The 45440-nt window shown below is 57.8% G+C and carries 42 protein-coding genes and 1 pseudogene (1 of these 43 only partly in view); 16 read left to right on the top strand and 27 right to left on the bottom strand.

The features are described 5' to 3' along the window. Positions 1-32: 32 nt before the first annotated feature. From CIK74_RS05925 to CIK74_RS05910, 4 genes are read right to left on the bottom strand one after another with little or no spacing between them, the layout of a single operon-like run. Positions 33-1010: a glycine betaine ABC transporter substrate-binding protein gene (locus CIK74_RS05925; RefSeq protein ID WP_096254853.1), complete on the bottom strand. Its 978-nt coding sequence runs from the start codon at positions 1008-1010 to the stop codon at positions 33-35. Then, the gene (locus CIK74_RS05920) at positions 1007-1735 is read right to left on the bottom strand and encodes an ABC transporter permease (RefSeq protein WP_096254852.1); all 729 of its coding nucleotides are present in this window, start codon (positions 1733-1735) and stop codon (positions 1007-1009) included. Before CIK74_RS05920 ends, CIK74_RS05925 begins: the two co-directional genes overlap by 4 nt. After that, entirely contained in the window at positions 1732-2991 is a 1260-nt protein-coding gene (locus CIK74_RS05915) for an ABC transporter ATP-binding protein (protein ID WP_275542530.1), read from the bottom strand. Before CIK74_RS05915 ends, CIK74_RS05920 begins: the two co-directional genes overlap by 4 nt. Further along, positions 2984-3625: an ABC transporter permease gene (locus CIK74_RS05910; RefSeq protein ID WP_096254851.1), complete on the bottom strand. Its 642-nt coding sequence runs from the start codon at positions 3623-3625 to the stop codon at positions 2984-2986. The genes CIK74_RS05915 and CIK74_RS05910 overlap by 8 nt, the downstream gene beginning before the upstream one ends. A 216-nt stretch (positions 3626-3841) precedes the next feature. Between CIK74_RS05910 and CIK74_RS05905 the strand changes: the two genes are divergently transcribed. The 3 genes and pseudogenes from CIK74_RS05905 to CIK74_RS19000 form a co-directional block, all read left to right on the top strand. Next, positions 3842-4693 carry a fumarylacetoacetate hydrolase family protein gene (locus CIK74_RS05905; RefSeq protein WP_096254850.1) on the top strand — a complete coding sequence of 284 codons (852 nt, stop codon included), beginning with the start codon at positions 3842-3844 and terminating at the stop codon, positions 4691-4693. Positions 4694-4884: 191 nt separating this feature from the next. Then, complete coding sequence (locus CIK74_RS05900) at positions 4885-6399, top strand: sodium:alanine symporter family protein (protein ID WP_096254849.1); 1515 nt, start codon at positions 4885-4887, stop codon at positions 6397-6399. A 913-nt stretch (positions 6400-7312) separates the two neighbouring features. Further along, positions 7313-7438 (top strand): annotated as a pseudogene (locus CIK74_RS19000) (IS481 family transposase); the annotation flags it as partial. A gap of 61 nt (positions 7439-7499) precedes the next feature. Here CIK74_RS19000 and CIK74_RS05890 read toward each other — a convergent pair. The 3 genes from CIK74_RS05890 to CIK74_RS05880 all read right to left on the bottom strand — a co-directional run bounded on the left by CIK74_RS05890 (position 7500) and on the right by CIK74_RS05880 (position 9519). Further along, positions 7500-8345, bottom strand: coding sequence for a CoA ester lyase (locus CIK74_RS05890; RefSeq protein ID WP_096254847.1), 846 nt, complete (start codon positions 8343-8345; stop codon positions 7500-7502). A gap of 229 nt (positions 8346-8574) precedes the next feature. Further along, complete coding sequence (locus tag CIK74_RS05885; protein ID WP_170947759.1) at positions 8575-8982, bottom strand: DUF4262 domain-containing protein; 408 nt, start codon at positions 8980-8982, stop codon at positions 8575-8577. Between the two features lie 87 nt (positions 8983-9069). After that, complete coding sequence (locus CIK74_RS05880; RefSeq protein WP_096254845.1) at positions 9070-9519, bottom strand: hypothetical protein; 450 nt, start codon at positions 9517-9519, stop codon at positions 9070-9072. A 393-nt stretch (positions 9520-9912) separates the two neighbouring features. Here CIK74_RS05880 and CIK74_RS05875 point away from each other — a divergent pair, with 393 nt between their 5' ends. Further along, positions 9913-11328, top strand: a complete 1416-nt coding sequence (locus tag CIK74_RS05875; protein WP_096254844.1) for an NtaA/DmoA family FMN-dependent monooxygenase — start codon at positions 9913-9915, stop codon at positions 11326-11328. Positions 11329-11446: 118 nt separating this feature from the next. On the opposite strand, the gene CIK74_RS05870 is transcribed toward CIK74_RS05875, so the two are convergent. Continuing rightward, positions 11447-12622, bottom strand: a complete 1176-nt coding sequence (locus CIK74_RS05870; protein WP_096254843.1) for an NADP-dependent malic enzyme — start codon at positions 12620-12622, stop codon at positions 11447-11449. A gap of 380 nt (positions 12623-13002) precedes the next feature. On the opposite strand from CIK74_RS05870, the gene CIK74_RS05865 reads away from it, so the two are divergent. Continuing rightward, positions 13003-13416, top strand: coding sequence for a helix-turn-helix domain-containing protein (locus CIK74_RS05865; protein WP_096254842.1), 414 nt, complete (start codon positions 13003-13005; stop codon positions 13414-13416). Positions 13417-13550: 134 nt separating this feature from the next. Further along, complete coding sequence (locus CIK74_RS05860) at positions 13551-14798, top strand: PLP-dependent aminotransferase family protein (protein ID WP_096254841.1); 1248 nt, start codon at positions 13551-13553, stop codon at positions 14796-14798. Positions 14799-14814: 16 nt separating this feature from the next. Here CIK74_RS05860 and CIK74_RS05855 read toward each other — a convergent pair whose 3' ends face one another. Further along, complete coding sequence (locus tag CIK74_RS05855) at positions 14815-15747, bottom strand: LysR substrate-binding domain-containing protein (protein ID WP_096254840.1); 933 nt, start codon at positions 15745-15747, stop codon at positions 14815-14817. A 71-nt stretch (positions 15748-15818) separates the two neighbouring features. Between CIK74_RS05855 and CIK74_RS05850 the strand changes: the two genes are divergently transcribed. After that, positions 15819-16877: a putative sulfate exporter family transporter gene (locus CIK74_RS05850; protein ID WP_096254839.1), complete on the top strand. Its 1059-nt coding sequence runs from the start codon at positions 15819-15821 to the stop codon at positions 16875-16877. Positions 16878-16901: 24 nt separating this feature from the next. On the opposite strand, the gene CIK74_RS05845 is transcribed toward CIK74_RS05850, so the two are convergent. Genes CIK74_RS05845 through CIK74_RS05835 form a run of 3 tightly spaced genes read right to left on the bottom strand, consistent with a single transcriptional unit; the run spans position 16902 to position 20440 of the window. Beyond that, the gene (locus tag CIK74_RS05845) at positions 16902-17687 is read right to left on the bottom strand and encodes an IclR family transcriptional regulator C-terminal domain-containing protein (protein WP_240520468.1); all 786 of its coding nucleotides are present in this window, start codon (positions 17685-17687) and stop codon (positions 16902-16904) included. A 30-nt stretch (positions 17688-17717) separates the two neighbouring features. Next, positions 17718-19568: a sugar phosphate isomerase/epimerase and 4-hydroxyphenylpyruvate domain-containing protein gene (locus tag CIK74_RS05840; protein WP_096254838.1), complete on the bottom strand. Its 1851-nt coding sequence runs from the start codon at positions 19566-19568 to the stop codon at positions 17718-17720. Next, positions 19568-20440, bottom strand: coding sequence for a shikimate dehydrogenase (locus tag CIK74_RS05835; RefSeq protein ID WP_096254837.1), 873 nt, complete (start codon positions 20438-20440; stop codon positions 19568-19570). Before CIK74_RS05835 ends, CIK74_RS05840 begins: the two co-directional genes overlap by 1 nt. Before the next feature lie 156 nt (positions 20441-20596). On the opposite strand from CIK74_RS05835, the gene CIK74_RS05830 reads away from it, so the two are divergent. Beyond that, positions 20597-21937: an MFS transporter gene (locus tag CIK74_RS05830; RefSeq protein WP_096254836.1), complete on the top strand. Its 1341-nt coding sequence runs from the start codon at positions 20597-20599 to the stop codon at positions 21935-21937. Positions 21938-22023: 86 nt separating this feature from the next. Here the strand turns inward: CIK74_RS05830 and CIK74_RS05825 are convergent, their stop codons facing one another. From CIK74_RS05825 to CIK74_RS05785, 9 genes are all read right to left on the bottom strand, one after another. After that, positions 22024-22926, bottom strand: a complete 903-nt coding sequence (locus CIK74_RS05825) for an alpha/beta hydrolase (protein WP_096254835.1) — start codon at positions 22924-22926, stop codon at positions 22024-22026. Further along, positions 22923-23702 (bottom strand): 3-hydroxybutyrate dehydrogenase, encoded by a 780-nt coding sequence (locus tag CIK74_RS05820; protein ID WP_096254834.1) that lies wholly within the window; start codon positions 23700-23702, stop codon positions 22923-22925. The genes CIK74_RS05825 and CIK74_RS05820 overlap by 4 nt, the downstream gene beginning before the upstream one ends. A gap of 5 nt (positions 23703-23707) precedes the next feature. Further along, a complete protein-coding gene (locus CIK74_RS05815) occupies positions 23708-24346 on the bottom strand; it encodes a TetR/AcrR family transcriptional regulator (RefSeq protein ID WP_096254833.1) in 639 nt (212 codons plus the stop codon). After that, positions 24343-25905: an AMP-binding protein gene (locus CIK74_RS05810; protein ID WP_096254832.1), complete on the bottom strand. Its 1563-nt coding sequence runs from the start codon at positions 25903-25905 to the stop codon at positions 24343-24345. Before CIK74_RS05810 ends, CIK74_RS05815 begins: the two co-directional genes overlap by 4 nt. 9 nt (positions 25906-25914) lie before the next feature. Further along, on the bottom strand, positions 25915-26916 hold the full coding sequence (locus tag CIK74_RS05805; protein ID WP_240520472.1) for a branched-chain amino acid ABC transporter permease: 1002 nt from the start codon (positions 26914-26916) through the stop codon (positions 25915-25917). Positions 26917-27095: 179 nt separating this feature from the next. Next, positions 27096-27968: a branched-chain amino acid ABC transporter permease gene (locus tag CIK74_RS05800; RefSeq protein ID WP_096254830.1), complete on the bottom strand. Its 873-nt coding sequence runs from the start codon at positions 27966-27968 to the stop codon at positions 27096-27098. Next, the gene (locus CIK74_RS05795; protein WP_096254829.1) at positions 27965-28729 is read right to left on the bottom strand and encodes an ATP-binding cassette domain-containing protein; all 765 of its coding nucleotides are present in this window, start codon (positions 28727-28729) and stop codon (positions 27965-27967) included. Before CIK74_RS05795 ends, CIK74_RS05800 begins: the two co-directional genes overlap by 4 nt. Continuing rightward, positions 28730-29494 carry an ABC transporter ATP-binding protein gene (locus tag CIK74_RS05790; RefSeq protein WP_096254828.1) on the bottom strand — a complete coding sequence of 255 codons (765 nt, stop codon included), beginning with the start codon at positions 29492-29494 and terminating at the stop codon, positions 28730-28732. A gap of 41 nt (positions 29495-29535) precedes the next feature. After that, complete coding sequence (locus tag CIK74_RS05785; protein ID WP_096254827.1) at positions 29536-30735, bottom strand: substrate-binding domain-containing protein; 1200 nt, start codon at positions 30733-30735, stop codon at positions 29536-29538. Positions 30736-31112: 377 nt separating this feature from the next. Here CIK74_RS05785 and CIK74_RS05780 point away from each other — a divergent pair, with 377 nt between their 5' ends. Further along, positions 31113-32003, top strand: a complete 891-nt coding sequence (locus CIK74_RS05780; RefSeq protein ID WP_170947757.1) for a dihydrodipicolinate synthase family protein — start codon at positions 31113-31115, stop codon at positions 32001-32003. A 12-nt stretch (positions 32004-32015) separates the two neighbouring features. On the opposite strand, the gene CIK74_RS05775 is transcribed toward CIK74_RS05780, so the two are convergent. Continuing rightward, positions 32016-33152, bottom strand: a complete 1137-nt coding sequence (locus tag CIK74_RS05775) for an acyl-CoA dehydrogenase family protein (RefSeq protein ID WP_096254826.1) — start codon at positions 33150-33152, stop codon at positions 32016-32018. 199 nt (positions 33153-33351) lie between these two features. Between CIK74_RS05775 and CIK74_RS05770 the strand changes: the two genes are divergently transcribed. Next, entirely contained in the window at positions 33352-34041 is a 690-nt protein-coding gene (locus CIK74_RS05770) for an NUDIX hydrolase (RefSeq protein ID WP_096254825.1), read from the top strand. On the opposite strand, the gene CIK74_RS18490 is transcribed toward CIK74_RS05770, so the two are convergent. From CIK74_RS18490 to CIK74_RS05755, 3 genes are all read right to left on the bottom strand, one after another. Further along, positions 34038-34220 carry a hypothetical protein gene (locus CIK74_RS18490; RefSeq protein WP_141392885.1) on the bottom strand — a complete coding sequence of 61 codons (183 nt, stop codon included), beginning with the start codon at positions 34218-34220 and terminating at the stop codon, positions 34038-34040. The genes CIK74_RS05770 and CIK74_RS18490 overlap by 4 nt on opposite strands. A gap of 190 nt (positions 34221-34410) precedes the next feature. Beyond that, positions 34411-35904: an aldehyde dehydrogenase family protein gene (locus CIK74_RS05760; protein WP_096254823.1), complete on the bottom strand. Its 1494-nt coding sequence runs from the start codon at positions 35902-35904 to the stop codon at positions 34411-34413. A gap of 126 nt (positions 35905-36030) precedes the next feature. Next, on the bottom strand, positions 36031-36396 hold the full coding sequence (locus CIK74_RS05755; protein WP_096254822.1) for a helix-turn-helix domain-containing protein: 366 nt from the start codon (positions 36394-36396) through the stop codon (positions 36031-36033). Between the two features lie 80 nt (positions 36397-36476). Here CIK74_RS05755 and CIK74_RS05750 point away from each other — a divergent pair, with 80 nt between their 5' ends. The 5 genes from CIK74_RS05750 to CIK74_RS05730 all read left to right on the top strand — a co-directional run bounded on the left by CIK74_RS05750 (position 36477) and on the right by CIK74_RS05730 (position 42216). Further along, positions 36477-37085, top strand: a complete 609-nt coding sequence (locus CIK74_RS05750; protein WP_096254821.1) for an NAD(P)H-binding protein — start codon at positions 36477-36479, stop codon at positions 37083-37085. A 139-nt stretch (positions 37086-37224) separates the two neighbouring features. Beyond that, positions 37225-38883 carry an ABC transporter substrate-binding protein gene (locus tag CIK74_RS05745; protein WP_096254820.1) on the top strand — a complete coding sequence of 553 codons (1659 nt, stop codon included), beginning with the start codon at positions 37225-37227 and terminating at the stop codon, positions 38881-38883. Between the two features lie 17 nt (positions 38884-38900). Further along, positions 38901-39833: an ABC transporter permease gene (locus tag CIK74_RS05740; RefSeq protein WP_096254819.1), complete on the top strand. Its 933-nt coding sequence runs from the start codon at positions 38901-38903 to the stop codon at positions 39831-39833. Continuing rightward, positions 39830-40627 carry an ABC transporter permease gene (locus tag CIK74_RS05735; RefSeq protein WP_096254818.1) on the top strand — a complete coding sequence of 266 codons (798 nt, stop codon included), beginning with the start codon at positions 39830-39832 and terminating at the stop codon, positions 40625-40627. The genes CIK74_RS05740 and CIK74_RS05735 overlap by 4 nt, the downstream gene beginning before the upstream one ends. Continuing rightward, entirely contained in the window at positions 40624-42216 is a 1593-nt protein-coding gene (locus CIK74_RS05730; RefSeq protein WP_096254817.1) for an ABC transporter ATP-binding protein, read from the top strand. The genes CIK74_RS05735 and CIK74_RS05730 overlap by 4 nt, the downstream gene beginning before the upstream one ends. Positions 42217-42247: 31 nt before the next feature. Here the strand turns inward: CIK74_RS05730 and CIK74_RS05725 are convergent, their stop codons facing one another. Continuing rightward, positions 42248-43936 (bottom strand): long-chain-fatty-acid--CoA ligase, encoded by a 1689-nt coding sequence (locus CIK74_RS05725; protein WP_096254816.1) that lies wholly within the window; start codon positions 43934-43936, stop codon positions 42248-42250. A gap of 106 nt (positions 43937-44042) precedes the next feature. Beyond that, entirely contained in the window at positions 44043-44969 is a 927-nt protein-coding gene (locus CIK74_RS05720) for an EamA family transporter (protein ID WP_229676943.1), read from the bottom strand. 69 nt (positions 44970-45038) lie between these two features. Between CIK74_RS05720 and CIK74_RS05715 the strand changes: the two genes are divergently transcribed. Beyond that, positions 45039-45440 carry the 5' portion of a LysR family transcriptional regulator gene (locus CIK74_RS05715; RefSeq protein ID WP_240520467.1) on the top strand. The gene runs 513 nt beyond the window's last position, so the window shows 402 of its 915 coding nt (coding positions 1-402); its start codon is at positions 45039-45041; its stop codon lies off the right edge, out of view.

The following is a 45440-nucleotide window of genomic DNA, read 5'->3' as shown; positions in this document are numbered from 1 at the left end:
TCTCTGGTGGCGGTCGCTTGTCAGCTTGTTGCTTACGGAGCCGTTATTAGACCCTCGTTCAGCATCCATTCATAGGCAACGTCAGCCGGTTCGCGCCCCTCGACGTCCACCTGGTAATTCAGGTCCAACAGAACTTCGTCGGTCAGCAACGGTGCAATCTGCGCCATGACATCTTGAACGCCAGGATTCTTTTCCAAGAATTCCGCGTTGAACGCAGGTGCCGCGTTATAACTTGGGAAGTATTGCTTATCGTCTTCCAAAACCGTCAGGTCCAGCGCCTTGATACGCCCGTCGGTTGTGAAAACCTCACCAAAGTTGCAAGCCCCTTCTGCTGTCGCCTGGTAGATAGCGCCCACATCATAAAGGCCAACGTTGTCCTCCTTGACCTGACTTCCGCGCTTCATCCCATAATGCTCAAGCATTGGAGTTAGACCGTCACGACGCGAGTTGAACTCCGGATCAACGCAGAAGGTCAGCTCTTTTGAATCCAACTTGGACATCTCGGAAAGCTTTGTAATGCCCAAGCGATCGGCCACCTCGCGGTTCATGGCCATGGCATACGTGTTGTTCAACGGAGCTGGTTTACCCCACACAATCCCATTGGCTACGTCCTCATCATGCACCGCTTGCCACTGCTTATCAGCGCCAACGATGGGCTTTTCATGCCCGAGGTAGGTCAGCCAGGCAGTTCCCGTGTACTCCCACAATGCGCTGGCATCTCCCGAAAGCAATAACTGACGCGCTGGCTGTGAGCCTGGCACGTTAGTCAGGTCCGTGACGTTGTAACCGGCAACGTCCAATGCGATCACCGTAATCTTGCCCAAGAGCAATTGTTCGGTAAAGGACTTCGAGGTGACAGTCACCTTGGCGTCTTTGTCCAGCGACTGATCTGCTTTGATGAGCCCGGGATTAGCATCTGGCACCGTACCGGTTGCCGGGCTCAGCCCACACCCGGTCAAGCCAATGAGCGCTGCGAAGGATAGGGCCCCAAATTTCAGTTTGCGATTCATGAGAGTCCTTTCGGCCGCGCGACCTGTTCCACGACTCGCCCCAGCCAGTCGATGGTCAGCGCAAGTAGTGCAACCAGCAGCGAACCGGCAATCAACACCGCGTTCAAGTTCAGGTTCACCCCGGTGGTGATGAGAATTCCTAGTCCACCACCATTAATGAAGGTCGCCAAAGTAGCCGTACCAACGAGCAGTACCAAAGCGGTTCGAATTCCGGAAAGCATGACCGGAACCGCAAGCGGTAGCTCCACCTTGAAGAGGACCGCAGATTGGCTCATTCCGATACCGCGCCCTGCTTCTACGAGCCGCTCATCAACTTGCTGTAAGCCGACAATGGTATTCGAGAGTACCGGAAGGATCGCATAAATCACCAAGGAGACAATTGCCGTGACGGGGCCGAATCCCAGCCAGAAAGCCAGGAGTACGATTACACCAATGGCCGGTGCTGCCTGGCCAAAGTTTGCAATTGCGCGCACCACGGGTGCTGCCTTGCGAAAAGCAGGACGGGTGAGAATGACACCAAGCGGAATCGCAATGATCAGAACGATCACCGCTGAAATCAGCGTGATTTCTAGGTGCTCCTTCGTGTACCCCCAGATTGTTGCCGGGTCCAGCGTTTGCCTTTCCGTCTCGGTGAGGTTGGCGTTAACCAGCCAAATCACCAAGATTCCGAAAGCTGCCGCGATACCTAACAACTGGTAAATCAGTCCGCGTTTTTCTGCGTTCACGAAGTCTCACCACCAGATTGCTGACTATCCAACTGGATATCTCGCAAGTTGATTGCACCAGAGTTCAATCCCACCGGGGCGTCATGGTCCCCATCCATGTTGGAGTTAGTGGCAGCGATCGCTTCCATGACCGTTTGTACGGTGATGATTCCCTTGAGGACATCGCGCCGCCCGGTAACCAAAGCCGACTCCGTGCTGGCAACAAGCATGGTGTCCAACGCATCGTTGAGCGTTGCCTGCTCACCGACTACCGGCAAATCCGGATCGTAAGTACCATCGATGATTTCCGCACGAGAAAGCTGACGGCGATTTAGACGGCGCACCGGACGTCCGCGTGAATCGAGTACCACTACGTACTTGCGGCCGGCACCTTGCAATTGCGACAGTACATCCGAGGCATTCTTTCCTGCGGTGGTAGTGATTGCCTCGGAGAGTTCCACCTCGTTCACGCGAGTCAGCGTCAGCTGCTTCAGTCCGGCACCGGAGCCGATGAAGTTTTCTACGAACTCGCTGGCCGGGTTAGCCAGAATACGTTCCGGGGAATCGTACTGCTCCAGTTGCGCGCCTTCGTTGAAGATCGCGATCCAATCTCCCAGCTTCACAGCCTCATCAAAGTCGTGGGTCACACAAACAATGGTTTTCTGAACCTCAGACTGAATGTTGAGCAGTTCGTCTTGCAAACGCTGACGGGTGATCGGGTCCACCGCGCCGAATGGCTCATCCATCAATAGCACCGGTGGATCAGCCGCCAAGGCACGGGCCACACCTACGCGCTGCTGCTGTCCACCAGAAAGCTCCTTCGGAAAGCGATCGCGGTAGAGCTCAGGGTCAAGCGACACGAGTTCAAGCAGCTCATCTACGCGGGCCGCAATTTTTTCTTTAGACCAACCCAGCATCTTGGGCACCATGGCGATATTAGTAGCCACGGTCATGTGCGGGAAGAGGCCTCCGGCCTGGATGACGTACCCGATACGGCGGCGCAGTTCGTCGCCGTCCATCTCTGTCACGTCTTCTCCGTTGATGATAATTTCGCCAGAGGTCGGCTCGATCAGCCGGTTAATCATTTTCAGCGTTGTGGTTTTGCCACAGCCCGAGGGACCAACAAACATCACGATGGAACCTGCAGGGATCTCAAGAGTCAGGCCGCCAACCGCGGGTTTTTTCTGTCCCGGGTAAGTCTTGGTGACTTCCTGGAGCATGATCGACGCTCCGGTGACGTTCTGTTCGGTACTGGTTTCGACTTTATTTTCAGACACGGATACCTCGCGGGATAGTCAGTCGGCCAACGCCGAGCAAGATCAAATCAAGAATGAGCGCCAAGATGACAACACCGACCACGCCGGTGACGACAGATTCTAAGGCGTTTGCACCACCCAGCCGGGATAGGCCCGAAAAGATATACCCGCCAAGCCCAGGGCCCAGCGCGTAGGAGACAACAGCGGCCACACCCATAACCATCTGCGCTGAGATGCGCACGCCGGTTAAGATCACGGGCCAGGCCATGGGCAGTTCGACGGAGATCAGGGTTTTCATGCGGCTCATGCCGATGCCCTTCGCCGATTCAACGACCGTCGGTTCGATGTTGTTTAGTCCCACGATGGCATTTCTCAGAATTGGCAGGGCCGCGAAGAACGTCACGACGATCACCGCCGGTAAAACACCAAAGCCGAAAGGAACGATAAGAATACCGATCAGTGCAAAGGACGGGATGGTCAGCCCAATTGCACTAATGCCATTGGCCAAACCGGCCAACGATTTGCTGCGATACACCAGCACGGCGATCAGCACCGCAATGATTGTCGCCAAGACGAGGCATTGGGCTACAAGCCACAAATGCTGCCAGGAGGCGAATAAAATTTGGCGATATCTTTCGCCGAAAAAGTCACCCACATTAAGACCTGCTTCACTTTAGTTTCGTATCATCCACTGAGCTGGAATAGATACCTATACTCAGCATTCGCCCCAAGTTTACCGGCCTTAGCACTCATCGTTCGGTATCATTTTGATAAATCTTCTGCTGACTTGGTCAGATATGAGTGTCGTTTTGGCCTATCTGCATGGCGCAACATGCTAGCCAAGACGGTGCGAATGTAGTGAGATAGAAACATGAAACTAGCTACCGTGCGACTGACCACCGAACCCGGATTAACAACGGCCGCCGTCATTGAAGATGGCAGACTGTACTACCTGGAAAACTTGTCGAACATTCAGAAGTTCCTTCGCCTCGATGACCCAACCCAGCAAGAAGTCGTCGCACGAGCCTTAGTCGGTGACTCGATTGCCGAAGCCGAGGCCGATTATGCCCCGCTGATCCCCAACCCGGCCAAGGTGTACTGCATAGGCCTGAACTACCGTAACCACATAGCCGAGGTGGGTGCCGAGGAACCAGAGTTCCCTACGGTTTTCGCAAAGTTCGCTTCCACGCTATGCGGAGCAAATGACACTGTAGAAATCCCTGCCGAGGACCACCGCATGGATTACGAAGGTGAGCTCGCCATCGTCATCGGTACCGCCGGCCGGCGCATCTCCGTCGAAGACGCGGCAGCACATATTGCTGGTTATGCGGTTTCCAACGATGTCTCCATGCGCGGTTTCCAGGGACGAACCACCGAATGGTTGCAGGGTAAGGCGTGGGACAAGTCGACTCCAGTGGGCCCATGGCTGGTCACCTCCGATGAATTTAGCGCGGGCGCGAAGATCACCACGAAGGTCAACGGTGAGGTAGTTCAGGAAGATTCCACCGACGATCTAGTGTTCTCCGCGGCCGAACTAGTCTCCTACCTATCGGTCATCAATGAGTTGCAGCCTGGCGATTTGATCCTCACCGGCACCCCCGCCGGGGTGGCCTTGGGCCGACGTGACGAGCATGGGCGCCGCCCATGGCTGAAGGCCGGAGACTTGCTCGAAACTAGCATCGATGGTCTGGGCACTTCCACGATTAAGTTCGCTTCCCTTTAGCCGCGAACGCTTAGATGTCCCCGCGTCAGTTTTTAGACGCGGGGACATCTTTTAATTCACTTTTAATCCCGTTGGTGCGACACGAAACAACGGTTGTGACTTGACTCTCAGCATCACGTATGATGACTCACAATGTCACTTCGAATGGCAGTCATCATCATCAATCACTCGTATCGAAGGATCTAGAACTCATGGACGCTTTGGGAACACTCTTCGGAGATATCTCCTCGGTTATTTGGGGGCCGTTTGTCCTCATCCCCTTGCTCTTGGGCACCGGGTTGTATCTGACCATCCGCTTGGGCGGTTTGCAGTTCATCAAACTTGCGGCAGCGCTTCGTCTGGGCCTACTCAAGCGCAAAGACGCCGAAGCTGAAGGCGATATCTCGCAGTTTCAGGCACTGACCACGGCATTGGCTGCCACTGTCGGTACCGGTAACATCGTGGGTGTTGCTACCGCCATCGGCATTGGTGGACCGGGCGCACTATTCTGGATGTGGGTTACCGGCCTAGTCGGTATGGCTTCAAAGTACACCGAAGCTTACTTGGGCGTTCGCTTCCGTGGAACTGACGCAGCTGGCGAAAAGTCCGGCGGTCCACAGTACTACCTCGAACGCGGCATCAAGGGTCCCTTCGGAAAGTTCTTGGCACTGTTCTTCGCCATCGCCGCGACCCTAGCCTGCTTCGGCATCGGTAACATGACTCAGGGCAACTCGATCGCGATTAACCTTGAGAGCTCATTCAACGTCACCCCATGGGTTACCGGCGTCATTCTGACCGTACTGTCCATCGCTGTTCTTGTCGGTGGCATCAAGTCCATCGGTCGAGTCACCGCTGGCTTCGTTCCAGTGATGATCGTCTTCTACGTGGCAGCTGCGATCTACATCCTCATCTCCAACGTATCTGGCATTCCTGCTGCATTCGGTGAGATCTTCACCGATGCCTTCACCGGCACCTCGGCAGTCGGCGGCTTCGCCGGTTCGGCAATCATCATCGCCGTTCAGTTCGGTGTAGCTCGCGGTATCTTCTCCAACGAGTCCGGTATGGGTTCGGCTGCTATCGCTGCAGCTTCGGCGCAGACCACCCACCCAGTACGTCAGGGCTTGGTTTCCATGACCCAGACCTTCATTGACACCATCATCGTGGTTACCTGCACCGGTCTGGTGATCATCACCACCGGTTCCTGGAAGCTGGTCGATGAGGCAACCGGTGAACAGATCTCCGCTGCGCTGATGACCGGCGAGGCCTTCACTAACGGCCTGCCAGGTGAATGGGGCCACTGGATCGTCACCATTGGCTTGGTCATGTTCGCCTTCTCCACCATCCTTGGCTGGTGCTACTACGGTGAACGAAATATCGAGCGCCTGTTCGGTCGCAAGCTGGTCATGCCATTCCGCATCGTCTTCTCACTGGTCGTTTACGTAGGTTGCACCACCGAGCTGACCGCTGTCTGGAACTTCTCGGACATGATGAACGGTTTGATGGCACTGCCGAACTTGATCGGTCTGCTAATTCTCTCCGGTATGGTGGCTCGCGAAACCCGCTGGTACCTGAAGAATGATCCGAAGCTGGAAGCCAATAAGGCGGAAATTGAGAACTTCATGTCCGCCCGTCCAGGCTGGGCAGAGTGGAAGGCCGGTGACGTGATTGGCTCTTCGAAGAACCGTGGCGCTCACCAGGCAGCGCAGGATCCGGATCCGATCCGCTAGGAACTAAGATCCGTTTCTCTTAAAAAATCGGAGAGCTGTCGTTCTTACCCCTTTGGGTAAGAGCGGCAGCTCTTTTTATTTGCAGCAGATAGAACGCAGAAGGCCGGTGCCAGCCCTGCCCGAGGGGTCTTTAGGTCGCTGTGATGTTTTGGGACTTGATCATTTAGCACTTGCACGCCTCATCTTCACCCGCGAAACCTGGTGGCAACCAAATCGTCCGCCCCTCCTACAAAAGTATGATTTACATCCAGATTCATTCCATATAGTGTATTTACACAAGAGGGTGGGTTAAATGAGCACAAGACAATCTACTCAAATAATTTATTTTAAACCAACTAAATCTCCGTGAAAGGAAATAATGCTGAAGTTTCTCGGACTTTCTGCTGACACTTCAACCGAAAACACGATCCCCATCTGGCAGGGAGTGCGACGGAAGCATAAAGTAATCGCAAATCTCGTTTCGATTGCGCTAGCAATAGCAGTCTTCTTCCTGACTCACTGGCTACTCGCAGATTTTCCTTCCGAAGGCTACCTGCCACACGTTCCATGGAACGCTGCTGCAGCTATCCTCCTACTTTCTACGTTAATTGCAGAACGCGGACTGATTCGGAACACGTCGACGCAGGATTCCGGTCACTAGCCGGAGCCGTACCGCAACCACGTATATTCGCTTAGAAGGACAAGACAAGTTAGAGAGTTCTTGCAAAGCCTGATGCTGCGCTTTCCCCGGCGGCGGCCAGCGCGTCGCGGAACGGTCCCGGGAAACGCAGCAAGTCCAAGACGACCACTCACACGTGGCTTACATCTATATCTTGGAGGTCTGGAGGAAGGAAACCACGGCCCGGTTCCGGAGATCAGGCCCAATGCCTACTTCCGGGGTACCGTGTGCTCACTGACAGTAGAGCTGTTACTTTCAAACGCTTTCGCCAATACTCTACGACCGGAGATCACGCATAAGCGCATGCGACCCTGCCGGCCCCAAGACAACGGTAAGGTCGGACGGCTCAACCTCACCGTGATCGAGGAATGGGCCCATGCCTACGTTACCGTTTGGAGGCCAACTGAGCGACCGACTTCCCGGACTGGTTAGTACGTGGAGACTAGGCGTTCCACAATCCGTAAGAGTCGGCCAGGTCGGCGATCTTCTGCGCGCGAGCGAGTCGAGGCAAGTACGAACCATCGCCCACTGAGGCGCCCGCGGCGTGTGCTTCGAGCAGCTCCATGGCCCAGGAGAGCTCGTCTTCGCTTGGAGCCAGTGCGGCGTTGATACCATCAACATGTTCGCTGGATAGGGAAAGCTTTCCGGTCATACCCATGGAGGCGGTGACCAGTGTTTCTTCGGTAACCTTGGCAGCATTTGCGCCGGGAGCTGGTGGACCGTCGATAGCGCCTGGCAACTTACCCACGCGGGATGCAATCACGAGCTTGCCTCGTGCATACGCCAACGCCATCGGGTCATCAGAAACACCGGTGTCTTTACGGAAGTCATTAACACCGAAGGCTAAACGGAAAGTGCCCGGAGCCGAGGCGATGTTGGTGGCGTTTTCGATACCTACGGCGGTTTCGATCAGCGCGAGCACCGGGGTACCTGCACGCAAACGCATTGCGGTGTAGGTGACCTGCTCTGGCTTTTCGGTCATTGCGAGCATGACTCCGCGTAGGCCTGGGGTTTCAGACAACGCCGCAAGGTCATCTGCCCAGAAGTCGGTGTCTGTACCGTTGACACGGACCCAGGCGGTCATGCCGTTGGAAAGTGCGCGCACCACGTTGTCGCGGGCGAAGGCTTTCTTGTTATCTGGAACTGCTGCTTCCATATCAAAAATTACCGAATCAGCTTCACAAGCTAACCCGGGTCCGAAGTCTTCTTCTCTGGCAGCGTTAACCAGGAGCCACGAACGGGATAATTTTGCTGGGAGGGCCGCAGCGCGACGATTTCGGAAAGCCATATTACAAGCCTACTCACTTTCTGCGCCCGTCTTCTACCGACACCCACCAGCATCTATCACTTGCACCGAAGCTCACAGATGAAGCTGATTACATACCCATGTGGTCAGACCAAAGAAGTCAATAAACCAAGGATTTCACCGCAAAATCTACGACCTAACCCAGAGACGAAATCCTGCAAGCTTCAGTTTTTCGGAACCAGCCCGAAACCCACATCGGCAAATTTACGCGCTAATTTTGGTTGGCTTGTAGTGCCCCAAGTGGAAAATCATCACCAGCAAAGAGAATCTCTAATACGCGCACCGATTCGCCGTAACGCCTGTACGCAAAGGGCACCTGCAACCGAATCCCTGTAGATATGCCGGAGAAAACCAGAAGTCGCCCGTCCTTCCAGCAAGAGGTATGCGCGTGAGCAAAATGTTCATGATTCTCAAGTACGGATGCTGAAAATCCGTTCAACATCTGCAAACTGTCTTCCACATCTAAACCGCGGACGAGAAACTCCGGGTGCCCAATTTTGCTCAAACCGACGGTGTAGGCATAGGGCTCGTAGCATTCGTCGCCCTCGACATAAATAATCTCCCTGCCGTAATCTCGAATGCGTTGAGCCGTCTGGGCTTCTACCTGTTTACTAGTCATTCCATTGCACATATCGCACATGATGTCTCTCCTTAGGGAACGTGCGGTTTCCAGATCTTATTTATTTCCCCTTCCTGGCCTGATTTATCAACCACGTCCTGCGTAAGGCTCTTCTTCAAGGCTGATAAAACTCAATGGTTCGTCGCACTGTAGCCACGTGGGAATTTCATCACCACAGATCTCGCTGACGATATCCAAATCGTGTAGCCCACACGGTGCCTCTCGAAAAAACAGGTCGCTAAACACCGAGGTGCACTGGGAGCCAACGTCGAAGCTCTGTCCGTGCCTTGTAACTTGTTCGGCGAGGTGCGTGAGTAACGCAAAAACTTCGTCATCGGTTCCGCCGACGGTCATCACTTCACTGTGGCCAAGACTGGACAACCCGAGAGTGAAGCCAAGGACTCGTGGGCTCCTTTCGCCTCTGCACAGCAAGATGGCAAAACCTGTAGCGGCAATTTCGGCATTGGTCAGCAGCGCCAGTCCCTTTACTGGCAAACTGCAACGGACGCATATCTTAGCTTCTGAATAATCTTCCATGTCTCTTCCTCACAAGGTGGGTTCAGGTACCTGCAAGTGTTGCGACAATCAAGGTCGCGTGGATACAAGAATTCTCAATTGTGGATAACTTGGCTGGCCCGCTTCGGTAGCGGGTTAGCGTCAACATCGCGGAACTGAAGGAAATGATGGCGTTCGGGCAAGGACGACAACCGCCCTCAGCATTCATCGCTCCAATGTCTAGCTTCGTTTCAGGACTCGGGAAGTCTTCTCTGGTCATAAACCCATGTCCCTATCTGCTAACAAAAGCGTCATTGCGTCATGTAGCTACATGCCAAGACTTCTTCATTCTTAAGGCTCGACCGTCCGAACGAACGCTGAAAGTATCGCATAAAGGGAGCTAGCCGCTACTGCCAAAAGACCGGGAGAACCACCATGGGAAAACCACTTCATTTCAACGCCTTCGTCATGAACACCACCAGCCATATCCAGCACGGTCAGTGGCGCCGCCCAGATGCCGGACAAACAGAATTTAACGACGTTAATACCTGGATCAATCTCGCCAAGATTTTGGAGAAGGCAAAGTTCGACGCGATGTTCTTCGCCGATGTCTCCGGACTTTACGGCGACACGGAAGCCGACTATGACGTGTATGTCCATGAAGGTCTGCAGATCCCGTCAAATGACCCCACCGTGTTGCTCGGTGCTTTGGCAGTGCACACCACGCAGATAGGTTTAGCCACCACCTCAAACATCGTGCAGAACCACCCGTTTAACTTTGCCCGACAGATCTCCACCCTGGACCACATCTCCAATGGGCGCATCGCCTGGAATGTTGTCACCGGCATCAACGAAAACGCCTCGCGCAACTTCGGTCTGCCAGCGTTGACCGACCATACCGAACGTTATGCCTGGGCCGACGAGTACATCGACGTCACCTACAAACTTTGGGAAGGTTCGTGGGATGAAGGCGCCTTGCTCAAGGACAAGAAAAATGGGCGGTATGCGGATCCGGCCAAGATCAACAAGATCTACCACCAGTCAAAGCGCTACCGAGTCGAAGGACCTCATCTGCCTTCGCCATCCAACCAGCGCACACCGGTGCTTTTCCAGGCCGGGTCTTCCGCATCGGGCCGGGATTTTGCAGCGCGCAACGCCGAGGCGACGTTCATTATCGCTCCGACACCTGACGTCGCCAAAGAACTGATCGACGAAACCCGCCGCTTGACTGTGTCCCATGGGCGCCGGGCCGAGGACATCAAGTTCTTCCAGGGACTATCTTTCGTTATTGGCGACACCGAGGAAGAAGCACTAGAAAAGTCCAAGTACTACGACGAGTTCATTAGCGTCGACGGCTACTTGGCGCACATGGCGATCCTCGACAGGACCGGGCGGGTATACCCGAAGGAAACTAAGCTCAAGGACCTTGATACCAACACCTCCAAGGGAATGGCCGAATGGGCCGGGAAGCACATTACCGATCGCGAACCGACTCTTGAGGATGTGGCCACGCTTCAGTCCCACAGCACCCGCGTGGTTGGTACGCCCGAGCAGATCGCGGATCAGCTAGAAACTTGGCAGGCCGCTGGAGTTGATGGCATCAACGTCATCAATTGGGTGATCCCAGGGTCCTTCCAAGAATTTGCGGACAAGGTGTTGCCGGTCCTCCGCGCGCGTGGTTTGGCACAGTCCGAATATTCCGAAGGCACCTTGCGTCAGAAGCTTTTCGGGGACGGCGACCTGCTCAATGAGCGTCATCCGGCCGCCCGCTACCGTGGAGCGTTTACCCAGGGCCCAAGTAATTGGGAAGAAGCCGATGCACTACGGGCCAAGGCGCCCGCCACCGTCTAATTCGAGCTGTGCTTAAACAGGTGAGCGTCCGAGAATGATCACTGATTCTCGGACGCTCACCTTGGTCTGGCAACGATTGCTGTTGCGACCTATTCAGCATGTTTCCTCGGTCGAGGAATTATTTAGTTTCTTCGGCCAGCGCGCCCACTGCGGCGGCAACCGCTGGCATTACACGGTCATCGATGGCAGAAGGAATGATGTAATCGGCGGACAAATCATCGCCGACGAGGTCAGCAATGGCGTGCGCCGCGGCGACCTTCATCGCTTCGGTGATCTTCTTGGCGCCCGAGTCCAAGGCTCCACGGAAGATGCCTGGGAATGCGAGTACGTTGTTGATCTGGTTAGGGAAGTCACTGCGTCCGGTGGCTACGACTGCCGCGTACTTCTTAGCAACGTCCGGCATGATTTCCGGGGTTGGGTTAGACAGCGCGAAGATGATGGCGTTCTTGTTCATCTTGGCTATTGCGGCCTCGTCAAACTGCGAAGAGGACAGGCCAACCACAACATCGGCGCCTTCCAACGCTTCGGCAAGGCCACCCATGACGTCTTCACGATTGGTACGCCCGGCAAGTTCTGCCTTGACCGCGTTGAGATCATTTCGTTCACGGTGAATGGTTCCGCGTGAATCGAGCACGATCACGTCATCCACACCAGCTTGCAGTAGCAGGTTGGTCACGGCAACACCGGCAGAGCCTGCGCCGGAGATGACAACCTTCAGCGAGCTGATTTCGCGCTTGGTGTGACGGGCCGCGCCAATCAATGCTGCCAGGACCACTACGGCGGTGCCGTGCTGGTCATCGTGCATGACCGGGCAGTCCAAGGCGTCGATCAGGCGCTTTTCAATCTCAAAGCAGCGAGGTGCCGAGATGTCTTCGAGGTTCACCGCTCCGAAGCTTGGGCGCAGGCGAATCACGGTTTCAACGATTTCGTCCACTTCGGTGGTGTTCAGTACCAGTGGGATGGAATCCAGGCCGCCGAATTCCTTGAAGAGGGCGCTCTTGCCTTCCATGACCGGGAGCGAAGCGGCGGCACCGATGTCGCCGAGTCCGAGGACCGCGGTTCCGTCCGAGATGACGGCGACCAGACGCGAAGCCCAGGTGTGGGTGGCGTGCATTGCAGGATCATCGGCGATGGCCTGCGATACCTTCGCGACACCCGGAGTGTAAGCAATGGACAGGTCACGCTTGGAATTCAGGGGCATCTTCGATGCGACGGTGAGCTTGCCGCCAAGATGGGCGTTGAAGATCTCTTCGTCGGTGATGGTGGTCAGGTCTGAGCTGGTTTCAATAGACATTAAAAGTCACTGCTTTCAAGAAAGTTCTGATTCACGAAAACGCAGTACCCACGAAACTTGTGGCATAGCGTAGGAACGCGCATGACCATTCATCCGACCGCAAAGGAACCCGAACCGACGCATTTAAGGTGGACATCAGGCTTCCTTGTACACAATTCCCACTCCGCCGTTGCCAGGTAAGGCGAAACGCTCCGTCGTGGTGTGCCGGAAGATGGCTGGTCAGTACTTTCTTTAGACCTACAATTTCCACCATACGGTAACCGCTGAACGTGGCACAACCCCCGCTCGTCGCATTCGGGTCATAATCGACAAAAAATCCCACGCGTTGACTCCGGTCCAAAATCAATGCATTCTCCTCTTTCCTCAGGCAAGATGAACATATGGCATCACCTACTTCGGCCCTTGGTCGGGTCCGCACCTTCGAAGCACTGGACGAGAAAACTACTACGCGATTGCAACGCGCATTGAGCGAGTCGGAGGACACGACGGTTTTTGTCAACGGCACCGCATTGCAATTGCCAAAGGACGCGCATGACGCACTGCTTGAGGTGTTGAACCGGTTTGCGGCTGGCGAGTCGGTCAGTATCGGCACCACCGAGCTACTGCTGAACACCTCGCAGGCGGCGCAGATGGCGGGGATCTCGAATTCATATCTGCGCAAGCTGGCCGATGCAGGCATTATTCCCGTGGAATATCGTGGAACGCATCGGCGCATACGCCCCAGTGCCATTCAGGCTTGGCTTGATCAGCGCCCGGCGCCTGAGGCAGAAACCAAAGACCTGCCCACGGGATAATCAGGGCTTTTTATCATCTGGTAAATTTACTAATGGTCTACTAAAGTGTCCTAATAGAAAACTTCGCTCGGGTACCCCCAGAGGCGATGCCCTACTTCCCGCAACTAGTGGGGAGCTGCCGGTCGAGGAGGACCATGTCAACGAACCAGCCAGTCGACACGTTGCTGACGACCCACGAAGCACTGTTCTCCGAACGCGCAGCCGGGATCAAGCAGTCCGCGGTCCGCGATGTCTTCGAATTGTCCTTGGATCCGTCCCTTGTCTCCTTAGCCGGCGGAAATCCTTACCTTCAGGTACTTCCCCTGGAAAAAATTGGCGACATTGCTCGGCGAATCATCACCGAGCAAGGCCCTATAGCATTGCAATACGGTTCCGGCCTGGGTACCCCCGAACTGCGCGAGCAGATCCTTGAGGTCATGGCCGCGGAAGGCATCACCAACGTCTCGGTAGACGACGTGGTCGTTACCAACGGCTCCCAGTCAGCTCAGGACATGGCGTGCAAGGTTTTCTGCAACCCGGGTGACACCGTGCTCTGCGAAGACCCTACCTACGTAGGTGCACTGAACACTTTTGAGGCCTACCAGGTGAAGGCCGCGCCGGTGCTCACCGACGAGCATGGACTGGTTCCCGAGGCACTGCGCACAAAAATTGACGAGTTGCGAGCCGCTGGCGAGAGAATCAAGTTCCTGTACACCATTCCAAACTTCAACAACCCGTCGGGCATTACCTTGGCCGCCGAACGCCGCCCGGAAATTGTGGAGATCTGCCGCGAAGCAGGCGTGCTGATTCTTGAGGACAACCCTTACGGCATGCTGCGCTACGAAGGCGAGGCCGCCCCAACGTTGCGTAGCCTCGATGAGCAGAACGTCATCTACATGGGCTCCTTCTCCAAGATTTTCTCCCCCGGGCTGCGCATTGGTTGGGCTGCGGTTCCAACTCATTTGTTCCGCCGCTTCTACCTCGCTGGCGAGGCAGTGGCACTATGCCCACCGACTTTGAACCAGATGATCATCAGCGCCTACCTCACCGAGCATGATTGGCGCGGGCAGATCAAGACCTACAACGACCTCTACCGTTCCCGGCGCGATGCGATGCTTCAAGCCCTGGCTACGCACTTGCCGGAGGGGATTACCCACACGCACCCAGAGGGTGGCTTCTTCATCTGGTTGACCCTGCCAGCAGGAATAGATACCTATGAGCTATTGCAAAAGGGCGTGGACGCCGGAGTCATTTTCATTCCAGGTGCTGCATTCAGCTCTTCGGAATCGGCGCACCATAAACTCCGTTTAGCCTTCTGCGCCGTGGACGAAGCGACTATCACCGAAGGCGTGCGCCGCCTGTCTGCGCTGCTGGAAGCCGAGATTTCCAAGCTGGCGAACTAGGAGTGCGGCCGGGTCGCTAGTCGTCCCGGCTTTCAATTCCGCACGCGATGTCGAGCATCGTCTGCTCGGTCGTGCTCAAGGCATGGTTCCGCGGCCAGATGGCACGGAATTCGCGGAGCATGCTTGGTCCTTCGAATTCAATCTCCACAAGCCTGCCTTGCCACAGCGCTCCTTCCACCGCTAGCTGGCTAAGCACCGCCGGCCCCATCCCCGCGGCGACGCACTGGCAGATGGTCGAGTTGCTGTTAAATTCGGCAATCGGTTCGGGCCGCTCGACATGGGAAATGTAATCTAAGAATGCCCGCGTTCCGGAGCCGTCCTCACGTTCAATCAGTGCGGTGCTCTGCAGCTCGTGCACGCTTAGCGGAGAGCCGCGCTGAGCCCAGGGATGCGAAGGATCAACAACTACCGCCATCGCATCATCCCAGACCTTTTGATATCGCAGCGTTGCTGGGATCTGCGGGGTCTCAACAAATCCGAACGCCAATTCGCCGTTTTGCACCGCGGCAATCACGTCCTGCGAATTCATGATGCGCATGCGCGGTTTCACCTGTGGAAGCTTGCGGTGCAGCGTGCCGATCCATGAGGGTGCAAGGTATTCGGCCACGGTCATGCTGGCGGCGAAGAGCAACTCCGTTTCGCCTTCGCTTGCCAAGGTGCGTGCACCAGCGGCCAAGTTGTCCAGGGAGCTAAGGACTTCGCGTGCCCATTGCACGGTGAGGATTCCTTCGGCGGTCAGCGTGGATCCGGTGGTTTTTCGGATGATCAGCGGGTAGCCCAATCGTCTTTCCAGAGTCTTCAGGGCGCGGGTAGCATTGGGCTGCGCGATGCCGACAGCCCGCGCTCCTGCACTCAGGCTCCCATGGTCCGCGATTCCTACTAGCAGCGTCAGCGACGAGACCTGAATCCATTGGGCAATATCTTGCAAATCATTGGCAGGACGATCCATATCATGATCATATGCCTGTGATAGCAGATCGAGGAATACCCGAACTGGCACCGGCATGAGAAATTGAATGTATGCAGAAAAATGGTCAGTCCCCAGGCACCGGCGCAAAACTACGTGATGCGTCGTTGAGACGACCAGTGTCCCGCACAAACCTCAAATCCGTGGTTCCCGGGCTCGTTGTCTGTCTAGCTACCGGTTTGCTGTGTATCTTTGCCAGCAGTTTCCTCAACGGATTCAGCGCCCTATTAATGGCGATCCTGCTCGGTGCGCTCTGGCGCAACATCGCCCCGGTGCCCCAGATACTGGACTCCGGCGTTGCCATAGCTTCCAAGAAGTTACTGCGCCTAGGCATTGTGCTGCTCGGCCTGCAACTATCTTTGGGGACCATCGTTGGGCTCGGCCCGGGGGTGCTGCTGGTGGTCCTGCTTTCGGTCTCGGTGACTTTTGCGGCCACGTTGTGGATCGGAGCAAAGATGGGCATCGAATTACCCCAGCGGCTGCTGATCGCCACAGGATTTTCGATCTGCGGCGCAGCAGCGGTGGCGGGAACCGAAAACGTCACCCGGGCAAAACAAGATCAGGTCGCCACCGCTATCGGGCTGGTCGTGCTTTTCGGCACGCTCATGATTCCAGCCATGCCGTTGTTAGGATCCCTGTTGGGCATGGATGATCGCAGCATCGGGATGCTGATTGGCGCCTCGACCCATGAGGTCGCCCAGGTGGTGGCGGCGGGCGGATCGGTCAGTGCCGCAGCCTTGGCTGTCGCGGTGACCGTCAAACTGGCGCGCGTGGTGCTGCTGGCACCGATCATTGCTGGTCTTGGCCTTTACATGCGGCGCAAGCACTCGATAGAAGGTGGGAAAAATCCGCCGCTGATCCCATTGTTCGTCCTAGGATTCATCGCTGCAATGCTGCTGCGTACTGCAGATCTCCTGCCAGAGCCGATGCTTTCGGTGACACAGAATCTGCAGACGCTCTTGCTGGCGGCGGCAATGTTTGCACTCGGCTTGGGCGTGCACCTGCGTAGCATCGTGAAATCCGGAGGCAAGGCACTGGTGCTGGGTCTATGCGGCACGCTGGTGATCGTTGTTGTCGCCACCGCCGGCACCCTGCTTTTCGCGCCCGCATAAACCTTGTTATTGCAGCCGGCCGAACTAGTCGGCCCGGCCGCCGAAGTCGGCGGCAATCTCCTTGGCTGCGCGGCGCAGGGCAGGGAGCAGGGTCTGAGAAATCGAGAAATCGTCGGCACGGCCCGATTGAACCGATACGTTGAGCGCACCGAGCAGCTGATTGCCCCGGTAAACCGGCACGGCCAATCCACGTAGGCCCTCATCGAGCTCTTGGTTCACCAGCGACCATCCTTGGCCGGCCACCCGGTCCAGCTCCGCATTCAGCTCCGCCAGAGAACCCACCGTATGCTCGGTGTATCGGCGCAGTTCAATGCCTTTCAAAAATTCTGCGCGTTCACCGGCACTCAAATTCGCAATGAGCACACGTCCCATGGAGGTCGTCCAGGCCGGCAAGCGGTTACCAATTGACACATTCATCTGGTGCAGGCGCGGTGCGGAAACTCGTTCCACATACAGGATGTCCTGGCCTTCGAGCACACACAGCGAGCTGGTTTCATCCAGTTCCCGGGCCAGTTGCTGCAGATGGGAAATAGCAGCCCGCGGCAGGGTGAGACCCGAGAGGTAGGCAGCGCCCACGTCGAGCACCCGTGGGGTCTGACGGTAGGTATTTCCCTCAATTTCCAGATAGCCAAGATCCACCAGGGTCAGCAGAAAACGTCGGGCCGACGCCCGAGTCTGTTCGGTGGCGGTCGCCACCTGAGATACGGTCAGCGCCGTATTTCCTCCCTTAAACGCGAGCAGCACCGCCAGGGTCTTCTCCGCTGATTTCACATAATAGTCGGGCTGCTCTGCCAAGATAAGGGTCCCCATTTTCACCTAGATGTTCGGTCCTCGGCACAGTTAAGAGCGATTAAAACGATTGTGCTCAAACTGCGCTGCAAGGCGAATCGGGGCGTTGGGTGCCCCGTATCCATCGTAGCCGTCGCGGCGTTCAAGCACCTCAAAGAACATATTGCCCACGGTAGCCGTGTAAAAGTGCAGAAACACTCCATGCTCGTCGCTGTCGTAGAGCAGGTTTAATTCCTTCAGGGTCGCCAAGGACTTCTCATCGATGTCAAAACGAGCCACAAGATCTTCATAGTAGTTCGCCGGAACTTGCAAGAATTCCATTCCTGCCGCTTGTGCGCGGCGCGCTAACGCCACCACGTCGTCGGTACGCAATGCGACATGTTCCGGGTATTCATGGTGACGGTCAATGGTTGCTTCCAACCCCTGCGGCACGATGTTCAGCGCCAGCCGCACCCCGCCATCGGCGGTACGCAGCACCTGGGAGCGCACGAGGCCCATAGGGCTTGGCACCTCTGTGCCGGGCCTTGCTTCCAGGTTCAGCACGCTGGTGTAAAACAGGACCGATTCATCAAAGGCCTGCCATGGCTGGGCAAGGTTGATGTGGTCGATTGATTCAATGCTCCCCTTCTCGGTGGGCTGCGCGGTTCCCGGCAGCACACCGAATTCAGCCTCCCACGCCGCGGTCAGCGCGGCGGAGCCGAAGAACACCTCCGTGGCGTCCGGGGCGCTGAACCCGGAAATTTCCTGCTCGTCCTTGGTGTGGTGGCGCGACACTGGCTTGGCCAACAGCGCGGAGGCCCGGGCACGTCCGGCGGACGGGTCTGGGACTTGAATACTCAGTCCGCTTACGCTCGCGGTGACCGCGCGGCTGCGTTGCGAATTGACGATAATGCGTGCATCTCCGGCGCACCAGAGCTGTACGGGTTTGCGCCGATGCTGGCCGAGGAAGGAGAACCCTAGCTGGGCGAGCATTTGCGCAATCAGTTCCGGGTCTTCGGTGCGGATTTCGGCGAAGTCGAAACCGCTGGCTTCCTGGACGCCGGGCAGCGAAACCAGATTGAGGTTATCCCTGACTTCTTCTGTCCCCAGTAGCGCTGCGGTGCGTGCCTGGAGCCAAATTAATGAACGCAGCCCATCGATGGCGGTGAGCTCAACATTTGACTGCCGGAAGACGTCGTTAAAAATCTCCAGGGAGACGATCCCGGAATATCCAGAACGTACGAGGTAGCCAAGGAATACGTCTAGTTCAAAGCCGCCTTCACCCGGAAAAACGCGGTAGTGCCGCGACCAGGAAAGGATGTCCATGGACAGCACTGGTGCGTCGGCAAGCTGCACAAAGAAGATCTTCTCCCCTGGGATCTGGGCGATCTGCGCCGGATCGTCACCGCGCGAAAGAATGTGAAAGCTGTCAATGCACAGCCCTACGTTGTCGCGGTCAACCAGCTTCACGATCTCCCATGAATGCTGGTAGGTATCCACGTACTTGCCCCAGGCCAGGGCCTCGTAGGCGATGCGCACGCCATACTGCGCTGCGAGGTCTGCAAGGCGGCGGATCTGCGCGGCGAAAAGCTGATCGTCATTGATCGTCGCGGTGCCCACGTTGGAGCACAGCAGGATCAGGTCCATGCCAAGGCGCTGCATCAGCTGGAATTTCGCTTCGGCGCGGCGCAAGTTCGCCACCAGGACCTCTTCTTCAACTCCCTCAAAATCACGGAAAGGCTGAAAGAGGTCCAGGCTGAGCCCGAGCCGTGCGGCGAAGGCCCTGACTTCTTCGGGAGACATCGGGCTGACGGTGAGATCTTGTTCGAAGATTTCAATGCCGTCAAAGCCTGCCTTGGCGCAGGCAAGCATTTTTTCTTCGAGCGTGCCCGAGAGGCAGACGGTGGCTATCGAAGTGCGCATTAGAGTCCTGCCTCCAGCATTTCCAGCAGGTGAGCGCGCATTCGGCCGGCGTCCGGGGTTAACCCGGTGATGATGCCAAAGGCATCAACTGCCTGTCCAACCGCCATATTTCCGCCATCGAGCACTTGGCATCCTAGATCGCGGGCGGCAAGAATCAGCGCGGTGTCCACCGGCCGGTAGACGCAGTCGGCCACCCAGTGCCGGGACGTGAGATTTGAAATGTCCAGCGGCAGTCCCGGGTGGTGATGCATGCCGATGGGGCTTGCGTTGAGCAGTCCGTCCACGTCGGCAAGCCGCGCCGGTGCCTCATCGGGGCGGATCGCCACAATTGCGGCGTGTGGGAAATGAGTTTTCAGTTCGGCTGCACGTTCGGCTACCCGCGCGGTATCCGGGTCTGACAGGAACAGTTCCTTAACTCCCGCATCGAGCAGGGCAAAAGCGACCGCCGCCCCGGCTCCCCCAGCGCCTAGCTGCAGGACCTTATCCAGCTTCGCTTCGGGCAGCCCGCCGGCCAGCGCCCAGCCGAAGCCCGAGGCGTCGGTGTTATGTCCAAAGAATTTTCCGTCTTTGATGATGACGGTGTTCACCGCGCCGATGGCTGTGGCGTTCTCGCTGACTTCATCGAGGTAATCAATGACCACTTGCTTGCACGGATGGGTAATGTTGAAGGCGTTAAATCCCAGTTCGGCACCGGATTTGAGCAGTTCCCCGACGTCTTGTGCCCCGCGTTGCAGGACCGTGAGGTCAATGGGCCGGTAGAGGTAGCGCAGCGATTGCGCATCCGCTTCGCGTTCGTGCATGGGTGGGGTCAACGAAGGCAGCACCCCGTCACCAATGAGTCCGACCAGATAGGACTGAGTAAGAGTACTCACCGTGTTACCCAACTTTCCGTCATGCTTTACGCAGATATTGCGCTGACTGTGATTTACATCTACTCTATATCAATGTACACATTACGTACAAGTGTACGTATAGCGCACATATTTTTGTTCTTCAGCTCGCCCGCAACAAAACAAAGGAGTTTTCCGATGCCCTCCACACGCGAACCGTCGGCCTCTCAAGTGCCCGGCACCGGGAAACGCACCCCCGTTAAGGCAGCAGTCGCCAGCTTCATGGGAAGCGCCGTCGAATACTACGACTTCTTCATCTTCGGCTCCGCCGCAGCACTGATCTTCCCGCATATTTTCTTCCCCGACGCCGACGCGAACGCCTCGGTCATGTCCTTGGCAACCTTCGGCTTTGCCTACATCGCACGACCTATCGGCGCGGTAGTCTTAGGACATTTTGGTGACCGTATCGGACGTCAAAAAGTTTTGATGTTCACCTTGGTGCTCATGGGCGCCTCAACCTTCGCTATCGGTTGCTTGCCGACCTTCGAACAAGTCGGCTGGCTCTCTCCGATCCTGCTGGTGCTCGCTCGGCTTTGCCAGGGACTCTCTGCAGCTGGCGAACAGGCCGGCGCATCCTCAATGACCCTGGAGCACGCACCTGATCACCGCCGCAGCTTCTTCACCTCGTGGACACTGACCGGAACCCAGGGCGGCCAGATCCTCGCCGCACTCATTTTCATCCCTGTCATGGCACTGCCCGATGACATCAAATACGGTATCGGCTGGCGCATCCCCTTCTGGCTTTCTGCCGTAGTGGTGCTGGTGACTTTCTTCATCCGCCGTTCACTGCATGAAACCCCAGAGTTCGAGGAAGCGAAAAAGAGCAATAACATCGCTAAGCTGCCACTGGCAGTCCTGCTGAAGTTCCACTGGAAAGATGTCTTGCGTGTGGTGCTGTGCGCATTTATTGCCGCCGTGTCCACCGTGTACGGAACGCTTGCCATCTCTTACGGCAAGAACATCGGAAATATGGACGCCTCGATCACCCTATGGCTTGTTGTTGCAGGCAATATCGGCGCTTTGTTTACCCAACCCTTGTTCGGCAAACTTGCAGATGCCATCGGCCGCAAGCCAGTCTTCATCTACGGAGCAATCTCTTCCGCAATCGTTATGCCGTTCTACCTGCGCAGCATGGAAACAGACAATACGCTCTTGCAGTTCGCTCTTTCTGTGGCGGTCTTCTCCTGCGCTTACGCAGCGGCCAATGCCGTCTGGCCTAGCTTCTACGCCGAGATGTTCTCTTCCAAGGTGCGCTTCTCGGGACTGGCGATCGGCACCCAACTCGGATTCCTCATGGCTGGGTTTGCTCCGTCCATCGTGGCCGCCATGGGCGGTCTAGAACCAGGAGGCTGGGTCAAGATCAGCCTGTTCACTGCCGCAATTTCGTTGATTGCAACAATTTCCGCGTTGACCGCTCGCGAGACCTACCGGGTACCCACCGCGCAGCTGGGCAGCAGCCCGGAATTGGTGACTAAGTAAAAGCAGCAAAACTTGATGCCCGGCATGAGACCCACCCTCAGATGGTGATCATGCCGGGCATTGTGCTGCCTGGACGTACGTGATTACTACGCGTCGGTGCGGTGCCCGAGCATGCCTTGGATATGCCCGGTGACCACATCGCATCCGGGAGCATCCATCACGATCGTGTAATGATTGGTCCTCGGCACTTCTTCGGTTTTCAGTCCGTGCAGCTTCTGCGCCCACGACTGCACATACTCTGCCGTATACAGTCCCGGCTCGGCACCCATCAGCCCCTTCGGCGAGCGCAGGAATGTCACCGGATGACGAAGTTCTTCCAAGGCCTGGAACAGTGAAGCTCCGCGGTGTAGTTCCGCGGTGTCCTCGGCCAATGCCTGATATTTTGTGGCCGGGCGCAGCTGCGGAGCGGCACCGTCCAGGTCATACTCGATGTACTCATCAACCACGTCGTTCCAGTTGTCGGCGAAGGCGGGGTGCGGTTTCCAGAACTGTTGGTACGCGGCCACCGATTCGAAGGTCATCGACAAGCGCTGCGCCGCGGGACCAAGGACCGCATCGATGATCTGCTCGTCATCCAGCCCTTCGGGAACCTGCAATGGCAGGCCACCGTCCACCAGCAGCAGCGAAGAGACCAGATGCGGGTAGAGGTCTGCGAAGACCAAGGACACGAAAGCACCCATCGAGTGCCCGATCACCGGGATCGGTCCGGCGCTGAAATGATCTGCAACCCGGGCCAGATCCGCGGCGTGTACCGGCATGCCGTAAGGTCCTGGCAGCTGGTTGCTGCGGCCCCGGCCGCGCAGATCTGGGGCGATCACGCGCACCCCGGGCAGCGCTTGGGCGACCATGCCCCAGGCTTTATGCGATGCGGTGACTCCATGAATCAGTAGTACCGTTGGAGCCTGCCGATCGGTTGGACCCCACAGCCCAACCTGTAAGTCGCCGCCGTTGACCGGCACCCACTCGGTGCGGTAGGTGTTTTCAGTCATCGGGCACTCCACCCGCCGTCCATGGTGTAGGACGCGCCAGTGACCATGCCGGCCTCATCCTGCGCCAGCCAGGCCACCAGGGAAGCAACCTCCTCGGGTTCCACCAGGCGTTTAACCGCTGCCTCGGTAAGCATGATCTTCTCCACCACTTCGGCCGGCGCAATGCCATGGAGTTTGGCTTGATCCGCGATCTGCTTCTCCACCAGTGCGGTGCGAACATATCCGGGGTTGACGCAGTTGCTGGTCACGCCGTGCTCGGCACCTTCCAGCGCGGTGACCTTGGATAATCCTTCCAACCCGTGCTTCGCCGAGACATACGCGCTTTTGAAGGGGCTGGCCCGCAGACCATGGACGCTGGAGAGGTTGATGATGCGCCCATACCCGCGCTGATACATTCCCGGTAGCACCGCACGGATCAGCAAAAACGGGGATTCGAGCATCAGCCGGTGAATGAGCCGCCATGCTTCGGGATCAAACTCATGAATCGGGGCCACCCGCTGCACCCCGGCATTATTGATCAGAATGTCGGTATCCAGGCTCAGTTCTTCCAACGCCTTGGTATCGGACAGATCTACGGCCCACGCCTTGCCCCCAAGGCTTTGCGCCACCTCGTTAGCTAATTGAGCATTCAAATCTGCCACCGTGACGGTTGCCCCCTGCGCGCTCAGCTTCTTCGCGCAGGCCAAGCCGATACCCGACGCCCCGCCGGTAATGAGTGCGGTGCGTCCGGCCAGGGTTGCTTCGGCTGGGGCTGAGGTTGTCTTAGTTTCGGTCATGGGGCTTAACCTTCCACGGTTGGTTGCGCGCCGGTTGGCGCCAACGCACGATCAATAAAGTTCATCATTTCTTCAAATACTTCCTCGGGCATCTCGGGGCGGTGCCCCGAAGAGTCCTCGGTTCCTTCCCATAACACCCAGCGCATACCCACCAATTCACCGATACCCATCAAGGCCCAGGCGGCTACTTCCGGGTTCATCGCCCGGATCTGCCCTGCCTGTTGCGACGCTTCGAGGCCTTGAATGTACCCCTCAACGATTTTGCTGTAGTGCTTACGCAACGCTCCGGGTGAGACAAACTCCGCCTGCTTGATGATCCGATACAGCGCAGGATGCTGTGCGGTGAAGTGGAAGAAGGCCTTGAAGCCCGCCCGCTCGGCGGCAAACCTGTTTTCTTCCGCCACCGAGGCTTCAGCCATGGCCATGCGCACCCGACGGTTCAGATCCTCGACGACCTCATCAAAGATCTCGTGCTTACCCGCAAAGTACAGGTAGAAGGTCCCCAACCCGACTCCGGCACATTCGGTGATCTTCACAATCGACGCGTCGTGATAGCCCAAGGTGGCAAACACCTTCTCGGCCGCCGCCAGAATCTTGCTGCGGGTACGAGTCCCCCGCTGGGTCCTTGGTGTCACCGTACTCATCGCTGATCCTCCTGCCGCATTAAAAGTTGTTCGGCCCGTCCCAGATCACGCAATTTCTGCCGCGAAACCTTTTCAATTCCGACCCGAGGCAACGCCGAGGCGAACTTGAACGTTGCCGGAATCTTGTATCGGGCCAGCTGTTTGGCGCAATGCGCCGCTAGCTCGGTGGCATCGGCATGAGTGTGTGCCGCCAGGACCACCCAGGCTTGCCCCACCTCACCCCATTTGTCGTCCAGAACCCCGATGACGGCAGCCTCGGCCACCGCAGGATGAGTCAGCAGTACCTGTTCCACCTCGGTAGGCGAAACATTTTCCCCACCGGAAATGTACAGGTCCTTAATCCGGTCAATCACCTTCAGATACCCTTGGTCATCACGTTGCACCAGGTCACCGGTGCGCAGCCACCCGTTAGCAAAAGCGTGGGCGCTCGCGGCGGCGTCACGAAAATATCCCGGAGATACGCTCGGACCGCTCACCAGCAGTTCGCCAGCACCGGCCCCGTGGATTTCTTCGCCGGTGACCGCATCAACAAGTTTCACTTTCACGTGCGGGTAGGGCCGCCCGGCGAAACCAATCTTGCTCATCGCCTCTTCGCTGGCTAGGCACAGGACATTCGGTCCAGCTTCGCTCAGCCCATAGCCCTGGACCAGAGCCACACCACGCCCATGCCAGCAACGCAGCAGGCTCGGCGGCATCGGCGCCCCGCCCGCTACTGCCAGTCGCAACGCGGTCAGATCCGTCGATTCAAACTCCGGATGGGTGGCCAGCATTCGGTAATGTGCGGGCACCCCCATCATCATGGTGACCTTGCGGTCCGCCAGCAATTGCAGTGCCCGTCCGGCGTCGAAGGTCCGTTCAAGTACTACCGTGGCACCGACCCACCAGGCTAACAACGGCTGGATATTCCAGCCGCCCAGATGGTACTGCGGCAGCACCGCCAGAATAGTGTCCTGACTGGTGAGGTCCACCGTGCGTGAGAGAGCCAAATTGTTCCAGAAACAATTTGCGTGGGTCAGCACCACGGCCTTGGCTTTGCCTTCGGAACCCGAGGTGAATACCATCAGCAATGGATCATCATCGGTAGGGGCGCAACCGCGCAGTTCATTGCGTTCGCGCGCAGGACCTTCGACGCTCGCTTCTACTCCCGCCGGCCCCATGGTGAGCACGGGGACCGGTTGTATCAGCTGAGCGTTGCTCTGTTCGGCCAGCGTCTGGAACTCGTCTTCCACCACCCAAAGCGAGGGGTCGGCAATCGACAATTGCTCCCGCAGCTCCACGGAAGTCAACCGCCAGGAAAGCGGCACCAGCACCAGCCCGGCCTTGGCACAGGCGAAAAACAACACCACGTGGTCGGCACTGTTCCCCGAGAGTGTGGCAATCCGATCCCCCACGCCAAAACCCGCGGCCATGAACTTCGCACCTAAGGCGATCGCCCGGCGTTCAAGCTCCCGGTAGGTGGTCCGCACTCCTCGGTCATCGATGGCAATACGTTCCGGGGTGCTCAGCGACCGATCGGTAGTCCAACATCCCAACGTATGAAGGCCTTGATCCTTGCTCATGACCGTTCCTTAATTCTTCTTGGCTGCCGGATTGGAAGTGAAACGCTCACGCAACCGGCGTACCGCACCGGTCAAACCACCGGGCATGAACAGCACCACCAGCACAAAGAGGGTTCCGAGAATAAATAGCGGTTCGGACAATGGCACATGCAAGAACGCCGGCAGCGACTCCACCGCGCTGGAGTTCGCCAAAGCGCTCAACCGCTGATCTAACAGCGTGTACAACACCCCGCCAATCACCGCGCCCCACTTCGAACCGACCCCGCCGAGTACCACCATCACCAGCAAGGTGATGGTGAAGTCCGCAGAAACCTGCCGGGGCACCGTTCCGGACTGCAGCAGCACAAACACCATGCCGACCGCCGCCGCCAGCACACCGGCCACCACGAAGATCAGCAGCTTCGCCCAGTATGGCTGCAATCCCAACACCCGCACACGCAACTCGTTCTCGCGTACCGCGGCGGCCACATGCCCGGCACGAGATGACTGCACCCAAGTAACCACCACGATCACCACCAGCAAGGTCAGCAACGAAAGCCAGTAAAGGTTCCGGGTATTGGCCACGCCAATCAAAAAATCCGGGATACCCGCGGTATCAGGACTCACTCCCTCTTCACCGCCGGTGGCACCGCCGGGATTACGCCGCACCAGCACGCTACCGGCCTGGGCAAAAGCCAAGGTCACCATGGCAAACGGAATGCCAGTCACGCGCAGCGCGACCATCCCCGTCAAGGTGGAAAGCACCAATGCCACCACCAACGTCAATCCCATGGCCGGCAGCAACGGCAAACCCAGATTGTTGAGAATAATCGCCAGTCCGTAGGAGCCGGCACCAAAGTACAGTGCGTGTCCAAAGGACAGCAGTCCGGCCACACCGATCAGCAGGTGATAGCTCAGCGCCGCGGCAGCCATCAGCAGGCACATCGCCAACAGCTGCAGCGTCCCTGGCTGATACGTAGGGGTAGGCAAGACGCCTGGAATTGAAATGTTCAACAGCGGCAGCGCCGCCATGAGCAACAACGCCAGCAGGCCCAGCACCCAGACTCCGACTCTGGCACCGGGCGTTTTCACCCGGTGCGAGGGCTGGACACGGACCCGACGGGCCACTTTGTCCACGGCCACAGCCGCTGTTGGTTCACGGCGCTCGCCGGTCGATTCTTCAGAAGGCAAGGTATTCGTAGGTTCAGGGCTCATGCTGTCTTCCCCATCAGTCCGGTGGGCTTGGTCAACAGGACAACCGCCAGCAACACGATTACCACGAAGTCACCCACACCCCAATAGAAGTTTGTGATCTGCTGCAGCACTCCAACCACCACGGAGGCTATGGCTGCCCCGGACAGTGAGCCGAGTCCGCCAATCACCGTCACGATAAACGCGAAGATCAACAAGGATCCGCCCAAGGCCGGGGATACATAACCGAAGTAGTGGCTGGCCAGCACCCCACCGATACCGGCGGCGGCACCGCCAATGGTGAAAACCAGGGTGAAGGCTTTGCGTACATCGATGCCCAGCGCGGTAACCATTGATCGGTTCTCCACGCCGGCGCGGATGATCATTCCATAACGGGTCTTCTTCAAGAACAACACCACACCCAGCAGCACTAGCGCCGCGACGATGATAGTGACAAACCGGTCATTGGGAACCTGCGCGCCCAGTACGTCGGTGGTCCGAGTGAACCACTCCGGTCCCTTGGTGTACTGCGGGTCGGTCCCCCAGACGCCTTCGAAGATTGCCACTGCCGCCAGAGACAAACCGACGGTGACCAGCACCTGTTCAATATGCCGGTTGTACAGCGGTCTAATGAGCGCAAATTCGGTCAAGGCCGCAAAGACTCCGCCAACCGCGGCGCCGATAACCAGCGTGATGATAAATGTCAGCCAGGTTCCCTCGCCGATACGCCGCGACATCTCCCAGGAGACGAAGGCCCCCAGGGTCAGAAACGCACCGTGGGCAAAGTTCAGCACACCCATCAATCCGTAAATCAGCGACAGCCCGGAAGCCACCAGGAAGTACAGTGCGCCGAGTCCGACGCCGGTAATCAGGAGAAGTATCAGGGTGCTCATACAATCCCTCCGCTGGTTGTTTCGGCCGCTTGCTCCAACGCTTCTTCGCTTTGCACACCCAAGAACCGTTGGGTCAGCGCCTCGTCATCAAGAAAATTGGTGGCCGAATCGGTGCGGTGCACCACTTTGCCTCCGGATAAAATGATGGCGCCGGCCGCTAGCTGGCGAACCACCGAGAGGTTTTGTTCCACCAGCAGAATCGGCACACTGTGCGCCGCTACCGTCAGTGCCTCGGCAACCTCCTGCACAATCTTTGGTGCAAGCCCCTTGGTTGGCTCATCCACCAGCAGCAATTTGTTGACGTTCAGTAGCGCCCGAGCCAGCGAAACCATCTGCTGTTGCCCGCCCGAGAGTGAACCGGCCGCTTGGCTAGAGCGCTTGACCAGGTCGGGGAAGAGTTCTTCGACCAGCTGGCGGTTGGGGTGTTCGTCGCGTTCGGCAAGTTTCAGATTTTCGGCCACGCTCAGCGCGGAGAACACCTCGCGGTCTTCGGGTACATAGCCCACACCGCGTTGAATGATCTTGTGGGTAGGAACCTTGTCTATGCGTTCTCCGGCTAACTCAATGGTTCCGCCGGTACGTTGAATCAGCCCAATAATGGCTTTGATGGTACTGGTTTTGCCCACACCATTACGGCCGAGCAGCGCGGTAATTCCGGTGGCCGGGACCTCGAAGTCGACACCGTCCACCACTTGGGACCCCTCGATGGCGGCATGCAGGCCGCGCACTCGCAGGATAGGTTCAATGCTTTCCTGGCTCATCTAAGCTGCTCCCTGTCCGAGATAGGCGCTTTGTACCGTTTCATTGGCAATAATTGCGTCCGGTTCATCGATGGCTAGCAGGCTGCCGTTGTGCATAACCGCCACCCGGTCGGCCAGCCCGAGCACCACGTCCATGTGGTGTTCGACCATCATCAAGGTGCGTCCCGATTCGCGGTGCATCCGCCGAATGATTTCTTCCAGTCCCAGGACATCTCCGGAACCGACTCCGGCCATGGGTTCATCGAGCAAGATCACCGCCGGGTCTGCCGCGAGCAGCATTGCGATCTCCACCTTGCGCTTGTCTCCATGGGAAAGATCTGCCGCTCGGGCACGTGACTTGGCTTCTAAGCCAACTTGTTTAATACAATCCTCGGCAATCGCTCCGGCCGCATCCCCGCGGCGCGGGAAGCTGAGCAGCGACAGTGATTGTCCGAGTTTGGATTGGGCGGCAAGCCGAATATTTTCGGTGACGTCCAACCCGGGGAACAGTGAAGAAGTTTGGAAGGTTCGCCCTAGCCCGGCGGCTGCTCGGGCATGAATCGGCAGCTTGTCCATGGTGCGTCCGGACATTGTGATGGTTCCGCTGGTGGCCTTGAGCACCCCGGAGATGAGGTTGAACAGGGTCGTTTTTCCGGCGCCGTTGGGTCCGATCACACCGATCATTTCGCCGGGCTGCACGGTGAAGCTGACATCTTCTAGGATGCGAGCTCCACCGATCTGCAGTCCCACGCCCTGAAGCTCCAGGGCTGGTGTTGTCTTCTGCATGGGTTTACCTTTGTGAGATTTTGACGCGTGGACTGCGAGGCCTAGTTGACGACCTCTGGAGGTGCCACTTCTTCGCCCGGCACGGTTTCCACGAGTTCCGGAATCCACTTTTCGCCATCCTTGGACAGGGACACCTGGTACATGTTCTGGATCAGCGCATGGTCCGAGGCACGTACCGTGGTTTCTCCCTTAGGTCCTTCGAAGCTCCAGCCTTCCAGCGAGGTGACCATCTTCTCGACGTGGTCTCCGCCCTCGGCTACTGCCTGGGCGATCATCTGTCCGGCGACAAATCCGTCAGGGGAGAACAGGTCCACTTCTTTGCCCGCCTCTTCGATGGAGGAGATCATGGCCTTTTCAACCTCGGTGCCGGCGGCCCCGGGGAAGTAGTGGTTGAGGAAGGAGATCTTTTCTCCTGCGTCGCCGAAGGCGCCGTATGTTGCTACATCGCCGAGCCCGGTGACGATCGGTGCAACGTCGAAGGCTCCTTGCTGATCCAGCGCCTGCCACATGGATCCGGAGGTTGCCCCAGCCCAGGCCGCGAAGACCAAGTCAGGTTTGGCGTCGACCAGCTGGCGGGCGAATGGGGTGAATTCGGTGACATCCCCGGGAACGAGGATGGAACTGGCCTTGGCACCCTCCATACCGAGGATCGCGTCAACTGCGGCCAAGTTTCCCTGCCCGAAGGCGTTGTCCTGAGCGAACACGGTGACCTTTTTGTCCTTCAGATCATCAACGAACGTGCCTGCGGTAGCCACGTCCTGCATGGATTGGCGTCCGGAGCGGAAGGTGTACTTGTTCGCGCCGGTGATGGCGTCCGAAGCGGCGGGCCCGGAAATGTAGAGAACCTTGTTCTGTGCTGCCTGCTCCACGAGCTTCAGCGCGATCCCCGAGGAGGCGGTTCCCGCCAGGATCTTGTAGTCCTTGCCGATCAGTTCCTTGGCGACGGTAACTGCTTTGTCCGGATCTCCGCCATCATCGTGATAGGTGATATTCAGTTCGGTGTCGCCGACCTTGTTCGTGCCTTCGGTGGCGTAGTCCAGGCCGGCTTGCAGCCCCTCGTAGTAGGCGTCCCCGTAGGCGGCTAGTGGGCCAGTCTTCGAGTAGACAATGCCGACGTTGACAGTCTTTGCGGCGTCGCCGCCTTCTGCGCCAGTTCCGGTTTCGGCGGTGGGTGCGCAGGCGGTTAATGCCAACCCGGCGCTGAGTGTCAGGGCCGTTACGACCTTGCTGCTTCGCTTCACGTGTCTAGCCTTTCCTCGCGGGGCGTCCAGTGCTTTGAACAGGTCCCGAAGTGAAATTGTGCGGAGTGTGATTCCCCAAACCTGAAAGGTGATTCAGGTTACAACTCAAAGCTATGGTGACCAGTCAAACCAGTCAATGGATTTTGCGCACAAAATGCTCAAAAGACCGTGCGTTTTTGCAAAGCCATCGTGCGCCCTTGGCCCCTCCCTTACCGAAGCCCGCTGCTTTAAGCCACCAAATTCAGAAATTTTGGACCCGAAGTAAACCACTCTTCTCACCTCGCTGGCTCCCGTAGACCACCGTGCTAACGTACAAATTGGCGCGCTCGAAATGCGTTCTATTCTCCAATGACTCTGCAACCGCGAAAGACTCGATCATGTTTACCGGTCTCAGTGCTTTCCCACTTACCCCGCTGGTCGATGACCATCTGGATGAAATTGCATTCTCCGCACTTATCGGACGCCTGAACCGCGCAGGAGTAGATTCCATCACCGCTCTTGGATCCACCGGATCCTACGCTTATCTCTCTGAGCAAGAACGTGCCCGGGTTGCTCACCTGGCAGTTGAGAATGCCGGAGACACACCGGTCTTTATCGGAGTTGGTGCGCTGCGCACCTCGCAGGTTCTAGCCCATGCCACAGCCGCACAACGCGCGGGAGCCGCAGGATTGCTACTGGCGCCGATGAGCTACCAGCCGCTGACCGAGACAGATGTCTTCGAGCTATTTCGCACGCTAAGCAAACACACCGATCTGCCGGTGATTGTCTATGACAATCCGGGCACCACGCATTTCACTTTCAGCCTCGACCTTTATCTGCGTCTGACCGAGTTACCCGGTATTTCCTCAATCAAAATCCCAGGAGTTCCAGCCGTAGCGGCCGAAGCCCGGGAGCACGTAGCCAAAATTCGCGCAGTCATCCCCGAGCACGTGAGCATCGGCGTATCCGGTGATGCTTCGGCCGCCCAAGGCTTAGCGGCAGGCTGCGATGCCTGGTACTCGGTCATTGGCGGCACCCTGCCCGAACTGGCACTGCGGATCACCCGGGCGGCACAAACAGGTGACCATGACCGAGCCTTGGCCGAATCGGCACGACTAGCCCCACTATGGGAGCTATTCACCAAGTGCGGCGGAAGCCTGCGCGTAGTCGCAGCGATCGCAGAACAGCTCGGTCTAGCTCAGCGCTCTTGCCTTCCACTCCCGATTTTAGGTCTGGACAATAGCGATCGGGCACGCGTTGCCGCGTGCCTGACACGGCTAGGCCTCTAGGCTTGCCGGCGCTTAGGACTCGATCAGTCCGCGGCCCACGATCAACTGCATGATCTCGTTGGTACCTTCCAGAATCTGGTGTACTCGCAGATCCCGGACAATTTTTTCCAACCCGTATTCGCTGAGATACCCGTAACCACCGTGCAGCTGGATCGCGGTATTTGCAGCGTTAAACCCAGCATCCGTCGCCACCCGCTTGGCCATGGCGCAAAGCCGTACGGCATCCGGGGCCTTCGCATCCAGCGCCGCAGCAGCCCTGCGCAACAAGCTTCGCGCAGCTTCTAGTTCCATATCCATGTCGGCAAGCTTGAACACCAAAGCTTCTTGTCTGGTCAGCGGACCACCAAAGGCCTCGCGTTCCTTGAGGTATGCCACCGACTTTTCGAGAGCGAGTTGCCCACCGCCGATGGAGCAAGCACCGATATTCAGCCGGCCGCCATTGAGGCCACTCATTGCAATCGAGAAACCCTGGCCCTCATTACCCAAGAGGTTGCTTGCAGGAATACGCACATCTTGCATGAAGACCTGCCTGGTGGGCTGGGCATTCCAGCCCATCTTCTTTTCCTTTGGTCCGAACGAAAGCCCTTGAGCATCGGCTGGAACGAGGAAAGCGCTAATCCCCTTCGCACCGGTATTCGCGGTGCGTGCCATGACTAGATACAGTGCCGAAGAACCAGCCCCAGAAATGAACTGCTTGGCACCGTTGAGGACGTATTCCTCTCCGTCCAAAACTGCACTGGTACTTAGCGCCGCCGCATCGGAGCCAACGCCTGGTTCGGTCAGGCAATAGGACCCAAGATCCGTCATGGCTGCCATCGTCGGGAGCCAAGTGGAACGTTGCTCATGGGTTCCATAACTATCGATCATCCACACCACCATGTTATGGATGGAAATATAGGCGGCGATAGTAGGGCAGGCTTTGGACAATTCTTCGAAAATCAGGACAGCGTCGCTACGCGTGAGTCCGGAACCGCCATACTCTTCGCTGACGTAGATGCCACCGACGCCCAGTTCGCCAGCCTCGGCCAAAACATCAACGGGAAAATGTTCCTTCGCATCCCACTCCAAAGCATGAGGGGCAATTTTTTCTGCGGCAAAATCTCGAACCGCTTCAACTAGCTCACGTTGTTCCTCGTTGAGCTCAAACATGACAAACCCTTCCTGACCACCACTCGTTGTGATCCACACTACATCGATTGTGTTGTCATTAAATCCGCAGGACAGCTAAGGATCAACGAAACTTGGTCTCACCAAAACACGTCGTGCAGTTTGAGTAGTAAATTCTCCCTGCTCCGCTTGAGCGTCATAGTGCTCCCTGCTTCGGAACATCTCGGCCATACTAGGATTCATGGACCTCAGCTCAACTGCACCGAAAAACCAGCCAGTGATACCGCGACGTGCCGCCAGCGTCCTGATGATTCGCGAAGGTGTTCAGGGGCTGGAGGTCTTTATTCAGCACCGGGTCTCCACCATGGACTTCGCCGCCGGAATGGTTGTTTATCCAGGCGGACGCGTTGACGCTCAGGACGTGGCCGAGGCCCTCTCGGAAGCAATCCCGCATGCGCTGGCCGTGGAGCACGCAAAGTTGTGGAAAGATTCCTCGCTCTGGGAGCAGGGCGAGGAACAAGCGGTGCTTGATGCCGGAACCCTATTGGCCGCGGCTCGACGGGAAATTTTCGAGGAGACCGGTGCCCAGCTGGACGTGAGCCAGCTGCGTCCGTGGGCTAACTGGATCACTCCGCCGGATAATCCCAAGCGCTTTGACACATTTTTCTATGTGGCTCATGTTCAACCCGGGCAGGAACCGAGGCATCAGACCACCGAGGCCTCAAATTCGGAATGGATCAGGCCTGCAGAATTATTCACCAAGTTTGAGCGTGGCGAGGTGGGGCTCATGCGCCCGACCCGAACCACTCTGGAAGATCTTGCCGCACTAGGAACGGTGGCGGCAGCGATGAGCGCAGCAACCCCTATTAGGACAGTCCGTCCGCAGCGCATGCCACCAGCAGCAGATTCAAAGAAAGAACGCGCCAGCTAACCGTGCAAGGCGCGGTATCCCTCGATAGCTCCACGATGCAACTGGACGACTTTGGTGTTGACCATTGCTCGGGGATCCAGATATTGAGTACCCAGCGTCCCCGAAGGGATCAGCTCTGCGGCGTGATTTACGAGCAATTTCACCATCGCAGCAACAAGATGATCTTCTTGCGCTGGCAAGCATACGACCAAGTCGGGAATGCCTAAGGGACGCCTAGGATCGGAAGCCAGTCAACCGTATCCTTCGCTTAACACCGCGGGTTCCAAACGCTCATCCTCGGCCAGTTCGCACCCCTCAGGGCACAGTCAATTGCCCCGGAGGAACTTGTCCCCCGGGGCAATTGGCGTGGATTCTTGTTCTAGAGAATTTTTAGAACGGGTACTGCTTATCGGTGCTCTGCACACCAATCCAATGGTCGGTGGTGAACTCCTCGATAGCCCATTCCCCGTTGAAGCGACCTAGTCCGGAGTTCTTCTCGCCACCGAACATCACATGCGGTTCATCATTAACGGTGATGTCATTGATATGGGTCATTCCAGCCTTGATGCCGCGGGCAAAGCGCACGCCCTTTTCAATGTCGGTCGTGAACACCGCACTGGATAATCCAAACTCGGTATCGTTAGCCAGCTCCAGCGCATGTTCTTCACTGTCCGCCCGAACGATGCCCACTACGGGACCGAAGATCTCTTCACGGAACAACTCCATCTCGCTGGTGACATCCGCAAAAACATGCGGAGGAATCACCCGGCCGACAACTTCTCCGGCCAAAACTTCACGGGCGCCCTCACTTCGCGCCTGCTCGATTTTTCCCTGCACGCTGGCGAGCTGCGAATCATTGATGATGGGCCCCACAATGTTTTCCGGGTTAGCCGCATCTCCGTACTTGATCGTAGCTACGTGGGCCGCAAACTGCTCCACAAACTGGTCGTAGACCGGGGCTTCGACGATAATCCGGTTGATCGCCATGCAGATCTGGCCCTGGTGCAGGAACTTGCCCATGGCTGCTGCGCGGACCGCCTGCTCCATATTTGCGTCGGCGAGCACCACAAACGGCGCATTGCCGCCCAACTCCAGTGCAACGCGTTTCATATGCTTACCGGAGACCGCTAGCTTTCCAACATTTTGCCCCACCGGGGTGGATCCGGTGAAGGAAATGAAGGATGGAACCGGGTGTCCTACAAAATGATCGCCAATTTCCGAGCCCGAACCAATTACCACGCTGAACACACCGCCCGGGATTCCAGCAGCTTCGAAGGCCTTAGCCAAAACCAGTGCGCCTACCAAGGGGGTATCACTAGCCGGTTTGAGCACTACCGCGTTGCCAAGCGCTAAGGCTGGCGCCACCGAACGCTGGGAGAGCAACATTGGGAAATTCCACGGGCTGATCACACCGACCACCCCGACAGGTTCGCGGTATACCCGGTTTTCCTTGCCCGCACTGTTTGACGGCAAGATCTTGCCGTGCACGCGGGTTGGGAAGGTGGCTGCTTCGCGGGTAGCTGCGATGGTTCCGGAGACTTCCACGTTGGCCTTGAGAACCGAGGAACCGGACTCTGCCACGAGCAGCGCGACCAAGTCGTCGTAGTTTGCCTGCAGGTAGTCCGCGGCCTTGTTGAGCACGGCTGCCCGCTTTGCCGGAATCAGCGCCGCCCATTCGCGCTGGGCTGCGCGGGCCGTTTCGTAGGCTTCGTCTACGTCTGCCGTAGAGGCCTGGCGGATTTCAGCAAGTACGGAATCATCAAATGGATTACGGGTGACCAGCGTTGAGCCGCTGTTCCCCTCGCGCCATGCCCCGGCAATAAAAAGCTGTGCCGGTAGTTGATCAAGGAAAGCCGGTCGGTTGGATACTGCTTGCTTGGTCATGGATAGTCCTTCCCACAGTGCGGCTTTCACGCCGCAGCGAATCGAGCTCTTAGCCCCATTGTTCGCGGGAAGCCGGCGCTCTTCAAGGCTCTTATCGCAGAGCGCAATTCCTAGCTGAAAATAATCTTAATTTTCGTCAAAGAGTTCCCTGGCGGCCATAACCTTGGCGGCATGTTTTTCGGACCAGATCCGGATAGCGTCCATGGGTTCAAGTAGGCTGAGGCCTAAATTTGTCAGTTCGTAATCTACCCGGATTGGCACCTGAGCGGTCACCTGGCGATCTACCAGACCGTCACGTTCCAAAGTACGCAGCGTGCTAGTGAGTACCTTGGGAGTCACCGAACCGATGTGCTGGCGTAACTCGGAGAAACGAAGTGGTCCGCTAGCTAGGGTAAGCATCACCAAAGGGGTCCATTTATCTCCCAAACGTTGCATAATTTCACGTGAGGGGCAGTCAGGAACGAGAACATTAAACGTCGGCGTACTATCCATTAGGTAACCTAGTTTCGTTGAAGTACTCAGTATCTAAAGGATACTATCAAAGTGAACGATACAGCTACGAGAGGATCATCATGAAGATTGCAGTTTACGGAGCCACCGGAATGGTAGGCAGCCAGATCACCGCCGAGGCGCTCAGCCGTGGCCACGAAGTCACCGCCGTGAGCAGCACCGGCAAGAGCATCGAAGGCACTGCTTCGGCCACCGCCCAGCTGAGCGATACCGCGGCTTACCGCGATCTGGGTAAAAACCACGACGTTGTTGTCATCTCCGTGCCTCCATCGCGCACGGGCGGCGACCACCAGGAATACATTGACGCCTTCGAGGAAATCACCGAAACCCTCATCCCGGCACGTCTGATCGTTGTCGGCGGCGCAGGAGCGACCGAAGTGGACGGAGTCCGCCTCTACGACACCCCGGGATTCCCCGAAGAATACAAGGCTGAGGCGCTGACCAGCGGCGCCGTGTATGACATGTTGACCTCGGTCTCCGGGATCACCTGGACCATGGCCGCGCCGGCCCCAGTCATCGCCCCGGGCACCCGTACCGGCAACTACACCCTCGGCGCAAACTCCCCTGCCGGTGACTTCGTGTCCACCCAGGACTTCGCGGTCGCTATCGTGGACGAAATCGAAACTCCGGTTCACGAGAACCGTCGTTTCACCGTCGCCAGCGAAAAGTAAAGATCTGCCAACCGGTCGACCAAGGACCAGAGAGATTCATTAACCTTTGCCCTGCAAGGGAACAAATCTGACCTTTGGCTCTTGGTTGACTAAGGTTGTCTACGTCATCTCTCACTCACTCAAAGGTAAATCTGCGTTCATGCGACGAAATCAGCGTGCCACCCGCCTACTCACCGGGGCCTTAGCCCTGCCGTTGGCAGCGGCCCTCATTGCCGGCTGCTCCTCCACCGAGGATCCATCCGCTAACAAGGACACAAAACCCGTCGCCGGGGGAACGCTGGTTTACGCCTCGGGAGACGCCGAGCCTAGCTGCCTTGACCCACATGTGGGCGGCAACTATCCGCAGGCACTGGTGGCATCCCAGTTCATGGAATCGCTGTTCACCAAGGACGCCGAGGGGAAGATCATCCCATGGCTGGCAGAAAAATCCGAGGTTTCCGCCGATGGCCTGACCCGCACCATTACACTGCGTGACGGAATCACCTTCCACGACGGAACCAAGCTCACCTCCGAGGCGATCAAAGCCAATATCGAGCACCTTCAGGATCCAAATACTGCTTCGTCCACCGGCTACCTAGCCGTGGGCAAGGTTGACCAGATCAAGCTCGTCGACGATCTCACCGCAGAACTTAAGCTTTCCGCGCCAGACAACGCGTTGCTCGAATCACTATCCATGCCGTGGACCGCAATTCAGTCCCCCCAGGGACTGAAACGCGATCAGGCAGCAAACTGCGCCGCCCCTGCAGGCACCGGCCCATTCAAGGTCGAATCGTGGGATCGTCAGCAAGCGGTCAATCTGGTGCGTTACGAAGATTATGTCTCCCCGGCAGCAAATTCCGAACGCGCCAGCGCCACCTCCTATCTGGACGGCATCATCTGGCGCTTCATCCCCGAGGCCGCCAGCCGCTATGCGGCGCTACAGTCCGGCGAGGTTGACGTCATTGACAACCCACAGCCAGATACCATCTCCACGGCCGCCGATAACGGACTGGGCCACCTAGACGCGCCACGTCCAGGCGCCTCAAATCGGCTCGAGCTGAACAGCTCCAAGGCACCATTTGATGATGTGCGCGTCCGCGAAGCGTTCATGCACTCCGTCGATGTGAACTCCGGAATCAACTCGCTGTACTTCAACACCGCAAAGCGCAGCTACTCATTGCTCTCCAGTGTTGAACCACTGGGTATCTCGGATGACTCAAAGTTCACCACCGATGCCACCAAGGCTAACGAGCTACTCGATGCTGCCGGCTGGAGCGAGCGCGACTCCGAAGGTTACCGAGTCAAGGACGGCAAACGCCTCACTCTGAAGTTCCCGGTTTCCACCAACCAGTCGGTTCCTGCCGAGCAGTCACTGTTTGAACAGATGCAGGCCGCCGCTAAGCCAGTTGGTTTTGAGGTCAAGATCGAGTTGCTGGATCTGTCCAGCTGGTACGGTGCACTGGCCAAGCACGAGTACGATCTCGTTTCCGCTCCGTACACCAAGGTCGGTCCGAGCGTCCTGCGCATCTTGTTCCACTCCGATTCAACGATTCCCGCACCCAGCGGTTACTTCGCCAACAATGCGCAGATCAAGGATCCTAAGCTAGATCAACTGCTCGTCGACGCGGAGCAAACCAACGACGAAGCTGAGCGTGCCGAGCTCTACAAGCAGGCCCAGCAGATCGTGCTGGACGGCTACTACGTGATGCCGCTCTACGATCAGCAGAACCACTTCCTGTATTCGAAGAACGTTCACGGTATGGGCGAGACCACCGCGGTTTCCTCGCCGATCTACTACAACGTATTCCTCGATAAATAAGCGGTAAACACCTCACAATGAAACTGCTCGCTTGGTTGGGTCGCAAGGTTGGCGGCGCGCTGGTGGTGCTGTGGCTGGTTGCCACCGCCATCTTTATCGGCGTACGCCTCATCCCTGGCGACCCAGCCGAAGCGATCATGGGTGGTCCAGGTTCACAGGCTTCGGCCGAGGCTCTGGCCAACGCCCGCTCCGAGTATGGTCTTGATCTGCCGATCATCAGTCAATATTTTTTGTTCCTCGCCAAACTCATCCGCTTGGACTTCGGAACTTCTTATTCCTTCAAAGACCCGGTCCTGCAGATCATGGGCGAGGTACTCCCACCGACCATCAATCTGGCGTTATTGGCGCTAGTGGTGGCTTGGCTACTGGCCTTACTCTTTGCGTTGCTTGCGATGCGCGCCAATAAATTCGGCCGACTGCTGGGTAACGCGGTAGAGATTGTGGCAGCCGCAGTTCCGCACTTTTGGCTCGGCGCGGTGCTCATCATGTTGTTCTCCTCGATGCTCGGCTGGCTTCCCGCCGTCGCCAATGGAACTCCCGCCGGGCTAGTCTTACCGGTACTGACCTTGGCGCTTCCGCTAGCCGGATTCCTCACCCAGCTGATGCGTGACTCGCTGAATACCGCGATGGGTAGCCAGTTTGCCCTGGCAGCTCGCGCTCGCGGCGAAAGCCGGCTGACGGTGTTCCGCCGTCACGGCTTACGCCATGCAGCTTTGCCTGCGCTTGGGCTGACCGGGTGGGCTTTTTCTTCACTACTTTCCGGTGCGGTGGTCGTCGAGGCGATCTTCGCCCGTCCGGGCTTGGGCCGTTCCTTGCTTTCCGCGGTACTTGCCCGAGACATTCCTATGGTTACCGGCATCGCGTTGTTCTCTGCACTTGTTTATATCGTCGTGATGGCGTTGACCGAAGCCATTGAGCGACTCATCGATCCGGCGGGGGCAGAATCATGAGCCGTACCGCAAAAATTCTCAGCTCACTTTTCATTCTCTTCTGGGTACTCACTGCGTTTGCTCCGTCACTTATTGCTCCGGCAGATCCGCTGGCGATCAATCCGTCCCAGGCCTTTCAGGCCCCTAGCGGCGCTCACATTTTTGGCACCGACGAGTCCGGCCGTGACGTATTCACCCGGGTGATCCACGGTGCCGGCGACTCTCTCTATATTGGTTTGGCCGCCACCGCGCTGGGCATGGGTTTGGCTTTAGTCTTAGGAACCGCGGCCGCCTTGGCTCCGCGCTGGCTCGACGAGGTAATCTTGCGGGTACTCGAAGCGCTCTACTCGGTTCCTTCCTTACTCATGGCGCTGTTGATCATCGCGTTTACCGGACCCGGTGTGGGCCCGGCAATCGTTGCGGTGGGCTTATCCACGGCCCCCGGTTACGCGAGGCTGGTACGCAGCCAGATCCGCACGCTGAAAAACTCGGAAATGCTGGAGGCCGCCACCGTGCTTGGCCGCGGCACCTGGCTGAAGGTCCGTAATCATCTCGTGCCAAACGCGTTGCAACCGTTGCTCGCGCTGGTCACCTTGGGCATTGGACAAGCGGTGATCTGGGCGGCTGCCCTGTCATTCCTTGGTCTAGGCACTCCCCCGCCCGCACCCGAATGGGGTGCGATGCTTTCGGCCGGACGCACCTATCTACACCTTGCCTGGTGGCTCAGTTTCTTCCCTGGACTTGCCATCGTTGTTGTCGCCGCCGGTGCCACGCTGATCGGGCGCGCCCTCGGCGGGAAGGTGAAAGCCGTATGAATCCACTATTAGCAGTCGAAAATCTCTCGGTCAGCTTCGCCGGCCAACAAGCCGTAGACGCCGTGTCCTTCGAATTGGCCGCCGGTGAATGCCTGGCGCTCGTGGGCGAATCAGGTTCTGGAAAGTCGGTCACCGCGCGCAGCCTCATGGGGCTGAGCGGCGGAACCGTCAGCGCCACAAAGCTCATGGTCTGCCACGAAGACGCATTAGCGCTCAGTGAGCCTGCATGGCAGAATATCCGCGGGAATTCGGTAGTCATGATCCTGCAAGATGCGCTTATGGCCTTGGATCCGCTACGCCCGGTAGGCCGGGAAATCGAAGACGTGCTCAAGGAACATTCGAGCTTGAACAAGTCTCAGCGCACCGCCAAGGTCCGTGAGATCCTGGCCGCGGTGGAGCTGCCAGAACCCGAGCGGCGTATGAAACAGCGCAGTACCCAGCTCTCCGGGGGCATGCGGCAGCGCGTGCTCATCGCCCAGGCACTGATTGGAGACCCGCAGATAGTCATCGCGGACGAGGCGACCACCGCGTTGGATTCCCGCCTCGCAGCCCTGGTGCTCGAGCAGCTGGCCGCACTGAAAAATGAGGGCCGTGCGGTGCTGATGATCAGCCACGATCTGGCTCAGGTCGCTCAGCTGGCGGATCGCATCGCGGTGATGCGCGCCGGTCAAATCGTCGAGACCGGCCCCACCGAACAGATCCTGAACCATCCGCAGCATGAATATACCCGCACCTTATTGCGGGCCATCCCCTCCGGGGTGCCCCGCTTTGCCCCATTAAGTGCCGGCACGCCGGTGAACGAACCGCGTCAGCTAGCACCGGCAAGCACGGATTCGGCTCCGGCGCTGGTGGTGGAAAACCTGTCCAAGTCCTTCGCTAAACATCCTGCCGTCGTGGAAGCCGGGTTTGTGCTTCCCCGCGGCGCGACGCTGGGCCTGGTCGGGGAATCAGGGTCGGGAAAAACCACGACCGCGCGTTTGGTCCTTGGTTTAGAACGTCCCGATACAGGCAGCGTGACGCTGCTTGGTGATCGTTTCGCCCCGCACAGCGAAGCGGCGCGGCGCGGCTTACGGGAGAATATCGGCGCGATCTATCAGAATCCGCTGGGTTCCTTTGATCCGCGCTACTCGGTGGGACAGATACTCACTGACGCGTTGTCCGCAGGCCGCAGCAAGCGCGCGACGGGCTATAAAGACCAAGTCGGCCGGCTGCTGGAACAGGTGGAGCTGGATCCTGTGCTGAGCACACGCAACCCTCGTGAGCTTTCCGGCGGTCAGCGTCAACGCTTGGCGATCGCTCGTGCGCTGGCGCCGGAGCCCAAGGTATTGGTACTCGACGAGCCAGTTTCGGCCCTTGACGTTTCGATTCAGGCCACGGTTCTGGATCTGCTCGATCGTCTGCAGCAAGAAACCGGAACCAGCTACCTGTTCATCAGCCATGATCTGTCGGTGATCGAGCATATGAGCGATTTTGTGGCGGTTATGCATCGGGGCCGCATCGTCGAGCAGGGCCCTACCGCGCAGGTTTTCGGCGACCCGCAGCATGAGTACACCCGCATCTTAATGACAGCAATGCCGCGGCTGCGTTAACAACCGCGGCATTGCCACCCATAAATTCGATTTAGACTTTGTCGCTGAACTCTTCGCGGACTTGCTTGCGCAGAATCTTGCCCAGCATGGACCGCGGCATCTCGTCGATGGCAACGATGCGTTTAGGCACCTTATAGGCAGCCAACTGGCCACGGCAGTGCTCGCGCAGCGCCGCCTCATCCAAGGTTGCCCCCTCGTCGAGCTGAACCGCGGCAACCACCATTTCGCCGCCTCGTTCTAGCGCCTTGCCGAAGACCGCTGCATCGGCGACATCCGCGTGCTGGCGCAGCGCGTTCTCCACCTCGGAGGGCGAAACGTTAAAGCCACCGGTGATAATCAGTTCCTTGGCCCGGTCAACAATCTGGGTGAAACCATCTTCGTCCACGGTGACCACATCCCCGGTGTGCAGCCAGCCGTCCTCGGTCAAGGTTTTGGCGGTCTCTTCCGGGTTGTTCCAGTAGCCGGCAAACACCTGTGGCCCCTTGATCAGCAGTTCGCCAGGCTCACCCTGGGCTACCTCGCGGCTCGGATCATCAACGTCGACTACCTTCATCAGGGTCGAGGGGAAGGGTACGCCGATGGTGCCGTTGCGCCGCGAAGGATGGAACGGATTGCCCAAGGCCACCGGGGATGACTCGGTCATGCCGTAGCCTTCCACCAACAGGCCGCCGGACATCGATTCCCATAGTTCCACCACGTGATCTGGCAGGTTCATGGCGCCCGAGATGCAGTATTTGGCCGAGCGCAGCGAAATTCCCTGCTCCTTGGCGGCCATCGCGGTGCGTTCATAGATCGGAGGGACCGCGCAGTACACGGTGGCCGGAGATTTCTTCCAGGCGTCCAAGATCAGCTGCGGATCAAATTTCGGGAAGAGCACCAGCAGTCCCTGCTTCTTCACCCCGAAGGTCAGATACAAGGTCATGCCAAAGGCGTGGAACATTGGCAGGATCGCGTAGAGGATTTCCTTGCCCTGCTGCGCACCTTCCATCCATGCCTCGCCCTGCAGCGCGTTGGAATACAGGTTGAAGTGTGTGAGCATCGCGCCCTTCGGGCGTCCCGTGGTGCCCGAGGTGTACTGAATGACCGCAAGGTCTTGCACAGCTGGGAAGGGGTGCTCGGCGTCCAAGCTACCGGAGGCCAGCAACTGCTTCCACGCCATGGAGCCGGTGGTAGCGGCGGTCAATGATTTTTTGGTTTCACGCAGTTTTTTCAGCGGAAGATTCAGCGCCATACGTTTGACCGCCGGGAACGCTTCGAGCAGGTTCACCGCGATGATCGTATCGATCTGCACGTCAGCGGGGAACTTCTGCACGCTGGAGACAACCTTGTCCCAGGCGATGACCACACGCGCCTGGTGGTCTTCAAACTGGTGGCGAAGTTCGCGGGAAGTATAGAGCGGATTGTGCTCCACCACGACCGCGCCCAGACGCAGCACCGCGTAAAAAGCGACCACATGCTGCGGACAGTTTGGCAGGATCAGCGCCACCCGATCTCCGGCTTTCACACCGAGTTTGCGCAGCCCCTCGGCTGCTTGCAAAACCTGTTCGCCTAGCTGCGCGTAGCTGACCTGGCGGCCGAAGAATTCGGTGGCCGGACTCTGGCCGGCTTCGCGCACGGAGCGTTCGAACATATGGCTCAGCGATTGTGTGGGAAGCTCAATCTGTGCAGGAACCCCTGGCTGGTAGTTGGCCACCCAGGCCGGTGCGGCAGTATTATCCATGACTCTAATCATGCCCGATACCGATGGTTTCGAGTTAAACGTCGAGGCTGAATCCCGCAAATTTTCTGCTCAGTGAGCTTCAAGGATAGTCCCGCGCGGCCGGAGTTTAGCGGGGTTGCGAATGATCTTCGGCCAACCCGGCCAGTGGCTTTACGGTAGGTGAAACAATATTTTTCGGCAGGCGCTGGCCGGTGCGGGTGGCTCCGATTCCTGCCAGAATTACCAGCGCGATGCCCACCATCGCGGCGGGACGTGGCACCTGATGCAAAATGAGGAGTCCAACGGTCATCGCGATCGCAGGTTCCAGACACATCAGCGTGCCGAAGGCCGCGGTGGTCAGCCTGCGTAATGCGAAGATTTCCAAGCTGAATGGGATCACCGGCAATAGCAATGCCAGCCCCACACCGATAATCAGGGTCTGCATATCGAGGGCTTCAAGCACCACGGGGCCAACCATGAACGTTGCAGCGATGGCGGCCACCGGCATCGATACCGCCAAGGCGCCGACACCATCCACAGCATCCCCGGCTCGTTGGGTCAGCAGCACATACACCGCCCAGCAGACAGCTCCACCCAAGGCATAGAGTACGCCGGTCAGATCTACCGCGCCATGCCACGGTTCGGTCAGTCCGAGCACGCCGAGCGCGGCGATCACAGCCCACCACCGGGCGGAGCCACGACCTTGAATTATTGCCACGGCCAGCGGACCCATAAATTCAAGTGCACTGGCGGTGCCCAGTGGAATGGTCTCCACCGACTTCATGAAGCTCACCGTCATGCCGGCTGTAGCCAGACCCAAAAGCGCGCAGATCAGCAGCGTATTTCGAGTGAATTTGAGCTTCCAAGGTCGGGCAATAAGAACCAGAATGACCGCGGCCCAGGCCAGGCGCAACCACGCGACGGCCCCGGAACCAATATTGTCGGCCAGGACGATAGAGGCTGCCAATCCCAATTGGACACAGCTCATTGCGCCGAAGGCCATCATTGAGCCCATCGAGGCGGAGCTGGGTGCGGGTACTGACCGGAAGTTCATGATTACCAGTAGAACTCACGCCGGCTATTCGCGTCCACGCGAGAATCTTGAACATACCATTCGATAATCATGGACAATGATTTTATGGAAACTCGTCGTTTACAGTACCTCTACGAACTGTCCCGCATGGGATCGATGCGTGCAGTGGCAGACATCCTGGGTGCCACCACCTCCACGGTCTCCCAGCAGATCGCACAGCTTTCCCGAGAAGTCGGCGTACCCCTCATCGAATCGGAAGGCCGTGGGGTGCGGCTGACTCCGGCAGGCCGCAGGCTTGCCGAACATGCCCGCAGCATTCTGGCCGCCGTCGATTCAGCACGCCTTAGCCTTAACACCGAGGCCGAGCCTGTCGGAACGGTGCGCGTGGCCGGATTTGCGACAGCGATTCGCCGGTCCTTGATGCCGATTATTGAGGATTTAGCCGTGCATCATCCACGGGTAGATATTGTGGTGCTCGAACATGAACCGGCC

The sequence above is a fragment of the Glutamicibacter sp. BW77 genome (assembly GCF_002332285.1).
GTDB lineage: Bacteria > Actinomycetota > Actinomycetes > Actinomycetales > Micrococcaceae > Glutamicibacter > Glutamicibacter bergerei.
Note: the sequence above shows the minus strand (reverse complement) of the source record. Positions and strands in the feature narration are given on the sequence as shown.

What these genes read in the sequence shown, in the direction of transcription:
- CIK74_RS05875 (WP_096254844.1), top strand. Translation starts at nt 9,913, where the DNA reads ATGGGAAAACCACTTCATTTCAACGCCTTCGTCATGAACACCACCAGC.
- CIK74_RS05830 (WP_096254836.1), top strand. Translation starts at nt 20,597, where the DNA reads ATGCCCTCCACACGCGAACCGTCGGCCTCTCAAGTGCCCGGCACCGGG.
- CIK74_RS05730 (WP_096254817.1), top strand. Translation starts at nt 40,624, where the DNA reads ATGAATCCACTATTAGCAGTCGAAAATCTCTCGGTCAGCTTCGCCGGC.
- CIK74_RS05820 (WP_096254834.1), bottom strand. Translation starts at nt 23,702, where the DNA reads ATGACCGAAACTAAGACAACCTCAGCCCCAGCCGAAGCAACCCTGGCC.
- CIK74_RS05905 (WP_096254850.1), top strand. Translation starts at nt 3,842, where the DNA reads ATGAAACTAGCTACCGTGCGACTGACCACCGAACCCGGATTAACAACG.
- CIK74_RS05745 (WP_096254820.1), top strand. Translation starts at nt 37,225, where the DNA reads ATGCGACGAAATCAGCGTGCCACCCGCCTACTCACCGGGGCCTTAGCC.
- CIK74_RS05800 (WP_096254830.1), bottom strand. Translation starts at nt 27,968, where the DNA reads ATGAGCACCCTGATACTTCTCCTGATTACCGGCGTCGGACTCGGCGCA.
- CIK74_RS05760 (WP_096254823.1), bottom strand. Translation starts at nt 35,904, where the DNA reads ATGACCAAGCAAGCAGTATCCAACCGACCGGCTTTCCTTGATCAACTA.
- CIK74_RS05750 (WP_096254821.1), top strand. Translation starts at nt 36,477, where the DNA reads ATGAAGATTGCAGTTTACGGAGCCACCGGAATGGTAGGCAGCCAGATC.
- CIK74_RS05885 (WP_170947759.1), bottom strand. Translation starts at nt 8,982, where the DNA reads ATGACTAGTAAACAGGTAGAAGCCCAGACGGCTCAACGCATTCGAGAT.
- CIK74_RS05855 (WP_096254840.1), bottom strand. Translation starts at nt 15,747, where the DNA reads ATGGATCGTCCTGCCAATGATTTGCAAGATATTGCCCAATGGATTCAG.
- CIK74_RS05755 (WP_096254822.1), bottom strand. Translation starts at nt 36,396, where the DNA reads ATGGATAGTACGCCGACGTTTAATGTTCTCGTTCCTGACTGCCCCTCA.
- CIK74_RS05865 (WP_096254842.1), top strand. Translation starts at nt 13,003, where the DNA reads ATGGCATCACCTACTTCGGCCCTTGGTCGGGTCCGCACCTTCGAAGCA.
- CIK74_RS05805 (WP_240520472.1), bottom strand. Translation starts at nt 26,916, where the DNA reads ATGGCGGCGCTGCCGCTGTTGAACATTTCAATTCCAGGCGTCTTGCCT.
- CIK74_RS05810 (WP_096254832.1), bottom strand. Translation starts at nt 25,905, where the DNA reads ATGAGCAAGGATCAAGGCCTTCATACGTTGGGATGTTGGACTACCGAT.
- CIK74_RS05925 (WP_096254853.1), bottom strand. Translation starts at nt 1,010, where the DNA reads ATGAATCGCAAACTGAAATTTGGGGCCCTATCCTTCGCAGCGCTCATT.
- CIK74_RS05790 (WP_096254828.1), bottom strand. Translation starts at nt 29,494, where the DNA reads ATGCAGAAGACAACACCAGCCCTGGAGCTTCAGGGCGTGGGACTGCAG.
- CIK74_RS05720 (WP_229676943.1), bottom strand. Translation starts at nt 44,969, where the DNA reads ATGAACTTCCGGTCAGTACCCGCACCCAGCTCCGCCTCGATGGGCTCA.
- CIK74_RS05840 (WP_096254838.1), bottom strand. Translation starts at nt 19,568, where the DNA reads ATGCGCACTTCGATAGCCACCGTCTGCCTCTCGGGCACGCTCGAAGAA.
- CIK74_RS05850 (WP_096254839.1), top strand. Translation starts at nt 15,819, where the DNA reads ATGCAGAAAAATGGTCAGTCCCCAGGCACCGGCGCAAAACTACGTGAT.
- CIK74_RS05845 (WP_240520468.1), bottom strand. Translation starts at nt 17,687, where the DNA reads ATGGGGACCCTTATCTTGGCAGAGCAGCCCGACTATTATGTGAAATCA.
- CIK74_RS05735 (WP_096254818.1), top strand. Translation starts at nt 39,830, where the DNA reads ATGAGCCGTACCGCAAAAATTCTCAGCTCACTTTTCATTCTCTTCTGG.
- CIK74_RS05825 (WP_096254835.1), bottom strand. Translation starts at nt 22,926, where the DNA reads ATGACTGAAAACACCTACCGCACCGAGTGGGTGCCGGTCAACGGCGGC.
- CIK74_RS05900 (WP_096254849.1), top strand. Translation starts at nt 4,885, where the DNA reads ATGGACGCTTTGGGAACACTCTTCGGAGATATCTCCTCGGTTATTTGG.
- CIK74_RS05795 (WP_096254829.1), bottom strand. Translation starts at nt 28,729, where the DNA reads ATGAGCCAGGAAAGCATTGAACCTATCCTGCGAGTGCGCGGCCTGCAT.
- CIK74_RS05890 (WP_096254847.1), bottom strand. Translation starts at nt 8,345, where the DNA reads ATGGCTTTCCGAAATCGTCGCGCTGCGGCCCTCCCAGCAAAATTATCC.
- CIK74_RS05740 (WP_096254819.1), top strand. Translation starts at nt 38,901, where the DNA reads ATGAAACTGCTCGCTTGGTTGGGTCGCAAGGTTGGCGGCGCGCTGGTG.
- CIK74_RS05775 (WP_096254826.1), bottom strand. Translation starts at nt 33,152, where the DNA reads ATGTTTGAGCTCAACGAGGAACAACGTGAGCTAGTTGAAGCGGTTCGA.
- CIK74_RS05860 (WP_096254841.1), top strand. Translation starts at nt 13,551, where the DNA reads ATGTCAACGAACCAGCCAGTCGACACGTTGCTGACGACCCACGAAGCA.
- CIK74_RS05725 (WP_096254816.1), bottom strand. Translation starts at nt 43,936, where the DNA reads ATGGATAATACTGCCGCACCGGCCTGGGTGGCCAACTACCAGCCAGGG.
- CIK74_RS05780 (WP_170947757.1), top strand. Translation starts at nt 31,113, where the DNA reads ATGTTTACCGGTCTCAGTGCTTTCCCACTTACCCCGCTGGTCGATGAC.
- CIK74_RS05880 (WP_096254845.1), bottom strand. Translation starts at nt 9,519, where the DNA reads ATGGAAGATTATTCAGAAGCTAAGATATGCGTCCGTTGCAGTTTGCCA.
- CIK74_RS05815 (WP_096254833.1), bottom strand. Translation starts at nt 24,346, where the DNA reads ATGAGTACGGTGACACCAAGGACCCAGCGGGGGACTCGTACCCGCAGC.
- CIK74_RS05770 (WP_096254825.1), top strand. Translation starts at nt 33,352, where the DNA reads ATGGACCTCAGCTCAACTGCACCGAAAAACCAGCCAGTGATACCGCGA.
- CIK74_RS05870 (WP_096254843.1), bottom strand. Translation starts at nt 12,622, where the DNA reads ATGTCTATTGAAACCAGCTCAGACCTGACCACCATCACCGACGAAGAG.